This is a genomic window from Tomitella cavernea (assembly GCF_016599145.1).
In the GTDB taxonomy this organism is placed as follows: Bacteria; Actinomycetota; Actinomycetes; order Mycobacteriales; family Mycobacteriaceae; genus Tomitella; species Tomitella cavernae.
In genome coordinates, this window is sequence record NZ_JAENKO010000027.1 from 1 (window position 1) to 55,640 (window position 55,640).

General features: G+C 70.6%; 54 protein-coding genes and 4 pseudogenes (1 of these 58 running past the window's edge). 37 read left to right on the top strand and 21 right to left on the bottom strand.

Features of this window, described 5'->3' with window-relative positions:
- The 6 genes and pseudogenes from JJ683_RS19100 to JJ683_RS10710 all read left to right on the top strand — a co-directional run.
- Window positions 1-140: pseudogene (locus tag JJ683_RS19100) on the top strand (2,3-dihydroxybiphenyl 1,2-dioxygenase); the annotation flags it as partial.
- Complete coding sequence (locus JJ683_RS10690) at window positions 137-943, top strand: SDR family NAD(P)-dependent oxidoreductase (protein ID WP_307810852.1); 807 nt, start codon at window positions 137-139, stop codon at window positions 941-943. The pseudogene JJ683_RS19100 and the gene JJ683_RS10690, both read left to right, overlap by 4 nt.
- A gap of 246 nt (window positions 944-1,189) precedes the next feature.
- Window positions 1,190-1,984 carry an IclR family transcriptional regulator gene (locus JJ683_RS10695; RefSeq protein ID WP_200173950.1) on the top strand — a complete coding sequence of 265 codons (795 nt, stop codon included), beginning with the start codon at window positions 1,190-1,192 and terminating at the stop codon, window positions 1,982-1,984.
- A 222-nt stretch (window positions 1,985-2,206) separates the two neighbouring features.
- The gene (locus JJ683_RS10700; RefSeq protein ID WP_307810853.1) at window positions 2,207-3,478 is read left to right on the top strand and encodes an NADH:flavin oxidoreductase; all 1,272 of its coding nucleotides are present in this window, start codon (window positions 2,207-2,209) and stop codon (window positions 3,476-3,478) included.
- A gap of 64 nt (window positions 3,479-3,542) precedes the next feature.
- A complete protein-coding gene (locus JJ683_RS10705) occupies window positions 3,543-4,295 on the top strand; it encodes an SDR family NAD(P)-dependent oxidoreductase (RefSeq protein ID WP_200173952.1) in 753 nt (250 codons plus the stop codon).
- A gap of 85 nt (window positions 4,296-4,380) precedes the next feature.
- Window positions 4,381-5,988: an ABC transporter substrate-binding protein gene (locus tag JJ683_RS10710; RefSeq protein ID WP_200173954.1), complete on the top strand. Its 1,608-nt coding sequence runs from the start codon at window positions 4,381-4,383 to the stop codon at window positions 5,986-5,988.
- A gap of 25 nt (window positions 5,989-6,013) precedes the next feature.
- Here the strand turns inward: JJ683_RS10710 and JJ683_RS10715 are convergent, their stop codons facing one another.
- On the bottom strand, window positions 6,014-6,883 hold the full coding sequence (locus tag JJ683_RS10715) for an LLM class F420-dependent oxidoreductase (protein ID WP_200173956.1): 870 nt from the start codon (window positions 6,881-6,883) through the stop codon (window positions 6,014-6,016).
- Window positions 6,884-7,101: 218 nt separating this feature from the next.
- On the opposite strand from JJ683_RS10715, the gene JJ683_RS10720 reads away from it, so the two are divergent.
- The 4 genes from JJ683_RS10720 to JJ683_RS10735 all read left to right on the top strand — a co-directional run bounded on the left by JJ683_RS10720 (window position 7,102) and on the right by JJ683_RS10735 (window position 11,029).
- Entirely contained in the window at window positions 7,102-8,295 is a 1,194-nt protein-coding gene (locus tag JJ683_RS10720; protein WP_200173958.1) for a 3-ketosteroid-9-alpha-monooxygenase, oxygenase component, read from the top strand.
- 10 nt (window positions 8,296-8,305) lie between these two features.
- The gene (locus tag JJ683_RS10725; protein WP_200173960.1) at window positions 8,306-8,569 is read left to right on the top strand and encodes a hypothetical protein; all 264 of its coding nucleotides are present in this window, start codon (window positions 8,306-8,308) and stop codon (window positions 8,567-8,569) included.
- Window positions 8,566-9,081, top strand: coding sequence for a flavin reductase family protein (locus tag JJ683_RS10730; protein ID WP_200173962.1), 516 nt, complete (start codon window positions 8,566-8,568; stop codon window positions 9,079-9,081). The genes JJ683_RS10725 and JJ683_RS10730 overlap by 4 nt, the downstream gene beginning before the upstream one ends.
- A gap of 283 nt (window positions 9,082-9,364) precedes the next feature.
- Window positions 9,365-11,029 (top strand): acyl-CoA dehydrogenase family protein, encoded by a 1,665-nt coding sequence (locus JJ683_RS10735; protein WP_200173964.1) that lies wholly within the window; start codon window positions 9,365-9,367, stop codon window positions 11,027-11,029.
- A 26-nt stretch (window positions 11,030-11,055) separates the two neighbouring features.
- Here the strand turns inward: JJ683_RS10735 and JJ683_RS10740 are convergent, their stop codons facing one another.
- Both JJ683_RS10740 and JJ683_RS10745 read right to left on the bottom strand, forming a co-directional pair.
- Complete coding sequence (locus tag JJ683_RS10740) at window positions 11,056-11,562, bottom strand: nitroreductase family deazaflavin-dependent oxidoreductase (RefSeq protein ID WP_200173967.1); 507 nt, start codon at window positions 11,560-11,562, stop codon at window positions 11,056-11,058.
- A 62-nt stretch (window positions 11,563-11,624) separates the two neighbouring features.
- On the bottom strand, window positions 11,625-12,617 hold the full coding sequence (locus JJ683_RS10745; RefSeq protein WP_200173969.1) for an NAD-dependent epimerase/dehydratase family protein: 993 nt from the start codon (window positions 12,615-12,617) through the stop codon (window positions 11,625-11,627).
- A gap of 167 nt (window positions 12,618-12,784) precedes the next feature.
- Between JJ683_RS10745 and JJ683_RS10750 the strand changes: the two genes are divergently transcribed.
- Window positions 12,785-13,162: an RNA-binding S4 domain-containing protein gene (locus tag JJ683_RS10750; protein WP_200173971.1), complete on the top strand. Its 378-nt coding sequence runs from the start codon at window positions 12,785-12,787 to the stop codon at window positions 13,160-13,162.
- Window positions 13,163-13,244: 82 nt separating this feature from the next.
- Here the strand turns inward: JJ683_RS10750 and JJ683_RS10755 are convergent, their stop codons facing one another.
- Both JJ683_RS10755 and JJ683_RS10760 read right to left on the bottom strand, forming a co-directional pair.
- A complete protein-coding gene (locus tag JJ683_RS10755) occupies window positions 13,245-13,439 on the bottom strand; it encodes a hypothetical protein (protein WP_200173973.1) in 195 nt (64 codons plus the stop codon).
- A gap of 218 nt (window positions 13,440-13,657) precedes the next feature.
- Window positions 13,658-14,380, bottom strand: coding sequence for an alpha-isopropylmalate synthase regulatory domain-containing protein (locus JJ683_RS10760; protein WP_200173975.1), 723 nt, complete (start codon window positions 14,378-14,380; stop codon window positions 13,658-13,660).
- A gap of 292 nt (window positions 14,381-14,672) precedes the next feature.
- Between JJ683_RS10760 and JJ683_RS10765 the strand changes: the two genes are divergently transcribed.
- The 4 genes from JJ683_RS10765 (at window position 14,673) to JJ683_RS10780 (ending at window position 19,532) form a co-directional block, all read left to right on the top strand.
- Window positions 14,673-15,245: a hypothetical protein gene (locus JJ683_RS10765; RefSeq protein WP_200173977.1), complete on the top strand. Its 573-nt coding sequence runs from the start codon at window positions 14,673-14,675 to the stop codon at window positions 15,243-15,245.
- A gap of 89 nt (window positions 15,246-15,334) precedes the next feature.
- Window positions 15,335-16,522: an ATP-binding protein gene (locus JJ683_RS10770; protein WP_200173979.1), complete on the top strand. Its 1,188-nt coding sequence runs from the start codon at window positions 15,335-15,337 to the stop codon at window positions 16,520-16,522.
- 175 nt (window positions 16,523-16,697) lie between these two features.
- The gene (locus tag JJ683_RS10775; RefSeq protein WP_200173981.1) at window positions 16,698-17,858 is read left to right on the top strand and encodes a VIT1/CCC1 transporter family protein; all 1,161 of its coding nucleotides are present in this window, start codon (window positions 16,698-16,700) and stop codon (window positions 17,856-17,858) included.
- A 234-nt stretch (window positions 17,859-18,092) separates the two neighbouring features.
- A complete protein-coding gene (locus JJ683_RS10780) occupies window positions 18,093-19,532 on the top strand; it encodes a glucose-6-phosphate dehydrogenase (protein ID WP_200173983.1) in 1,440 nt (479 codons plus the stop codon).
- Here JJ683_RS10780 and JJ683_RS10785 read toward each other — a convergent pair.
- The gene (locus JJ683_RS10785; protein WP_200173985.1) at window positions 19,474-20,553 is read right to left on the bottom strand and encodes an Lrp/AsnC family transcriptional regulator; all 1,080 of its coding nucleotides are present in this window, start codon (window positions 20,551-20,553) and stop codon (window positions 19,474-19,476) included. The genes JJ683_RS10780 and JJ683_RS10785 overlap by 59 nt on opposite strands.
- 129 nt (window positions 20,554-20,682) lie before the next feature.
- Here JJ683_RS10785 and JJ683_RS10790 point away from each other — a divergent pair, with 129 nt between their 5' ends.
- Window positions 20,683-22,320 (top strand): MFS transporter, encoded by a 1,638-nt coding sequence (locus tag JJ683_RS10790; RefSeq protein ID WP_307810856.1) that lies wholly within the window; start codon window positions 20,683-20,685, stop codon window positions 22,318-22,320.
- 105 nt (window positions 22,321-22,425) lie between these two features.
- Here JJ683_RS10790 and JJ683_RS10795 read toward each other — a convergent pair whose 3' ends face one another.
- The gene (locus tag JJ683_RS10795; protein ID WP_200173989.1) at window positions 22,426-23,295 is read right to left on the bottom strand and encodes a DUF3159 domain-containing protein; all 870 of its coding nucleotides are present in this window, start codon (window positions 23,293-23,295) and stop codon (window positions 22,426-22,428) included.
- A gap of 155 nt (window positions 23,296-23,450) precedes the next feature.
- Entirely contained in the window at window positions 23,451-24,080 is a 630-nt protein-coding gene (locus JJ683_RS10800; RefSeq protein WP_200173991.1) for an LON peptidase substrate-binding domain-containing protein, read from the bottom strand.
- A 128-nt stretch (window positions 24,081-24,208) separates the two neighbouring features.
- Between JJ683_RS10800 and JJ683_RS10805 the strand changes: the two genes are divergently transcribed.
- Together JJ683_RS10805 and JJ683_RS10810 are read left to right on the top strand one after the other, a co-directional pair.
- Window positions 24,209-25,225: an aldo/keto reductase family protein gene (locus JJ683_RS10805; RefSeq protein ID WP_200173993.1), complete on the top strand. Its 1,017-nt coding sequence runs from the start codon at window positions 24,209-24,211 to the stop codon at window positions 25,223-25,225.
- Window positions 25,226-25,228: 3 nt separating this feature from the next.
- Entirely contained in the window at window positions 25,229-26,167 is a 939-nt protein-coding gene (locus JJ683_RS10810; protein WP_200173995.1) for an aldose 1-epimerase family protein, read from the top strand.
- 6 nt (window positions 26,168-26,173) lie between these two features.
- Here JJ683_RS10810 and JJ683_RS10815 read toward each other — a convergent pair whose 3' ends face one another.
- Window positions 26,174-26,875, bottom strand: coding sequence for a helix-turn-helix transcriptional regulator (locus JJ683_RS10815; protein ID WP_200173997.1), 702 nt, complete (start codon window positions 26,873-26,875; stop codon window positions 26,174-26,176).
- A gap of 97 nt (window positions 26,876-26,972) precedes the next feature.
- Between JJ683_RS10815 and fdxA the strand changes: the two genes are divergently transcribed.
- From fdxA to JJ683_RS10840, 5 genes are all read left to right on the top strand, one after another.
- Entirely contained in the window at window positions 26,973-27,320 is a 348-nt protein-coding gene (gene fdxA / locus JJ683_RS10820; protein WP_200173999.1) for a ferredoxin, read from the top strand.
- A 129-nt stretch (window positions 27,321-27,449) separates the two neighbouring features.
- Window positions 27,450-28,688, top strand: a complete 1,239-nt coding sequence (locus JJ683_RS10825; protein WP_200174061.1) for an acyl-CoA dehydrogenase family protein — start codon at window positions 27,450-27,452, stop codon at window positions 28,686-28,688.
- 141 nt (window positions 28,689-28,829) lie between these two features.
- On the top strand, window positions 28,830-29,486 hold the full coding sequence (locus JJ683_RS10830) for a TetR/AcrR family transcriptional regulator (RefSeq protein WP_200174001.1): 657 nt from the start codon (window positions 28,830-28,832) through the stop codon (window positions 29,484-29,486).
- A 144-nt stretch (window positions 29,487-29,630) separates the two neighbouring features.
- Window positions 29,631-30,716: an S-(hydroxymethyl)mycothiol dehydrogenase gene (locus tag JJ683_RS10835; RefSeq protein ID WP_200174003.1), complete on the top strand. Its 1,086-nt coding sequence runs from the start codon at window positions 29,631-29,633 to the stop codon at window positions 30,714-30,716.
- Entirely contained in the window at window positions 30,713-31,342 is a 630-nt protein-coding gene (locus JJ683_RS10840; protein ID WP_200174006.1) for an MBL fold metallo-hydrolase, read from the top strand. Before JJ683_RS10835 ends, JJ683_RS10840 begins: the two co-directional genes overlap by 4 nt.
- A gap of 146 nt (window positions 31,343-31,488) precedes the next feature.
- Here the strand turns inward: JJ683_RS10840 and JJ683_RS19815 are convergent.
- A pseudogene (locus JJ683_RS19815) lies at window positions 31,489-31,689 on the bottom strand (DUF7144 family membrane protein); the annotation flags it as partial.
- Between the two features lie 159 nt (window positions 31,690-31,848).
- Between JJ683_RS19815 and JJ683_RS10850 the strand changes: the two are divergent.
- From JJ683_RS10850 to JJ683_RS10860, 3 genes are all read left to right on the top strand, one after another.
- Entirely contained in the window at window positions 31,849-32,628 is a 780-nt protein-coding gene (locus JJ683_RS10850; protein ID WP_200174010.1) for an MOSC domain-containing protein, read from the top strand.
- Between the two features lie 107 nt (window positions 32,629-32,735).
- Complete coding sequence (locus JJ683_RS10855) at window positions 32,736-33,620, top strand: universal stress protein (RefSeq protein ID WP_200174012.1); 885 nt, start codon at window positions 32,736-32,738, stop codon at window positions 33,618-33,620.
- A 175-nt stretch (window positions 33,621-33,795) separates the two neighbouring features.
- The gene (locus JJ683_RS10860; protein WP_200174015.1) at window positions 33,796-34,803 is read left to right on the top strand and encodes a DUF4190 domain-containing protein; all 1,008 of its coding nucleotides are present in this window, start codon (window positions 33,796-33,798) and stop codon (window positions 34,801-34,803) included.
- 437 nt (window positions 34,804-35,240) lie between these two features.
- Here JJ683_RS10860 and JJ683_RS10865 read toward each other — a convergent pair whose 3' ends face one another.
- From JJ683_RS10865 to JJ683_RS10890, 5 genes are all read right to left on the bottom strand, one after another.
- Entirely contained in the window at window positions 35,241-35,684 is a 444-nt protein-coding gene (locus JJ683_RS10865) for a nucleotidyl cyclase domain-containing protein (protein WP_200174017.1), read from the bottom strand.
- Between the two features lie 110 nt (window positions 35,685-35,794).
- Window positions 35,795-36,958 carry an acyl-CoA dehydrogenase family protein gene (locus JJ683_RS10870; protein WP_200174019.1) on the bottom strand — a complete coding sequence of 388 codons (1,164 nt, stop codon included), beginning with the start codon at window positions 36,956-36,958 and terminating at the stop codon, window positions 35,795-35,797.
- A 32-nt stretch (window positions 36,959-36,990) separates the two neighbouring features.
- A complete protein-coding gene (locus JJ683_RS10875; protein WP_200174021.1) occupies window positions 36,991-37,518 on the bottom strand; it encodes a hypothetical protein in 528 nt (175 codons plus the stop codon).
- Complete coding sequence (locus JJ683_RS10880; protein ID WP_200174023.1) at window positions 37,506-37,808, bottom strand: hypothetical protein; 303 nt, start codon at window positions 37,806-37,808, stop codon at window positions 37,506-37,508. The genes JJ683_RS10875 and JJ683_RS10880 overlap by 13 nt, the downstream gene beginning before the upstream one ends.
- A gap of 390 nt (window positions 37,809-38,198) precedes the next feature.
- Window positions 38,199-39,173 (bottom strand): pseudouridine synthase, encoded by a 975-nt coding sequence (locus JJ683_RS10890; RefSeq protein WP_200174027.1) that lies wholly within the window; start codon window positions 39,171-39,173, stop codon window positions 38,199-38,201.
- Between the two features lie 164 nt (window positions 39,174-39,337).
- On the opposite strand from JJ683_RS10890, the gene JJ683_RS10895 reads away from it, so the two are divergent.
- From JJ683_RS10895 to JJ683_RS10915, 5 genes and pseudogenes are all read left to right on the top strand, one after another.
- The gene (locus tag JJ683_RS10895) at window positions 39,338-40,156 is read left to right on the top strand and encodes an enoyl-CoA hydratase/isomerase family protein (RefSeq protein ID WP_200174029.1); all 819 of its coding nucleotides are present in this window, start codon (window positions 39,338-39,340) and stop codon (window positions 40,154-40,156) included.
- Complete coding sequence (locus tag JJ683_RS10900) at window positions 40,156-40,914, top strand: SDR family NAD(P)-dependent oxidoreductase (RefSeq protein ID WP_200174031.1); 759 nt, start codon at window positions 40,156-40,158, stop codon at window positions 40,912-40,914. The genes JJ683_RS10895 and JJ683_RS10900 overlap by 1 nt, the downstream gene beginning before the upstream one ends.
- A gap of 15 nt (window positions 40,915-40,929) precedes the next feature.
- A pseudogene (locus JJ683_RS10905) lies at window positions 40,930-42,668 on the top strand (class I adenylate-forming enzyme family protein).
- The gene (locus JJ683_RS10910; RefSeq protein WP_242474614.1) at window positions 42,665-43,855 is read left to right on the top strand and encodes an acyl-CoA dehydrogenase family protein; all 1,191 of its coding nucleotides are present in this window, start codon (window positions 42,665-42,667) and stop codon (window positions 43,853-43,855) included. The pseudogene JJ683_RS10905 and the gene JJ683_RS10910 overlap by 4 nt, the downstream one beginning before the upstream one ends.
- 37 nt (window positions 43,856-43,892) lie before the next feature.
- On the top strand, window positions 43,893-44,570 hold the full coding sequence (locus tag JJ683_RS10915) for a TetR/AcrR family transcriptional regulator (protein ID WP_372435284.1): 678 nt from the start codon (window positions 43,893-43,895) through the stop codon (window positions 44,568-44,570).
- A 108-nt stretch (window positions 44,571-44,678) separates the two neighbouring features.
- Here the strand turns inward: JJ683_RS10915 and JJ683_RS10920 are convergent, their stop codons facing one another.
- Both JJ683_RS10920 and JJ683_RS10925 read right to left on the bottom strand, forming a co-directional pair.
- Window positions 44,679-45,320, bottom strand: coding sequence for an LGFP repeat-containing protein (locus tag JJ683_RS10920; protein WP_200174035.1), 642 nt, complete (start codon window positions 45,318-45,320; stop codon window positions 44,679-44,681).
- 189 nt (window positions 45,321-45,509) lie between these two features.
- Window positions 45,510-46,220, bottom strand: coding sequence for an exonuclease domain-containing protein (locus JJ683_RS10925; RefSeq protein WP_200174037.1), 711 nt, complete (start codon window positions 46,218-46,220; stop codon window positions 45,510-45,512).
- A gap of 180 nt (window positions 46,221-46,400) precedes the next feature.
- On the opposite strand from JJ683_RS10925, the gene JJ683_RS10930 reads away from it, so the two are divergent.
- A complete protein-coding gene (locus JJ683_RS10930) occupies window positions 46,401-46,721 on the top strand; it encodes a hypothetical protein (protein WP_200174039.1) in 321 nt (106 codons plus the stop codon).
- 161 nt (window positions 46,722-46,882) lie between these two features.
- Here the strand turns inward: JJ683_RS10930 and JJ683_RS10935 are convergent, their stop codons facing one another.
- A complete protein-coding gene (locus JJ683_RS10935; protein WP_200174041.1) occupies window positions 46,883-47,452 on the bottom strand; it encodes a gluconokinase in 570 nt (189 codons plus the stop codon).
- Between the two features lie 83 nt (window positions 47,453-47,535).
- On the opposite strand from JJ683_RS10935, the gene JJ683_RS10940 reads away from it, so the two are divergent.
- From JJ683_RS10940 to JJ683_RS10955, 4 genes and pseudogenes are all read left to right on the top strand, one after another.
- Window positions 47,536-48,945 carry an MFS transporter gene (locus JJ683_RS10940; protein WP_200174043.1) on the top strand — a complete coding sequence of 470 codons (1,410 nt, stop codon included), beginning with the start codon at window positions 47,536-47,538 and terminating at the stop codon, window positions 48,943-48,945.
- Between the two features lie 122 nt (window positions 48,946-49,067).
- On the top strand, window positions 49,068-49,895 hold the full coding sequence (locus JJ683_RS19105; protein WP_242474615.1) for an RDD family protein: 828 nt from the start codon (window positions 49,068-49,070) through the stop codon (window positions 49,893-49,895).
- 355 nt (window positions 49,896-50,250) lie between these two features.
- Window positions 50,251-50,772 (top strand): annotated as a pseudogene (locus tag JJ683_RS19110) (ribonuclease H family protein); the annotation flags it as partial.
- Window positions 50,773-51,043: 271 nt separating this feature from the next.
- A complete protein-coding gene (locus JJ683_RS10955) occupies window positions 51,044-51,736 on the top strand; it encodes a hypothetical protein (protein WP_200174046.1) in 693 nt (230 codons plus the stop codon).
- Window positions 51,737-51,772: 36 nt separating this feature from the next.
- On the opposite strand, the gene JJ683_RS10960 is transcribed toward JJ683_RS10955, so the two are convergent.
- On the bottom strand, window positions 51,773-52,234 hold the full coding sequence (locus JJ683_RS10960) for a hypothetical protein (protein WP_200174047.1): 462 nt from the start codon (window positions 52,232-52,234) through the stop codon (window positions 51,773-51,775).
- 42 nt (window positions 52,235-52,276) lie between these two features.
- A complete protein-coding gene (locus JJ683_RS10965) occupies window positions 52,277-53,641 on the bottom strand; it encodes an adenylate/guanylate cyclase domain-containing protein (RefSeq protein WP_307810857.1) in 1,365 nt (454 codons plus the stop codon).
- A gap of 313 nt (window positions 53,642-53,954) precedes the next feature.
- Here JJ683_RS10965 and JJ683_RS10970 point away from each other — a divergent pair, with 313 nt between their 5' ends.
- Window positions 53,955-54,710, top strand: a complete 756-nt coding sequence (locus JJ683_RS10970) for a hypothetical protein (protein ID WP_200174049.1) — start codon at window positions 53,955-53,957, stop codon at window positions 54,708-54,710.
- A gap of 102 nt (window positions 54,711-54,812) precedes the next feature.
- Here the strand turns inward: JJ683_RS10970 and ilvD are convergent, their stop codons facing one another.
- Window positions 54,813-55,640 carry the end of a dihydroxy-acid dehydratase gene (gene ilvD / locus JJ683_RS10975; protein WP_200174050.1) on the bottom strand. Its footprint extends 909 nt past the window's final position, so only the last 828 of its 1,737 coding nucleotides appear in the window; its start codon lies beyond the right edge, outside the window; it ends in the stop codon at window positions 54,813-54,815.

Below are 55,640 nucleotides of genomic sequence, written 5' to 3' on the forward strand. Positions count from 1 at the left end.
CGCCGGGCGGCTGGGACATCGAGTTCGGCTGCGAGGGGATGCTGGTCGACGAAACCTATTACACGGCCGAGGAGATCACGGCGGACAGCTACTGGGGCCACGACTGGTCCGGCTCCGAACCGCTGGCGGTGATCTCGTGAGCACACCGGAACTGAAATTCGACGTGCAGAAGTACGGCCCGTGGGCGGTCGTCGCCGGCGGCTCAGAGGCCGTGGGCGCCGAGTTCGCGCACCTGATCGCCAAGGCGGGCCTCAACCTGCTGCTTATCGCCCGCAGGGAGGGGCCGCTCGAGGAGACCGCGGAGGCCGTCCGTGCGCACGGCACCGAGGTCCGCACGCTCAGCGTGGACCTGGTGGGCCCGGGCGCCATCGAGGCGATCGCGGCGGCGACAGCGGACCTCGAGGTGGGGCTGCTCGTGGTCAACGCGGGCGCCAACACCTACGGTCACGAGTTCGTCACCGGCGACCTCGCCGCGTTCCGCAAGGTGCTGACGCTGAACATCGACCGCAAACTCGAGATCACCCACTTGTTCGGCGGGCCGATGCGCGAGCGCGGGCGTGGCGGGATCATCCTGCTCGGCTCGGTCACCGGGTTCGTCGGTTGCACCCACATGAGCGTGTACTCCGGGGCAAAGGCGTTCAGCCGGATCTTCACGGAGGGGCTGTGGCTGGAGATGCGGGAGCACGACGTGGACGTTCTGGCGCTGACGGCCGGTGTCACGCGCACGCCGGCCATGGAACGCGCGGGCCTGCAGTTCGACACTCCGGGCCTCAACGTCTCGGACCCGGCGGACGTGGCGCGCGAGGGCCTCGAGCACCTCGCCGACGGTCCGGTGTGGATCGTCGAGGGCCACTACGGCAAGGCCGTGGAGCGCGCGGGGTTTCCCCGTGATGAGCAGGTCCTCGCGGAGGCTGCCGAGGTCGCGCAGATGATGGGGCGCTGAGGCACGAAGTTGATGGGGCGCTGAGGCACGAAGTTGATGGGGCGCTGAGTATCCGATGGTGCAGGCGCACTTCGCGGCACGCCGGCCGCCGTTCCCGGAGCGTACAGCCCCGGCGACGGCGGCCGGCGTGCTGCGCAGTGGGACCGCGGGCCGACGGATCTGTGTGACCGCGTTAACGTCGGAGGGCGATGGTGGCGGTGATTACAGACGCGGTGACGTGCACTGCGGCGGGAGCGGAGGCCGGCGATGGGCTATCGGAAGGATGAGGCCGGAAGCCTGTCGATGCTCGACAGGCTGGACCTGATCCTCGACGTGGTCGAGGACGCCGGATTCCTCACCCTCTCCGGCGTGGTCGAGCGCACTGGGTTGGCCCGCTCCACGGCGCATCGGCTGCTGACGCACCTGGAACGCAAACGCTGGCTTTTCCGGGTGGGTTCCAACTACGAGCTGGGCCCGCGGCTGTTCGACCTGGGCACCAAGGGCGTGCGCAACCACTGGTTCTACCGGGGCGCATTGCCGGCGCTGCACCGCCTGCACGCGCAGACGGGCTTCGTGGTGCACATGGCCTATCTCGACGGGCCGGAAATCGTGTATTGGGAGAAGATAGGGCCCGGGCGGTTCGGCGCCGCAGTGCCGACGCGGATCGGCGGCCGCAACCCGGCGCACGCCACCGCGCTCGGCAAGGCATTGCTGGCCGCGCAGCCGCGGGGCATGGTCGACAGCCTTGCGCCGTTCGCGCCCGCCACCGAGCGCACCTTTTGCACCCCGGCCGCCCTGCATCAGGAGCTGGACGAGGTGCGTCGACGCGGATACGCCATGGACCGAAGTGAATCGCTGCGCGGCGTCGGATGCTACGCCACTGCGGTGCAGGCGGGCGCCGACGACTCGGTGAACGCCTACCGCATGACCGCCGCCATTTCGGTGTGCGTCCCTGTCGGCCGGCTGGATGTGCGGCTGGTGGCGCCGCTGCTCTCGGCGAAGAAGCAGATCATCGACGCGGCGCGCATCAACCCCATGACCGAGCCGGTGGACAAGGACTGACCGTGTCAGGTCGGTGCGGACCGGCCCGTTGCGCCTGCGCGGGACACGGGTTCGGCGCCGGCGCGACGAGCCGTCCCCCTAGGCGGGATTCTTCCGGCGCAGCCCACATCAGGTAGGCACTGTGAGTGGCATCACTTTACGAGAGAGGTGCCGCTGTTGTCTTCCACCCCGCAATCCCCGGACGCGCTTTCCCCGGAAACGGGCGTCCCGGGCGGGCGTCCCGTGCGCACGATTCCGATCGCCGCGTCGTCGTCGCCGAGCCCGTTCGACCCGGCGACGCTGGGCCCGGTCCGCGTGCCGAACCGGATCATCAAGGCGGCGACGTCGGAGGGGCGATCGCCGGAGGGCCTGGTCACGCAAGATCTGATCGACTTTCACTTGGACTTCGTCCGGGGCGGCGTGGGCATGACCACCATTGCCTACTGTTGCGTGAGCGCCGAGGGCAAGTCGGCCCCCGGCCAGATCGTGATGAGCCCGGAGGCCGTCCCGGGGTTGCGCCGGCTGGCCGATGCCGTGCACGCGGAGGGCGCCGCCGTGTCGGCGCAATTGGGGCACGCCGGCCCGGTGGGCTCCAAAAAGATCACGGGCGTCACGCCCACGGCCCCCAGCAAGTTCATCAACCCGACCTCGTTCGCGTACTGCCGCCCGATCACTCGCGCGGAGATCGGGCAGGTCACCGAGCAGTTCACCTCGGCCGCCCAGGTGGCGGTCGACGCGGGGCTCGACGCGGTGGAGCTGCACTTCGGCCACAACTACCTGCCGAGCGCGTTCCTGAGCCCCCTGCTCAACCGACGCAAAGACGAGTACGGCGGTGGCATCGACAATCGGTCGCGCCTGGTACGCGAGATCGCCCGGGCCGTGCGCGAGCGGGTGGGCGACGCGATCGCCGTGACCGCGAAGATCAGCATGATCGACGGGGTTCCGGGCGGGATCAAGCTGGCGGAGTCGCTGCGCACAGCGCAGCTGCTGGACGCCGACGCGAACCTGGACGCGCTCCTGCTCACCGAGGGGTCCTCGGTGGTGCGGCAGATGTACCTGTTCCGGGGGGAGGTGCCGGTGGAGGACTTCGCCGCGCTGATGAAGCAGCCGGTGAAGACCGGGGTGCGGCTGTTCGGCAAGAAGGTGCTGGGCGAGTTCCCCTATGAGGACCTCTACATGCTCGAGGCGGCACGCCAGTTCGTCCCGGTGGTGAAGAACAGCAAGCTGATCCTGCTCGGCGGCATCACCAACCGCGACCACATGGACGCGGGGATGCGCGAGGGGTTCGACTTCGTCGCCATGGGCCGGGCGCTGCTGCGTGAGCCCGGCCTCGTGAACGCGGTCCGCGAGGACCGCGACAAGCAGACGTTGTGCACGCACTGCAACCGGTGCATGTACACGGTCTACGGGCGGACGCACTGCGTGCTGGACCCGGAGTCCGCGTTCGGCCCCGTGGCAGATGCACCCGCCGCAGCGGCTCCTCCGCGCCCGACCGGCCTGGCCGCGCACGCCTGATCAAGCCGGACGTACGAACATTCGCGCCGCTGTATCGAGAGACTCAAGGGAAGGACCGGTGGACATGCCGATCAAGGACAAAGTCGCCCTGGTGACGGGTGCCGGCCAAGGCGTCGGGCAGGGTATCGCGTTCGCATTGGCCGAGCGTGGGGCGCGGCTGGCGCTGGCAGGCCGCACCTACGAGAAAGTCGAGCAGACCGCCAAGGAGATCCGTGAACGCGGGTGCGACGCGCAGGCGTTCACCTGCGACGTCACCGACGAGTACGAGGTGGCGACGCTGGCGGACAAGGTGGTGGACCAATTCGGTTCGCTGTCGATCCTGGTCAACAACGCCCAGACCGTGATCAACGGACGTCTGCTCGACATCACCGACGACGATTACGCCATGGTGATGGACTCCGGGCCGCTGGCCACGCTGCGGCTCATGCGCGCATGCCACCCGCACCTGTCGGGCGGCGGCGCGATCGTCAATCTGGGCTCCGCGGCGGGAGTCCGTTGGGACCCTTCGGGATACGGGGTCTATGCGGCGTCCAAGGAGGCGATCCGGGCGCTCACCCGCACCGCCGCGTGCGAGTGGGCCGACGACGGCATCCGTGTCAACGCGATCCTGCCGCTGTCGACTTCGCCAGGGCTCGCCACCTGGGCGGAAAAACGGCCCGAGGAGGCGGAGGCGTACCTGAGCACGGTGCCGCTGCACCGTTTCGGGGATCCGGAGCGCGACATCGGCGCGGCGGTGGCATTCCTGTGCGGCGACGAGGCCGGGTACATCACCGGCCATTCGCTGCCCGTGGACGGCGGTCAGGTGCTCATGCGCTGACCTGACGCCGAGGCGGCCTCGGGAACCATTCGGCTGGCATGGGGGCGATGACGCCTGCCCTCATGCGAAAACAGGGAGAGCTTTCATGATCAAACGGATCAGACGAGGAGCACAGGCTGCCGCGGTGTTCTGCGGCGCCGCGCTGGTGCTCTCGGGATGCGTGAGCACGGGGGCCGACGGCGGTGCCACCACGGCGATGTCGGACGGCGCGGTCACCGTCGGCATCATCGGAGACCAGCCGGACGGCGGCGACCCCGCGGACGGCGGGGTACTGCGCTTCGCGTCCTACGCCCCCGTGCGGAGCCTCGACCCGGTGAAGACGCAGGCGTCGGGCACCACCGGCGGTACAGAGCTGGCGGCGGTGTACGACGTACTGGTGCGGTACGACGCGGTGAAGGACGAATACGAGCCGCGCATCGCGGAATCGCTCGAGGAGAGCGACGACGGGTTGACCTGGACGTTGAAGCTGCGCGACGGGATCACCTTCAGCGACGGGACGCCGCTCGACGCCGCCGCCGTGGTGGCCAGCACCGAGCGGTACAACAGGCTCAACGGGCCGGACGCCCAGGTGTTCACCGACAGTGTCGCTTCCGTCGAGGCGGCGGATCCGTCGACGGTGGTTTACACGCTCAACCAGCCATGGCGCCAGTTCCCTGCGATGCTGTCGCTGGGTCACGGGATGATCGTTGCCCCCGGCGCCGGCGAGGGCGCGGACTTCACGCCGATCGGGGCGGGGCCTTTCACAGTCAAGTCGTTGGGCCAGACCACACTGGAGCTGACTGCGCGCGAGGACTACTGGGGCGGCGCGCCGCACCTGGACGGGCTGTCCTTCGTGTCCATCGCGGGTGAGAAGCCGAAGATCGACTCGCTGGCGAACGGCGATATCGAGATGGCCTACCTGCGCGATCCGAGCTACGTGGACCAGGCGACGCAGCAGTTCCCCGGATACCTGCACCGCTACAGCCTCACCGACCAGATCCAGCTCAACAGCCGGCCCGGTAGGCCAGGCGCGGACGAGCGCATCCGCCGGGCGGTGCAGTTTGCCCTGGACCCGGAAGCCGTTAACCAGCGCGTGGACGGCGGGGTCGGCGACCCGGGGACGACGATCTTCCCGGAGTGGTCCAAGTGGCACGACGCGGCGCAGATCGGTCCGGCATTCGACCCGGACAAGGCGCGTGCCCTGGTCGGCGAGGCCAAGGCGGACGGCGCGGCCACCCGGTTGACGTACGTCAGCGTCCAGGACGAGCGCTCCAAGAAGTATGCGCTGACGGCGGAGGCGATGCTCGAGAACGTCGGCTTGACCGTGGATATCGACTTCGTCCCCACGGTGACCGACATGGTGCGACGGCTGTACGTCGACCACGACTACGACATCGGCTACACGGCGCTGAGTCTGCCGGACGCGGCGCCGTACATCCGGCTGTACAGCGCGCTCAGCAGCACGTCCACCAACAACTCGTCCGGATATCGCACCGAGGAGATGGACGCGCTGCTGGCGAAGATCCAGCAGGCGCCCGACGAGGACGCCAAGCGTGCGGCGTTCGCCGAGCTGCAGCAGCAGTTCACCGAGCACGCGCCGATGGTCCCGATGGCCTCCGGCAGCAACTTCGTCGCCTGGTCGCCGAACGTCTACGGTGTGACGCCGACGATGGACAGCGTGATGCTGTTCGACAAGGCGTGGATCAAGAAGTAGCCGCGGGACGACGCGAGGTGGGTGCTCAGCCGAGCTGGGCGCCCACCTCGCGCGCGCGCTCCGCGAGGGCAGTGAGCTGCTCACGGTAGTGCCCGGCGCTGCGCGCGGCGATGTTGATCGTGGCGATCGTCGCGCCCGCGTCGCGGGTGGCCTCCAGCGCGGCGCGGCATCGGTCCGGATCGCCGACGGGGTCGACGGCGGACTCGGCGGACAGCACCACCTCGAATCCGTCCGGAAGTTCGCGGCCCGCCAACATCTGGGACAGGCGGCTGTGCGGCAGGCCGAACGGCACCCAGCCGTCGCCGAGCTCGACGGCACGGCGCAGCGACCGCGGTGTGCGCCCGCCCACCCACATCGGCACCCGCTCCTGCACTGCGGCGGGCGAGACGATCCAGTCGTCGTAGGAGAAGTGCGCACCCGAGTACGACGGCGCGGTGCGCCCCAGCGAAGCGCGCAGCGCGCGCATGGCGTCGTCAGCGACCGCGCCGCGGCCGTCGAATTGCGCGCCGATAAGCTCGAACTCCTCTTTGAGACTGCCCACCCCGACACCGAGGATCAGCCGGCCGCCGCTGACGGCGTCGAGCGTGCCGTAGCGTTTGGCGACGTCGAGCGGGTGGTGGTAGCCGAGCACCAGCACCTGGGTGGCGAACTTGATCCGCCGGGTGCGGGCGGCGAGGTAGCCGAAGGTGGCCAGCGGATCCCAGTAGGTGCCGCCGCGCTCCGCGGCGACGTCCGTGGGGATGGCCACGTGCTCGCTGCACGTCATGTGGTGGAAACCGAGTTCGTCGGCCTCGGTGGCGATGTCGGCGAGTTCGGCGATGCCGGCCTCGGCCTCCCACGCGCTGGCCGACGCCGGGTGGTGCACCACCACCGGCGAGAAGATGCCGATCTTCATACCTGTGCCTCCGTTTCGGCCGCACCATCCGTGGCGGGCCGGTGTTCCTGTGCCGTTGCAGCCGATCGATGCGGTACCAGTGTCCACCATCGGCCCACCGCAGCCTTCCAATCCGCGCGGCCCCGGCGGCCGTGCATCCCCCTGGGCGGGAATCTTGTGTGACCGCATCGCACGCAGGGCCACTGTGAGGGGCACCACGTTCGAGATCGGAGTGAACCATGACGGTAAGCGGAGATGTGAAGGGTTCGGCCGGGGCCGAGCGGCCCGTCGGCGACGAGGTGCGCGTGATCGAGTCGGGCGGCAACCCCGAGCGGTTCGCCCGCGGCTGGCACTGCCTGGGGCTGGCCAAGGACTTCCGCGACGGCGCACCGCATGCGGTGGAGGCGTTCGGCGGCAAGCTCGTCGTGTGGCAGGACACCCAGGGCGAGCTCAACGTGCTCGACTCGTACTGCCGGCACATGGGAGGCGACCTGTCCCAGGGCGCCGTCAAGGGCGACGAGATCGCGTGCCCGTTCCACGACTGGCGCTGGGGCGGCGACGGCAAGTGCAAGGACATCCCCTACGCCAAGCGCGTGCCCATGCGGGCCCGCACCCAGGCCTGGCCCACGCTCGAGCGCAACGGGCAGCTGTTCGTGTGGAACGACCCCGAGGGCGGCAAGCCCACCGAGGAGGAGACGATCCCCGAGATCGAGGGGTACGGCTCCGACAAGTGGACCGAGTGGAGCTGGAGCTCGGTGCTCATCGAGGGGACCAACTGCCGCGAGCTGGTCGACAACGTCGTCGACATGGCGCACTTCTTCTACGTGCACCTCAACCAGCCGCTGCACTTCCGCAACGTCTTCGAGGACCACATCGCCACCCAGGAGATGTCGTTCAAGCCGCGCGCGGACATGGCGGGCGAGGACTACGTGAACTTCGGCGAGGAGAGCGTCACGCAGTCCACCGCCTCCTACTTCGGCCCGTCCTACATGATCAACCGGCTGACGGCGCAGGACGGACTCGAGGTGATCCTCATCAACTGCCATGTGCCGGTGCGTCCCGACGCGTTCCGCCTGCAGTACGGCGTGATGATCTCGAAGCTGCCGGGCATGTCCGACGAGGAGGCCCAGGCGCTCGCCGAACAGTTCGGCAACGGCACCATGGAGACCTTCGAGCAGGACGTGCAGATCTGGGATACGAAGGCGCGCATCGACAATCCTCTGCTGTGCGAGGACGACGGCCCCGTCTACCAGCTGCGCCGCTGGTACGAGCAGTTCTACGTGGACCGCGAGGGCATCACCGAAGACATGGTGCGCCGCTTCGAGTTCGACGTGGACGTCACCAAGGCCAACGAGTACTGGGATCGCGAGGTGGCCGAGAACGTCGAGCGCAAGCGCGCCGAGAAGCTGCGGCTGGCCGCGGCCGGCTCGTAAGGAGGTCATCATGCAAGCGATCGACTGCTCGCAGTGCGGCACCACGGTGCTGGCCGAGAAGTACAGCGACGAGCACACGAGCATCCAGTGGCTCGGCGCCGCGCACGACGCCTGCCCGTTGATGCGGGCGGGCGAGGTGCGGCCCGCGGGGGCGGCGACGGGGGCGGCCGGGTCCGTGTGCCCGGCGCTGCACTCGACGATCGACCAGGCCGCGCGCGACGGGCTCATCGGATACTCGATGCGCAGCGAACCGGTGCCGGGGGTGCTCCGATGACCCCCGTGGCGGTGGCGCGGCAGGCCGCCGATGCACCGGTGGACCCGCGGACGCTGCGCACGGTGCTGGGCAACTTCTGCACCGGCGTCACCGTCATCACCGCGCACGACGGCGACCGTCCGCTGGGGTTCGCCTGCCAGTCGGTGACGTCGCTGTCGCTCGACCCGCCGTACGTCTCGTTCTGCCCGGCGAAGACGTCCGCCAGCTGGCCGGCCATGCGCGCCGCGCAGACGGTGTGCATCAACGTGCTGGCCGCCGATCAGAAGGACGTGTGCGGGCGGTTCGCGGTGAGCGGCGGCGACAAGTTCGAGGGCCTGCACTGGTTCCACGGGGGCAACGGCGCCCCCGTCGTGAGCGGGGCGCTGGCGCGCATCGAGGCGGAGCTGGCGTTCGAGCACGAGGCCGGCGACCACACCATCGCGATCTGCCGGGTGACCGCACTGGAGGCGGGGCGCGACGTGGGCCCGCTGCTGTTCTTCCGCGGCGGCTTCGGGAGCTTCGCCGACGTGTGAGCCCGGGCGCACGCCCTCGCAGGCCGACGGCCCCGCCCGAACAGGCGGGGCCGTCGGCCTGTCCGGGCTGCTGCGGGGGCAGTCCGGTCCCGCTGTGGCGCCGCGCGCCCGCTGTCACACCGCGCGCCGATTGCCGCGACACGCCGGGATAACGCGCGCGTGACGCTCATCGACGCGCGGCGAGGCAGGGCCCGCGCCCCTGCGCGGCCCGCGCGTCGGTGTCGGCAATCGGTGAATGCTGGTTCAATGATGGTATGAGGCGTCGAACAGCAGGAGCGAGGTCATGACCGCAACCGACGCCGGGGAGCGGACCGGCACGGCCCGCCGCGGCCACCCCACCCACGAGGTGTTCAATCAGGCCCCGCCGCGCACGGACATCAACGAGTACACGTCCAACGCGGCACTCACCGAAGCCGTGCAGCGCTACGGCGGCGGCTGGGCGACGCCGCACCTGACCGAGGTGGGCGCGCTCGTGGGCGGCGCGCAGTTCCAGGACGACGCGGAACTGGTCCAGCGCTTCCCCCCGGAGCTGCGCACCCACGACCGCTACGGCAACCGCGTCGACGAGGTCGACTTCCACCCGTCGTACCACCGGATCATGGGCGCGGCGGTGGCACACGGCGCGCACACCGGCGCCTGGGCGGACCCGCGGCCGGGGGCCAACGTGGCACGCGCCGGTGTGTTCATGCAGTTCTCGCAGGTGGAGCCGGGACACGCCTGCCCGATCTCGATGACTCACGCGGCCGTGCCGTCGCTGCGGTTCAGCCCGCAGATCGCGGAGTTCTGGGTGCCGCGCACCTTCTCCCGCGACTACGACCCGCGCCTGACCCTCGACAAGCCGGGAGCGATCTTCGGCATGGCGATGACGGAGAAGCAGGGCGGATCGGACGTGCGGGCCAATACCACCCGCGCGGAGGAGCTCGCCGACGGCACCTGGGCGCTCACCGGACACAAGTGGTTCTGCTCGGCGCCGCAATCGGACGCGTTCCTGGTGCTGGCGCAGGCGAACGCGGGCTTGACCTGCTTCCTGGTGCCGCGGGTGCTGCCCGACGGCACGCGCAACGTCTTCCGCATCCAGCGGCTCAAGGACAAGATGGGCAACAAGTCCAACGCGTCCTCCGAGATCGAGCTGGACGGCACCGTCGGGTGGCTCGTCGGCGAGGTCGGCCGCGGCGTGCGCACCATCATCGAGATGGTGGGACGCACGCGCCTCGACTGCGTCTACGGCTCGGCGGCCGGCATGCGCCAGGCGGTGGCCGAGGCCGCCTGGCATGCGCGGCACCGGCAGGCCTTCGGTACAACGCTGATCGACCAGCCCGCGATGACGAGCGTGATCGCCGACCTGCAGTTGGAGGCCGAGGCGGCCACGTGGACGGCGATGCGCCTGGCCGCGGCCTACGACGACCAGACCGGTGAGCAGGGACCGCTGCGCCGGCTGGCCACCGCAGTGTCGAAGTACTGGGTGTGCAAGCGCGGCCCGCACCACGCCTACGAGGCGCTCGAGTGCCTGGGCGGCAACGGTTTCATCGAGAACTTCCCGCTGGCCCGCCGCTACCGGGAACAGCCGGTGATGGCGGTGTGGGAGGGGTCCGGCAACGTCATCGCGCTCGACGTGCTGCGGGCGATGGCGCGCGAACCGGAGACGGTGGAGGCGTTCGACGCCGAGGTGGCGCTGGCGGCCGGCTCGTCGCCCGCGTTCGACGCCCACCTGGCGACGATGCGCAGGATGATCGCGGCGACGGCCGCCGACCCGGGGCGCGCGGAATCGCGGGCGCGGCGCCTGGTGGAGTCGATGGCGCTGGCGTTCCAGGCGTCGGTGATGCTGCGCGAGGCGCCGACGGCGGTGGCCGACGGATTCGTCGCGGGAAGGCTGGGCGGCGACGGCGGGTTCGAGTACGGGACGCTGCCGGACGGGGTGGACGCCGCCGCGATCGCGTCCCGCGCCTGACGGGGCGGTGCACAGGTGGTCCGCCGCTAGCGCGCGCGGAGCACCACGACCGGGATCGTGCGGTCCGTCCACGACTGGTAGGCGTCGAAATCCGCGTATTGCTCCACCAGTGCGGGCCAGAGGCGCGTGCGCTCGTCGGCCCCCGTCACGTGCGCGCGCACGGCGCGGCGGGCGCCGCCGATCTGCACCGCGGCGTCCGGGTCCGCCACCAGGTTCCGGTACCACTGCGGATTCGCCGGCAGCCCGCCCTGGGACGCGACCACGACCAGATCGTCGGTGAGCGGGTCGCCCGTGCCGGGACCGTCGGCGCCGAGCACCAGGTACAGAAGCGGCACGGTGTGGGTCTTGCCGGACTTGCGCCCCCGGTGCTCGAGCAGCAGGGTGGGCACGGGCTTGCGAAATCCGGCCCCCACCCGCCACTTGCCGCCGATGCGCCCGCCGGTCGTCTTGTACAACCAGGTCTGGGCACGCGACATCGCCTTGATGACGGTCGGGACCACCGGCGAGTCGAGGCGGGGAGGCCGCTTGTCCATGGTTTCAGGCTCCTACTGCGGTCTTCAGGCTCCTACTGCGGTCTTCGGGCTCCTGCCGACGGTCAGTCGCCGAGCTGCTTGGTGTCGATGAGGAACGTCACCAGGTCGCGCACCGTCTGTGCGGCCGGGCGGGGGGCGTAGCCGAGCTCGGACACCGCCTTCGCGCCGTCGACCTGCGGCTGCGCGATGAGCGCGCCCATCGCGGCCTTCGAGACGACGTCGGAGCCGAACTTGGCGGCCAGCGGCTCGGCCACGGGCAGGATCTTTTCGATGATCGACAGCGGGAATGCGAACAGCGGGCCGCGTCGGCCGGTCACGCGCGCGGCCAGCCGAAACATCGAGAGCATGTCCTGGTCGTGCCCGGTGAGCAGGTAGTTCTCGCCGGTGGCGCCCTTCTCCGCGGCCAGCGTGAGTCCCTGGGCCACGTCGCGGACGTCGACGAAGTCGAAGCCGCCGGTGACCACCGCGGGCACGCGGCCGCGGGCGGAATCGCGCAGCATGTCGTTGATGCGGGAGAGCTTCGCGCCCTGGCTGCCGAAGTCCTTCGGCCCGAAGACGCCGGTGGGGTTGCAGATCACCGCGTCGAGGCCCTGCGCGATGACCTTCTGCAGCTCCTGCTCGCCGGCCCACTTGGAGCGGTCGTACACAGGGATGTCGTCGGTCTCTGAGCGCTTCGACTGCTCGTTGAGGTAGCCGCCGCAGTCGTACTGGTCGAACGAGTGGACCGAACTGCAGTGCACCATCCGGCGCACGCCCTTCTTCAGTGCCGCCTCTGCGACCGTGCGCACGCCTTCGGTGTTGAGGCGCCAGGCGATCTTGTCCGACTGTTTGAGCGTGATCATCGCCACCAGGTGGTACACGACCTCGACGCCGGTGAGTGCGGATTCCATCGAGGCCGGATCGAGGACGTCGCCCTGCACCCAGGTCACCCCGGTCTCCGGCCAGTGGGCGGATTCCATGCGATCGATGGCGACCACCTGGTTGCCCTGCTGCACGAGCAGCTCAACCAGGTTCGTGCCGATGAATCCGGCGGCGCCGGTCACTGCGACCTTCATACGAAACTTCCCTTACTGTCGGGAGACCATCCCCTGAAGTAGAACACGTTCCAGTGGGTGCTGTCTATAGCAAGCACCCGAGTACCCGGCATCGGCTTCGGGGCCGCGCCGGCGGGCGTCGGGGACAATGGTGGTCAGCGGAAGCTGGAGAAGTGAGGAGAGTGCACATGGCCGACGGCACCTGCCGGGTGGACAGCTGGCTCTGGTCGGCGCGGCTGTTCAAGACCCGCGCGGCCGCGTCCACCGCGTGCAAGGGAGGGCACGTTCGGGTCAACGGCACCGTCGTCAAACCGGCGCGGCTGCTGTCCGTGGGCGACGAGATCCATGTGCGAGTCGCAGACCGTGAGCGCATCGTCGAGGTCGCCCGGCTCATCACCAAGAGGGTAGGGGCGCCGGTGGCGGCCGAGTGCATGATCGATCGCAGTCCGCCGCCGCCCCCGAAGGAGCTCCGTGCGGCAGTGCCGGTGCGCGATCGCGGGGCCGGCCGGCCGACCAAGCGCGACCGTCGCGAGATGGAACGGCTGCGCGGGCGGCGGGGAGGATAGCAGGCGGCCGGTGGGGGCGGGGCCGGAAACACCTCGGCCGACCGCCTGTGCAGGCGGCCGGCCGAGAGGCGCGTATACGTGGCTACTCGTTGTGCCCGCTGTGCGCGTGGGTGGTCTTGACGTCGGCCTTGCCGGACTCGCCGGGGGTTTTCCAATTGTTCATGAAGTCCGGCTTGATCGACACGACGAGCAGCAGCAGCGACGTGAGCGCGGCGATTACGACGGACGCGATGATGATGATCGTGCCCAGGCCCGACATGAATTCAGTTGCGTCCACAGGTCATCCTCCACGGCCGATAAACATGGCGCCGACGGTGCGCGCGCCGAGTAGCGGGTAGTACCGCAGCCGGGCGGTGGGCACCGGCGTGCCGTACATTCGCCGCTCAGCCTACGCGGTGCGTCGTAGATCCCCTAACGCGATCCCCCGGAAACCCCGAAGGGCCTCACCCCGGCCGCGACGGCTCGGGTGCACGCCCAGGTCAGGCGCGGCGCGCCCTACTCGACCTCGCTGACCCGGTTGGCGGCGGAGATGCACGCGTCGACGATGGACTCGGCGGTGGTCTCTCCGATGCCCATCGCCCACCGGCGCTGGTAGCCGCGCGAGCATTCGACGAACGTGGCGATCTTGGTGCCGGCCCGCTGCTGGTGGAACGCGTTGATCTCCAGCGGGTAGCCGGCCTCGTAGACGATCGCCGTCATCGCGGAGACGGTCCCGACGCCGGTGGCCTCCACCGTGTGGGTTTCGCCGCCGATGCGCACCCGCGCGGTGATGGTCCTGCGCGCGGAGCCGGTGCGTCGCGCGATGAAGTCGACCAGCTCGAGCGGTCCGTCCGCGGGGCGGAACGCGGCGAGGAACTCGTCCCAGCTCATGTGCGCCGCCGCGTCGCGCATCCCCTTGGGCAGGGGGCGGCCGAAGCGGGCGCAGAACGGGTCGGCCGGGCAGGTGTCGACGGTGCCGGCGTCGCGGCACTCCGTGCACGGCTGCGCCGCGGACCGGTCACGCAGGCCCGACGTGCGGCAGCCGCAGCGGGAGCGCACGCGGCCCACCCCGGCGCGGGGAGTGGCCGGGTGCGGAAGGCTCCGCTTCTGTGTGAAGGCCCGGAACTCGCCCAGCGGACGCGAACTGCGGCCGGGGTCGCCGTCGGTGTGGGCCTGCCCGTACGCAGAAGAGCAGGCATCGAAGGCGGAAAGGACTTCGGTGACGTGTTGAGCGTTCATGATGCGGTCTTCCTTGAAGAGAAAAGGTGACCGACGGTATAGCTCAACGACCCGCAGCGAGGGGTCGGTCGAATCACACCCCGCTACGGCGGTGAACTACGAGAAGTCGCTTCATGTCTCAACCGTACCGCCGCGAGGTGCGGCAGGGCAATGGGTGCGGGCGCCTTTCCGGCTCACGGGTCCGGCTCACGGGTCGGGCTCACGGGTCCGGCGGACGGGTCCGGCGGACGGGGCGGCCGGGCGGTGTCCGCCATCACGGCGCGCGCCCGGCGCCGGACCTAGAATCATGGCCGTGACTGCAGGTACGCGGGATGACGGGGCTGTGGATCGCGACGTGCGGCAGCCGGCTGGAGCGACGGGTGCAGCGGACGGCGTGGGTGCAGCGGACGGCCGGGAGACTGTGACGCTGCGGTTCCCCCGCTGGTCGCTGGCGTTCGTCGCGGCCGGCGTCGCGGCGACGATGGGGGCGGGCATCCTGGCGGCGGCCACCGCGTCGCGCCCGAGCGAGTTCACCGTGTGGGCGACCGCCTACCTGGTGCTCGTTCTCGGGGTCGTCCAGGCGGCGCTGGGGCTGGCCGCCGGCGTGCTGGCCGCGCGCCCCGTCCGCGCGGCGGTCGTAGCGTCGGCCTTCGTCCTGTTCAACGCGGGCAGCGCGCTGGTGATCACGGGGACCGGGCTCGACGGCGTGGTGGGCTGGAACGTCGCGCTGGTCGACGTGGGCGGCGTGGCGCTGATCCCGGCGATGGGGCTGTTCCTGTACCTGGTGCGCGGCGCTCGCAGCGGCGTCTGGCTGCATCTCTACCGCGTGGTGGTGGCCGTGATCCTCATCAGTATGCCCATCGGGTTGATCCTGGCGCGGGTTTGAGTGGTTTCTGCAATCCTCCTTTCTAAAATCTTCTAGGACACGCGCAAGAGGGGCCCATAATCGCGTAGCGCCGTTGTTACCGTCTGCTCATGGACCCGGTACGCAACCCCTACGCGCCCGGAGCGGGCCAGCGGCCGCCCGAGCTGGCGGGGCGTGAGAAGCAGATCGACGCGTTCGACGTGGTGCTCGAGCGCATCTCCCGCGGTCGCCCCGAACGCAGCGTGATGCTCACCGGGCTGCGCGGCGTGGGCAAGACGGTGCTGCTCAATAAACTGCGGTCGGCGGCGATCGCGCGCAAGTGGGGCACGGGCAAGATCGAGGCGCGCCCCGGCCAGGAGCTGCGCCGGCCGTTGTCGTCGGCCCTGCACATGGCCGTGCGCGAGGTGGCGCCGGCGCACCGCGATCCGGAGCAGGTGGAGAGGTTCCTGGGCGTGCTGAAGTCCTTCGCGCTGCGCGCCACGGCGGACAAGGGCATGCGCGAGCGCTGGCAGCCCGGCATCGACGTCCCCGCGGTGAAGGGACGCGCCGACTCGGGCGATATCGAGATCGACCTGGTCGAGCTGCTGCTCGACGCCGCGGAACTGGCGCGGGACGTGGGCGTGGGCATCGCGGTGTTCATCGACGAGATGCAGGACCTGGCGACGGACGACGTCTCCGCCATCTGCGGCGCATGCCACGAGCTCAGCCAGGACGGCGCCCCGCTCATCGTCGTCGGCGCCGGGCTGCCGCACCTGCCCGCAGTGCTGTCGGCGTCGCGCAGCTACTCGGAGCGGCTGTTCGCCTACCACCGCATCGACCGGCTGGACCGCGAATCGGCCGACCGCGCGCTCACCGTGCCCGCGGAGTGGGAGGACGTGGAGTTCGAACAGGACGCGCTCGACGCCCTCTACTCCGCGGCGGACGGCTACCCGTACTTCGTGCAGGCCTACGGGAAGGTCGTATGGGACCAGGCGGCGACCAGTCCCATCACCACGGGCGACGTGCGGGTCGCGTCGCCGTTGGCGGAGGACGAGCTGGCGGTGGGGTTCTTCGGCTCGCGCTACGAGCGCGCCACCCCCGCCGAGCGCGAATACATGCGGGCGATGGCCGACGTGGCCGGAGACGACGGGCAGGTGGCCACGGCGCTGATCGCCAAGGAACTCGACCGCAAGCCCGCGTCGCTGTCCCCCGCGCGCGACGGCCTGATCAAGAAGGGGCTCATCTACTCGGCCGAGCGCGGTGCCATCGGGTTCACCGTGCCGCACTTCGGACGGTATCTGCGAGCCCAGGCCGATTGAAGCGGGGCGCCCCGTGTTTCGGCTCCCCGAACTCGCCGGCACGCACGGCCGCACGCATCGGCGCCGGTCAACGGGCGTCCTGCGGCGGTACACGAACGGTAGCGTCGTCGATCATGAACGATCCGGTGAGGAGGCCGAGCACCCGGCGCCCCGGCGGGGCAGGAGTTGATGCGTGGTGACGGGACAGCAGCTCAGCGCCTCGCCGGCCCAGATCAAGCGCCGGCGCAAACGGCTGGCCGACGAGCGGGCGGAGGCCCGCCTCTACCGCAAGCTGGCACAGCGGCGCGAGGGTAACGACCGCGAGATCCTCAACGCGCTTGCCGAGGCGGAAGAACGGCACATCGCGCACTGGGAGCAGCTGCTGGGCGACGAGGCCGGACCCGTGGCACGCGGGGGCATGCGGCTGCGCGTGCTGGGATGGCTGGCCCAATGGTTCGGGTCGGTGTTCATCCTGGCGCTGGCGCAGCGGGCCGAGAACCGTTCGCCCTACGACGTGGACCCCGACGCCACGCCGGCGATGGCCGCTGACGAGCGCGTGCACGAGGAGGTGCTGCGCGGGCTCGCGGCACGCGGCCGGGCGCAGGTGTCCGGCACCTTCCGGGCCCTGGTGTTCGGCGCCAACGACGGCCTGGTGAGCAACCTGGCACTGATCCTGGGCGTGAGCGCGGGCGGGGTGGCGGCGGGGACCGTGCTGCTCACCGGCATCGCCGGGCTGCTGTCCGGCGCGCTGTCGATGGCTGCCGGAGAGTTCCTGTCCATCCGGTCGCAGCGCGAGCTGATCGAGGCGTCGCAGCCCAACTACGACACCGTCGAAGTGCTCGAGCACCTCGACGTGGACGCCAACGAACTGCCACTGGTGTACCGGGCGCGGGGCATGGATCCGGACGAGGCGCAGGCCCACGCGGACGACGTCCTCGCGCGGCTTCATCGCGCCGGCCGCAAGCGTGCCGGCGGCAAGCGGGCCGGCCAGATCAGCAGGTCGACGGCGCTGCGACTGCTGCGCGGGGGCAGGCCCGGAGATGCGGTCGCACAGGACAGTGACGATGAGCCGGATGTGGTGGGGTCGGCAGGCGGGGCGGCGCTGTCGAGTTTCTGCGCCTTCGGTTTCGGCGCCCTCGTCCCCGTGGTGCCCTACCTGTTCGGATTGGCCGGCTGGACCGCGATCGCCGTCGGAGTGGTGCTGGCCTCGCTGGCGCTGATGTTGACGGGCGCCATCGGCGGGATGCTCTCCGGCGGACCGCCGCTGCGCCGGGGCATGCGGCAGCTGGCGATCGGGCTCGCGGCGGCGCTGGTCACCTACGGCCTGGGGCTGGCGATCGGCGGCGTCGTCGGGTAAGAGGCCGGCGGTCGGGTGAGAAGCCGGCGGTCGGGTTGGAAGGCCTGGTGTGCCGTGCCGCGCGCCCATCGTCCTCTTGCGCGCGCATTGTCCCGGCGTGTCGGCACAACCGGCGCGCGGCGCGGGGGCGTTCGGCGCGGGGTGTTCGGCGAGGGGGGAACCGGCGTGAGCGCCTGCGCGGATCCGGCCCGCTGATTACTGTGGGCGGCAGTCGAGCTGCATGCGGAGGTCAGCGTGTCGGAGCCAGCGGATCCAGTCGAGGGGCGACGTGACCGGGCGGGGGTGTTCGTCATCTTCGGCATCACCGGAGACCTGGCGAAGAAGATGACCTTCCGTTCGCTGTACCGGCTCGAACGCCGTGGGCTGCTGGACTATCCGCTCATCGGTGTGGCGTCAGAGGAGCTGACGGCGGACGGGCTGATGGAGCGCGCCCGCACGGCCATCGTCGACACCGGCGAGCAGCTCGACGAGGACGTCTTCGCCCGCTTCGCCGCCCGCTGGAGTTACCTGGCCGGCGACGTGACCGATCCCGACGTCTACGGGCGCCTCGGCGAACAGATGGCGCGCGTGCGGGAGCGGTCCCGGTCCGGCGCGCTGTTCTACCTGGAGATGCCGCCGAGCCTGTTCGGCACCATCGTCGAGCACCTGGGGCAGGCCGGGCTCACCGAGGGTGCGTCGATCGCGGTGGAAAAGCCCTTCGGCCACGACCTGGCTTCGGCGCGCGCGCTGAACGAGCGCCTGCACAGGGTGGTCGACGAGGGGCAGCTGCTGCGCGTCGACCACTTTCTGGGCAAGGAGCCGGTGATCGAGCTCGAGTTCATGCGTTTCGCCAATCTGGCGCTGTCGCGGTTGTGGGACCGCGATTCGGTCACCTGCATCCAGATCACGCTGGGCGAGACGTTCGGCGTGGAGGACCGCGGGCACTTCTACGACCCCGTGGGCGCGCTGCGCGACGTGGTGCAGAACCACCTGATGCAGGTGCTGGCCCTGGTGACGATGGATCCGCCGTCCGGTCCGTCCGCCGACGACCTGCGCGACAAGAAGAGCGAGGTGTTCCGCGCGATCCCCGCGGTCGAGGCGTCGAAGGCGGTGCGCGGACAGTACGCGGGCTACCGCGGGATCGACGGCGTGGCGGACGGCTCGACGACCGAGACGTTCGTGGCGCTGGAACTGGCGATCGACAACTGGCGCTGGGAGGGGGTGCCGGTGTTCATCCGAGCGGGCAAACGGCTGGCTGCCACCGCCACCGAGGTGCGCCTGTTCCTGCGCAACACCCCGCGCCTGCCGTTCATGCCGGGGCTCGACGCGGCGGCCGACAACCAGGTGGTGCTGCGCATCGACCCGGACGCGGCGATGCGCATCGAGCTGGTGGCCTATGACGACGACACCTGGAAGAAGGTGCCGCTGGAGACGGCGTTCGTGCGGGAGCTGGGCGAGCCGCTGGAACCCTACGAGCGGCTGCTGCACGCGGCGCTGACCGGCGACCACCGGCTGTTCGCCCGCCAGGACTCGGTGGAGGAGACGTGGCGGGTGCTCGAGCCGCTGATCGACTCCCCGCCGCCGGTCATCGAGTACGCCCCCGGCAGCTGGGGACCCGCAGAGGCGGACGGGCTGGTCAGCGGGTACCCCTCCTGGCAGGAGCCGTGGCTGGGCGAACCGGGGCGGCCGGACTGACCGACAGCCGCCCGTCCACCAGGTAGGTGCCGGCGTGCTTGACCCGGCGGAGGATCGGCGTCACCTCGAAGCCTGTGACGCCGTCGAGCGGGCCCAGCGCATCGGTGATGAACCGGTAGGCGTCGTCCAGCGTGGCGGTGGTGACCGAGGCCATGATGTTCGCGGGCCCCGTGAGGGCCGCGGCGAACGGCACCGTGGGGTGGGCTGCGACGGCGTGGCCCACCGCGTCGAGCCGTCCGGGCGCCACGGTCAGCCACAGCACCACAGGGGCGGTGTTGCCGGTGGCGGCCGGTGCGATGTCCACGTCCAGGTAGATCACGCCGGCAGCCAGCAGTGCGTCGACGCGCCGGCGCACTCTGCCCAGCGTGGTCCCCGCGGCGCGGGCGAGCGCCGAGTACTCCGTGCGGCCGTCGAGCACCAGCGCGTCGAGTATCGCCTGGTCACCGTCGCGCGGTGACCAGACCGCGCGCGTCGGCGCGGGCGGTCGCGCGGCCGTCGGCGGAGTCCGGATGCGGTGCGTCTGGTCCGCGTCGAGCACATCGCGCCACCCCTGCCAGTCCGCGGGATCCGCGCCGGCGAACGAGTGCAGGACGGCGGCGGCGGACACGTCGATGACGGTGGTGGCCTTCGGCAGCAGGCGCACCAGCAGCTCCTCGGCGTCGCGTTCGCTGTGCGCGCTGAGGTTGAATGTCACTTCCCAGCCGCCGGACATGATCGTCACCCAGGAGACGTCGTCGCGTCGCGCCAGCGCATCGGCCACGGCGGGCGCGCCCTCCGGGCGGCAGCGGACGCGCACGATCCATGAGGTGAACCCGAACGCGCGCGCATGGAAGCCGGCGGTCACGCGCACCAGGCCGTCGCGCTGCAATCGGCGGAACCGGCGCGCCACAGTCTGCTCGGAAAGGCCCAGCACGCTGCCGACCAAGCTGAACGGCGCACGAGGACGGAGCTGCAGTGCACGCACGATCTGTTTGTCCACCGTGTCCAGGTGCGGGGAAAACTGCGTCCGAGCGCTCGTCATGGAGGAAATCTTCGCATGACGCGGGCCGATGCGGCCGGGACGGTGGGCGCGGCGGACACTGGAAGGCCGGAACGCGCGGCGTGCGGCCGTGCGCGGACGGCAGTGGAGCAGTGGAGGAGGAGCCGGCAGGTGGACAATACGAAGGCGGACGAGACGACGCGCGGGCCCGGCGATGCGGTGGCGGACGGCCCCGAGGCTGCGGAGGGTTCTGCGGCTGCGGAGGGTCCTGCGGATGCAGCGGGCGTCTCGGCTGCGGCCGGGAGCGCAGGCTCGATCGGGCGGCACAACATCTGGACCCTGCTCGTCGTCTGCGCTGCCACGTTCATGCTGCTGCTGGACGTGACCATCGTGACGGTGGCGTTGCCGGACATCCAGCACGAACTCTCCGCGAGCTTCACCGCTGTGCAGTGGGTGATCGACGCGTACGCGCTCACTCTCGCGGCGTTGCTGCTGGTGTCCGGGTCGCTCGCCGACCGCTTCGGGCTGCGGCTGGTGTTCACCGTCGGCCTGGTCGTGTTCACGGCGGGCTCGGCCCTGTGCGCGGGGGCGCAGGACGCGACGATGCTCGTGCTCTCGCGGGCAGTGCAGGGCATCGGCGGCGCGATCCTGTTCGCCACGTCGCTGGCGCTGCTGGCGGTGAACTTCCACGGCAAGGCCCGCGGCATGGCGTTCGGCGTGTGGGGTGCGGTCACCGGGGTGGCCACCTCGCTGGGCCCCATCCTGGGCGGGGCGCTCACCACGGGGGTCAGCTGGCGGGCGATCTTCTGGATCAACATCCCCATCGGCATCATCGCCGTCGTGGCGACGCTGCGCTACGTGACCGAATCGAAGAGCCCGCACGCCACGCGCCCCGACTGGGCGGGCGCCACCACCTTCACCGCGGGCCTCGTGGTGCTGGTGTACGGGCTCATCCGGGCCGGGCAGGAAGGCTGGACCGACGGGGCGGTGCTCGGCTGCTTCGCGGCGGCCGTGGTGTTGCTGGCGGCGTTCGTCGTCGTGGAACGGCGCGTCGATCATCCGATGTTCGACCTGTCGTTGCTGCGCATCCCCACCTTCCTCGGCGGCTCCATCGCAGCGTTCGCGATGAACGGGTCGTTGTTCGCGATGTTCCTCTACGTCGTCATCTACCTGCAGAACGGTCTCGGGTACTCCGCGCTGGAGACGGGGGTGCGCATGCTCCTGGTCTCGGGCATGACGCTGGTGGCGGCCACCGTTGCGGGACGGGCGTCGGCGCACGTGTCGACCAAGTGGCTCATCGGCCCCGGCCTGGCCCTGGTGGCGGTGGGCCTGTTCCTGATGATGGGGCTGGACGCGGGCAGCGACTGGACCCACTTCATCGCCGGCTTCCTGGTGGCGGGCCTGGGCGCGGGGCTGGTCAACCCGCCGCTGGCGTCCACGGCGATCGGGGTCGTCGCCCCGCAGCGCTCGGGTATGGCCTCTGGCATCAACAACACGTGCCGGCAGGTCGGCATCGCGGTGGGCACCGCGGTGTACGGCACGATCTTCGCCACTTCCATGCGGGGCGCGCTCGAGGGCGCCGGCGCGACGGGGCAGGGGGCGCAGCTGGCGGACGCGGTGCAGCACGGCAGCGTCGCCTCGATCGTAGGATCCGTGCCCCCGGAGCAGCAGGCGTCGCTGGCGAACGAGCTGCTCGCCGGGTTCGCCGGCTCGATGGACCATCTGCTGCTCACCGGCGGGATCGTGGCGCTGGTGGGGGCCGTGCTCGCGATCGTCCTCATCCGCTCGCGCGATTTCGTGCAGGCGTAAGAGCGCGGGGCGGGTGCCGGATTCCGCCGACCAAGTGGAAAGTGCACGATCCCGCCGCCGGGGGTGCAGAAACCGCTTGGTCGGCGGGAGCGGCGGCCAGGACCGTCAGCGGCCGTCACCGGCCGGTGCGTGCTCCTTCTCGACGTCGCGGCGCAGCACACGAAAGAGCACCACTCCGACGGCGATGAACACGATGCCGAGCCACATCGGTGCGGCGTCGGCGGCGAGGCTGACGATGCCGATCGGCACGAACCATACGGTGAGCGGCGCGACCAGTTCGCTCACCGGGGGTGCCGGCTCGTCGGGTGTGCCGCCGGCGCGTGCCACCGCGTGGGCGCTCGCGTAGTCGGGGTACCAGGCGGTGAATTCGACGGCCACCAGTATGGCGCCGGTTTGGATGATCCAGCCGGTCCAGAGGTTGTTGTTGTCGCCCAGCACGTAGTCGCCGTAGAACCCGGCTGCGGACGAGACGAGGAACGCCAGCGCCCACGCGCCGGAGATCACGTAGTTGATGCGCAGGAAGACCGGGCTGTCCCAAAGTTCACGGGGCGCCTGCTCGCGTGCGTACTGCAGCGTGAACGGCAGGCGGATCGCCATCGAGCCCAGGACGATGACGGTGAGCGAGATGTTGGAGATCTCGCCCAGCCAGATCTCTAGCCAGTCCACGGCCGCGTCGCTGACGGTGAACACGACGATCAGCAGGATCAGGAAGTACAGGGCACTGACCGCGTTGAGCAGCTTGAGCGATCGCCCCTGGACCCGGTCGAGTGCGAGGAATCCGATGGCGAACAGCAGGCCGACGAGCACCGCCCACTGGGTGCGGCCGGGGCCCTCGAAGATGCCGAGGATGATCCACGGCACCATCCCGACGAAGGGGCCGGACAGGGCCCGGTCCAGCCGGCTGCGGAGTGTGTGCTCGGCGTGGCCGGACGCATCACCGGCTGCAGGTCCGGCGACCTCGGGTTCGGAACTCATCGGATCCCCGTTTGTCGGTCGGAGTGTGGGCGGTTGACTGCTGACTGGTCGCCTGAATGCTGTCTCGATTGAATTATGGCGCACCCGGGCCGTCGAGGGAAGGGCTTGCGCTGATCGGCGGGAGAAAACCGGCCGTCCGCGAGGGTTTGCGCCTGTCAGGCCAGCTGGAAGTCGATGATGGACTGCACGCTGGCGATGGCTTCGCGCAGCGCGTCGCGGCGCTCCAAGATGCCGGGGGCGGCGAGCACCGACTGCCGGTCCGACTGCCCCATCGGCACCTGCGCGGCCAGGGCGTAGAGGCGATCGCCCGGGTCCATCGGCAGCTCGTCGAACCGGGGCGGCGGGGGCGACTCGGCTTCCTGCTTCTCGGCGAGCCGGTCGATGGCGCTGTAGAGGTCTGCGATGTCGGAGACGACGGCGCTCATGTCCACGTCGGGCGGGCCGGGCTCGTCGGGCCAGTCCCGCACCTCCGCGCGCGGATACGGGGCGTCGTCGAGCCAGCGGACGACGGTGATGCGCGATTCGGCGATGCACTCGACCAGGTGCCGCCCGGGTGCGATGCCGCGATGCCCGGTGATCCGCATCCGCGAACCCACGGCGGTGCGCGCGTCGCCACCGCCCACCTCGGAGCCGCGTTCGATCAGCACGCTGCCGAACAGCGGGCCGTCCGGGGCGGTGAGGCAGTCTTCGAGCAGCTGCCGGTAGCGCGGCTCGAAGATGTGCAGCGGCAGGCGTTCACCGGGGAGCGCCACGCCGCCGAGCGGGAACATCGGCAAAGTCTGCATGGCGTCCAGCATGCCCCAGTGGCGCGGGACGGCGCGTCACGGTTCGCCGACCGACGGCCGTGACCATGGTTACTGTGGTCGGGGGAGGGTATCCGGGCAGGGGCGCAGCGGATCACAGAGAGGGAGCGATGGGTTACCGGTTCTTGGGCGACAGCGGTCTGAAGGTCTCGGAGATCGTGTACGGCAACTGGCTCACGCACGGCTCCCAGGTGGAGAATGACGTGGCCACCGAGTGCGTGCATGCAGCGCTCGACGCGGGCATCACGACCTTCGACACCGCCGACGTCTACGCCGGCGGAAGCGCGGAGGGGGTCCTCGGCGCGGCGCTGGCGGGGCAGCGTCGCGAGTCGCTCGAGGTGTTCACCAAGGTCTACTTCCCGGTGGGTGGGCACGGGCCGAACGAAACGGGCCTGTCGCGCAAGCACATCCTCGAGGGCATCGACGGCTCGCTGCGCCGGCTGGGCATGGACTATGTGGACCTCTATCAGGCGCACCGCTACGACTACGAGACGCCGCTCGAAGAGACCATTGAGGCGTTCGCACAGGTCGTCCGCTCTGGGAAGGCCCTCTACATAGGGGTGTCGGAATGGACGGCCGAGCAGCTCAGCGCAGGCCAGGAGTTGGCGCGGCAGGCGGGCTTCCGCATCGTGTCCAACCAGCCGCAGTACTCGATGCTCTGGCGGGTGATCGAAGAGCGTGTCGTGCCCGTCTCGCGCGCGCTCGGGATCTCGCAGGTGGTGTGGTCCCCGATGGCGCAGGGCGTGCTCACCGGCAAGTACCGGCCGGACGCGGCGCCGCCGGCCGGCTCGCGCGCCACCGACGACAAGGGGGGCCGCGACATGATCGCCCGCTTCATGGAGCCGCATGTGCTCAGCGCGGTGCAGCGCCTGCGGCCCGTCGCCGACGATCTGGGCGTGACGATGTCGCAGTTGGCGGTGGCGTGGGTGCTGGCCAACGACAATGTGGCGTCGGCGCTCGTCGGTGCGTCGCGGCCGGGGCAGATCGCCGAGAACGTCAAGGCCGCCGAGTTGACGCTGTCCGGCGAGGTCCTCGCGGCCGTCGACCGGGCGCTGGAGCTCGATGGCACGCAGGTGATCGAGCGTGACCCGGCGAAGACGCAGAGCCCGTCGCACAGGTTGGCGTGAACGATGTCCGATGACGTCGGGGCGCTGCCGCGGTTCGTGCCGTCCGGCCGGCAGTGGGAGATCCGTCACGGCGCGCTGCGCGCGGTGATCGTGGAGGTCGGCGGCGGCATCCGCACCTTCACCTGCGGCGAGCGCGAGGTGCTCGAGAGCTATCCGGTGGGCGCGATGTGCGACGGGGCGCACGGGGCGCCGCTGATCCCGTGGCCCAACAGGCTGGACGGCGGGCGCTACACCTTCGACGGCGCGGAGCACCGGACGGCGCTCACCGAGCCGGCCCGCGGCAACGCGATCCACGGGCTGCTGCGCTGGCGGCCGTACGCGCTGCGCCGTGCGGCCGCGGACGCGGTGACGGTGGGCGCGGTCGTCCACCCCTCGCCCGGATACCCCTTCGCGCTCGACGTGGAGATCGAGTACCGGCTGGACGACGACGGCCTGACGGCGGCGACCACCGCCCGCAACGTGGGCGCGGACGCGTTGCCCTATGCACACGGCCAGCACCCCTACCTGTCCGCGGGCGCCGGCACTCTGGACCGGTGCGTGCTCGAGTTCGACGCAGGCACGCGCATCCTCGTCGACGGGGAGCGGGCGTTGCCGTCCGGGACCGTGCCCACAGAATGCACGGACTACGACTTCCGCGGGGGCCGGATCGTCGGTGCGCTGCGGCTGGACGACCCGTTCACCGACCTGCGGCGCGACGGGCGCGGCGTGTCGTGGGTGCGGCTGACCGGGGGCGACGGCCGCACCGTCGAGCAGTGGGCGGACCGGAGCTTCGGCTACCGGCAGCTCTTCAGCGGTGACACGCTCGCGCCCGCGCGGCGGCGCACCGGCCTGGCCGCCGAGCCGATGACCGCGCCGCCGAACGCCTTCGCCAGCGGCGAGGCGCTGGTGCGGTTGGAACCGGGCGAGGAGTTCACGAGCGTGTGGGGAGCGCGGCTGGTGTGATGCGGCCTATGCGGGGGCGGTGCGGCCGTCACGGATGACGGCGCGGCACGTGGTGGGGGTGACCCACGGTTCGATCTCCTCGGTGTGGCCGTCGACCCCGAGGTGGTCGAGCGCGCCGCGCAGCAGCCCCATGTGGATGCGGCAGACGATGCCGGGGTTCTCCCGGGCCACTGCGCCGAATGGGCAGTCGTTCAGCGTGATCTCGGCCGTGCTTTCGTCGTCGCCGGTCGTGTAGTCGGCTTCGAATCCCAGCTCGGTGAACAGCGCGTTGATCTTGCCGGCCGCGGTGGGCAGGTCTGCTCGGGCGCCGTCGGGCCCGCTGCCGTTGAGGCTCTGCTCGGCCCATCGGTACCCGGCGAACTCGGCCCGCTCCGTGGCGGTGAAGCCGTCCTCCGCGTCGAGCGCGATGAGCAGTAGCCGCGACAACTCGATGTACGGGTCTTCGTCCTCGGGCCGCGCCTGCGCCACCGGCGAGTAGATGAGCCGCGGCCGCCCACGGCCGTTGCTCGGTGCGGGGCGCGAGGTGATGAGCCCGGCGCCGATGAGTGCGTCGAGGTGAAACCGCACGGTTGTGACGTGCAGATCGCATTCTTCGGCGAGACGGTGCGCATCGAGTGGCTCGTCGGCGCCGCGGATGTGATCGAGCAGCGTTACGCGGCTGGGCGATGCGAGCGCCGAGTGAGTCCTGGCGCGTGATGAAGCAGCCATGTGTATATTCTGCACCATAACTATTAAAGATGGTTCGTATCCCGTAAAATATGCGGCGGGTCGGCTGTCCGGTTCGGCCCGGAAGGAGTGACGTCCCATGGCATACGTCATCGCCGAGCCGTGCATCGATGTGATGGACCGCGCCTGTGTCGAAGAGTGCCCCGTCGACTGCATCTACGAGGGGGGTCGATCGCTCTACATCCACCCGGACGAGTGCGTCGATTGCGGTGCGTGCGAGCCGGTGTGCCCGGTCGAGGCCATCTTCTACGAGGATGACGTGCCCGACGAGTGGAGTGGCTACGTTTCGGACAACGGCAGCTTCTTCGAGGAGGCGCTCCCCGGACGCGAAGCCCCATTGGGTTCGCCCGGCGGCGCCGCCAAGACGGGCCCGACGGGCGTCGACACCCCCCTCGTTGCGGGCTTCCCGGCGCGCGACGAGCAGTGAGCGGGCCCGCCGGGGCCCCGGCGTCGCCCGGCAGGGTGCGCGCACAGGGGTGAACATGTTCTAATCCGGAGTGACGGTGTTCACGCCGGGCGCTGTGCGCCCGGCCCTCGGCGAGCGGAGCGGATGCAGATGTACGAGTGGTCCGAGACCGATCTGATGGTGCGAGATGCGGTGCGCGGCTTCATCGACAAGGAGATCAAGCCGATCTCCGACCAGCTCGAGAGCGGCGAGCTGCCGCCCTTCGACGTGCTCCGCAAGCTCTACTCCACGTTCGGCATGGCGGACATGGCGCGCGAATCGCTCGAGCGCGCCCTGGCCAAGGAGGCCGGCGAGGCGCTGCCCGAGTCGGACGGCGACGACAAGTCCTCCGGGTACGGCGGCGCGAGCAGCATGTCGATGATCCTCAACAGCGAGCTGGCCAAGGTGAGTCTGGGGTTGGTGGCGTCGATGGGCGTGTCGGTGGGGCTGACGGTGGGCACCATCCGCAGTCGCGGCACCCTGGCGCAGAAGAAGCGCTGGCTGCCGGAGCTCGTCACCTTCGAGAAGGTGGGCGCATGGGCGATCACCGAGCCCGACTCCGGCTCCGACGCCTTCGGCGGCATGAAGTCGACAGTGCGCCGCGACGGCGACGACTACATCCTGCGCGGTCAGAAGACGTTCATCACCAACGGTCCGTACGCCGACACGATGGTCGTGTTCGCCAAGCTCGTGGAAGACGCAGAGGAGGACGTCGACCCGCGCGACCGCAAGGTGCTCACGTTCGTGCTCGACGCGGGCATGGAGGGGCTGACGCAGTCCAAGCCGATGAAGAAGATGGGCATGAACTCCTCGCCCACCGGCGAACTGTTCTTCGACAATGTGCGCCTGACCCCCGACCGCTTGCTGGGCGAGAGCGAGGAGACCGCCAAAAAGTCGGGCAAGGAATCGGCGAAGGACAGCTTCGTCGCCGAGCGGGTGGGCATCGCGTCGCTGGGCCTCGGCATCATCGAGGAGTGCCACGCGCTGTGTGTCGACTACGCCAAGAATCGGACGCTGTGGGGCAACCCCATCGGCAGCTTCCAGCTCATCCAGCTCAAGCTGGCGGAAATGGAGATCGCCCGCATCAACGTGCAGAACATGGTGTTCAGCGCGATCGAGCGGATCAACGACGGCCACAAGATCACGCTTGCCGAGGCATCGGCGATGAAGCTGTACTCCTCGCGCGCCGCCACCGAGGTGGCCATGGAGGCCGTGCAGCTCTTCGGCGGCAACGGCTACATGAGCGAGTACAAGGTGGAGCAGCTCGCGCGCGACGCCAAGTCGCTGATGATCTACGCGGGCAGCAACGAGATCCAGGTGACGCACATCGCCAAGGGCCTGCTCGCGTAGGTACTCCTGGCGCGGCGTCCCGGGCGGGAACCGACACTCTCCGTCCGCCCGGGGCGTTGCGGACGGAGCCGCGCCGTATTGGGTTGGACGTCCGTCTCTTTAAGTGCTGACTTTGTCCGCTTTGTACCGTAACCTGGTGGCATGACCGAGCGTCTTTCCGAGCGTCGATATCGTGGGCTCCCGCCTGAGGTGCGTCAGGCGGACCGACGACGACGCTTTCGGGAGGCGGGGCTCGACGTCTTCTCCGACGTCGGCTACATGAGCTCGTCGGTGCCGGAGATCTGCCGCGTCGCAGGGCTTTCCACCCGTCAGTTCTACGAGGAATTCACCTCGCGGGAAGGCCTGCTGCTGGATCTGTACCAGCGCATCAACGAGGAGGCCCGCAGCCTGGTCTCGCAGGCGATGCGCCAGGTGGACGGCGGGGGTGTACGGGCGCACGTGGTCGCGGGCGTCACCGCCTACATCCGGGCGCTGGGGGATGACCCGCGCCGCGCCCGCCTGGCCCTCACCGAGGCCGTGGGGGTCAACCGCAATGTGGACCACGAGCGCGGGCGTCAGCGCGCAGAGTGGACGGTGCTGATCGAGACGGTCGGCCGGGAGCTCCTCCCGGAGGGGAGCACGCCGCTGGGCGGCTATCACACGGCCATGGTCGCCTATGCCGGCGCGGTCAACGCGGTGGTCGCCGATTGGGCCAAGGGGGAGCCGCGGGCGCCGATCGGCGAGGTGACGGACGTCCTGGTGCCGCTGTTGATCGCCGTGCTCAGCCTCGGCGACAAGCAGGACGAGGGTGCCGCCTGAGCAGTTCCGGCCGCGGGACTGTAGCCCGCACCGTGGGGTGTGGCAAGGCCGTGGCGCGGGCCCTACGGTGATGAGACGATGACGATCAGCGGCCCGGGCACCCCCGTGGCCGGCCCCGTCCGCCCGTCTTGGAGGTCCACGCCAGTGTCGCAACAGGTTCAGGGAGTCATCGCGCGCGCCAAGGATGCGCCCGTCGAGCTCGTTCCGATCACGATCCCCGACCCGGGGCCGCATGACGTGGTGGTGCGCGTCCAGGCGTGCGGCGTCTGCCACACGGACGTGACCTACCGCGACGGCGGCATCAACGACGAGTTCCCGTTCCTGCTGGGGCACGAGGCCGCCGGGATCGTGGAGACGGTCGGTTCCGCCGTGGGGCACGTGGCCGTCGGTGATTTCGTCGTGCTGAACTGGCGCGCGGTGTGCGGCGAGTGCCGGGCATGCAAGCGCGGACGCCCCTGGTACTGCTTCGACACCTTCAACGCCTCGAAGCCCATGACCCTCGAGGACGGCACCGCGCTCGCCCCGGCGCTGGGCATCGGGGCCTTCGCGGACAAGACACTGGTGCACGAGGGCCAGTGCACCAAGGTGGACCCGCAGGCCGACCCGGCCGTGGCGGGCCTGCTGGGCTGCGGTGTGATGGCCGGGCTGGGCGCCGCGATCAACACCGGCGGGGTCTCGCTGGGCGACACGGTGGCCGTCATCGGCTGCGGCGGCGTCGGCGACGCTGCGGTGATGGGGGCGCGGCTGGCGGGCGCGTCGACGATCATCGCCGTCGACCGTGACGCGAAGAAGCTCCAGTGGGCGAAGGACCTCGGCGCCACGCACACCATCGACGCCTCGTCGGCCGACGTGGTGCGGGGCGTGCAGGATCTCACCGGCGGGTTCGGGGCGGACGTCGTCGTCGAGGCGGTCGGCCGGCCGGAGACCTACGAGCAGGCCTTCTACGCACGCGACCTGGCCGGCACCGTGGTGCTGGTGGGTGTGCCCACCCCGGAGATGCGGCTGGACATGCCGCTGGTGGACTTCTTCTCCCGCGGCGGCGCGCTCAAATCCGCCTGGTACGGCGACTGCCTGCCGGAGCGGGACTTTCCCCGGTATGTGGACCTGCACCTGCAGGGGCGGTTGCCGCTGGAGAAGTTCGTCACCGAGCGCATCGGGCTCGGCGACGTGGAGGAGGCCTTCGCTGCGGTGCACGAGGGCAAGGTTCTGCGATCGGTGGTGGTCCTGTGAGCACGCTGCGCATCGACCGTGTGGTCACGTCCGGGCAGTTCTGCCTGGACGGCGGCTGCTGGGACGTCGACAACAACATCTGGCTGGTGGGCGACGGCGCCGAGGTGCTCATCATCGACGCCGCGCACGACGCGGCCCCCATCGCTTCGGCCGTCGGCAACCGCAAGGTGGTGGGGGTGCTGTGCACGCACGCGCACAACGACCACGTCACCGTGGCCCCCGAGCTGGCCCGCCGCTTCGGCGCCCCGGTTCTGCTGCACCCCGATGACGACGTGCTGTGGCGCAAGACCCACCCGGGCGTGGAGTACAAGCCGCTGCACGACGGCCAGCGGATCCCCGTGGCCGGCACGTCGCTGGAGGTCATGCACACCCCGGGCCACTCGCCCGGATCGGTGTGCCTGTACCAGCCGGCGAAGGCCGCGCTGTTCAGCGGCGACACGCTGTTCCAGGGCGGCCCCGGGGCGACGGGGCGGTCCTACTCGGACTTCCCCACGATCATCCAGTCGATCAGCGAGCGGCTGCTCACACTCCCCGGCGAGGTGCAGGTGTACACCGGGCACGGTGAGGGCACATCGATCGGCGCCGAGGCCCCGCACCTGCAGGAATGGATCGACCGGGGGCACTGACGGGCGTCCCGGGGCCGCGCTGCGGCCCCGGGACGATGCCGCGCTGCCTGCGACGCTATTCCGCGCGCGGCGTCCAATTGGCCACCGCCCCAGATCACGTAAAGGTACAGCGCGATGAGGATCAGCGACCACCACGGGTAGTAGGGCAGCCACAGGAAGTTGGCGATGATCGCGATCGTCGCCAGGACCACCGCGACGACCCGCGCCCACGTGGTGCCCGTCATCAGGGTGAAGCCGGCGATGATGACCAGCGCGCCGATGACGACGTGCACCCATCCCCACCCGGTGGCGTTCCACTGGTAGGTGTACTGCTGGCCGACGACGATCAGGTCGTCCGCGGCGATCACGCCGAATGCGGTGTGTGCCGACCGGCCGGGCCGGTCGGGTCCGGCGATACACTGCGTGACGTGGTGATAAGGCGACCGGCCACGTGCACAGCACCGCCGTGATCGGTTCCGGAACGGGGAGGCCGATATGTGCGTGCGGGCCGACAAGAGTGGGCTGACGTGAGCGGGGCAGGCGCGGATGTGGTGGCGCGGGTGCTTCAGGTACGCACCGGCGCCGTCGGCGTGCTCGACCGGGCCACCGTGGGGCGCAGCGGCACCGTGGACTCGGCGCTGGGCAAGCGCCCGCGTGACGGCGCCGTGCCGCTGTGGGAGCTCGGCTTCGACGGCGACGCCCAGGCCGACCGCGAGAACCACGGCGGCACAGAGAAGGCGGTGCTGGTGTATCCGGCCGAGCACTACCCGGAGTGGGAGCGCGAGCTGGGCAGGGACATCAGCGGCCGGGGGCTGGGTGAGAACTTGCGCGTCACCGGCACCGGCGACGCTGCGTGGGACGAGCGGTCGGTGCGGCCCGGCGACGTATACCGTGTCGGCACCGCGCTGGTGCGGGTGACCGCGCCGCGGCGCCCCTGCTACAAGCTGGGCCTGGCGCACGGGTACACACAGATGCCGGTGCGGGTGCAGGCGTCGGGGCGCACCGGGTTCTACCTGGCGGTGCTGGAATCGGGCGAGGTGCGCGCCGGAGACGCGGTGCGGCTGGTGGAGCGGGCACGGCACGGGGTGACGGCGTTCGAGGTGAACCGCGTGATGAATGTGGACAAGCGTGATTCCGCGGGGATCGAGCACGTGTTGGCGGCGGCGGCCGTACTGCCGGCGCGGTGGGTGGCGAAACTCGAAAAGCGGCTCGCGGCGTGCGTGCACGACGGCGGAGGCGACGCCGGGGCCCCGGCGCACGATGCCGACGCCCTGGCGCACGAGGACGACGCGCGGGTCTACGGGTAGCACCTGGCACGGCAGTGCGCAAAGGCCAGTGGGGAGCGTGCAAGGGCTTTAGGGTCGAAGCAGTGGAGCACGAACGCTGCACACCGCGCGCGTGAAAGGGGCAGTCGATGAGGACCTCCGGGCCCGTGATCGTCGGGACGGACGGTTCGGATCATGCCGAAAGCGCGGTGCGGTGGGCCGCGGATTTCGCGCGGCTGCATGGGGTTCCGTTGCAGATCGTGGTCGTCATCCCCACCCCGCTGGGAGTGGGGTTCACCGGGCGCCTGCTGAGCAGGGTCGTCGATTCGCTCGACCGGCCAGCGCAGGAGGTCGCCGACTCCGCCGTCGCACAGGCTCGCGAGGCGGCACCCGGCCTCGAGGTGGGAGCCGAAGTGACCTCCGGTCCGGTGGGGAAGACCATGCTGGAGTATGCGCTCGGCGCGGGAACCATCGTGGTCGGGGAGAGCGGCCGGGGCGGCGTCGCGCGCGGTCTGCTGGGCTCCCTGAGTTCGCTGCTGGTGCGGTTGGCGGCCTGCCAGGTCGTTGTGGTGCGCGCCATGGACGGCGACCTGTACCGGGATGCGCGGGCAGTGGTCGTGGGTGTGGACGGATCCGAGAACGGTGCCACCGCGGTGGAGGCCGCGTTCATCGAGGCGTCGCTGCGGCGGGTGCCGCTGGTGGCGGTGCACTCCTGGAGCGACGTCCCGCTGTCGGTGTTCTCCGCCGCCGACGTGACCAGCTGGTACGACGAGACATCCATCGCCCAGGCCGTTCTGGGCGAGAGGCTGGCCGGATTCGGCGCCGACTATCCGGACGTCGAAGTGCAGCGGGTGGTGGTGCAGGACAGCCCGCAGGAGGTGCTCATCCAGTGGGGCGAGATAGCACAGTTGCTGGTGTTGGGGGCGCGCGGGCGCGGCGGGGTGCCGGGACTTCAATTGGGGGCCACGGCGGCCCGGGTGCTGCGCAACGCCGCATGCCCGGTGTTGATCGGGCGGCGAGGCGACGGGGTGTGACAGAGGCGCGTTCCGTCGGGTGCCGACGCCGGTGCACCTGTGAAAGGCCGGGCGGCCGTAACGATTCGGTAACTGCGGTTGCAAATGACGGCGGGCCCTTGATCCTTGGGGGGGATGGGGTCGGCGCGCCGGAAGGGGCGTCGGCCGTCCGTGACGTGGGAGGGAAGGGCCGGCGATGAGTGACAAGCAGGATCCGCAGGAAGGGCAATCCGGGCCACCGCAGGGCGGCCAACCCGGGCCACCGCAGCGCGGCCAACCCGGGCAACCGCAGGGCGGCCAACCCGGGCAACCGCAGGGCGGGGACCAGCCGGAGGATGCACAGGGGCGCGGCGGCCCGGTGGGCGGCGGCGCCGGATACCCACCGCCGGGAAGCGCCGGCTATCCGCCCTCGGGCGGCGGATTTCCGCCGCACTCCGGTCAGCAGGGGTACCCGCCACCGGCGGGGCAGGGGTACGGGTACCCGCCACCCGTTGGCCCCGCGCACGCGGGACAGGGGCGGCAGTCGTATCCGCAGCAGGGCGGGCAGGGCTATCCGCCGCCGGGGCAGCCAGGGTATCCGCCGCCGCCCGCACCGCCGGGCTACGGGCAGTACGGGTACCCCGGCGGGCCTCAGGCGGCCCCGCCGCGCAACGGATTCGGTATCGCCGCGCTCATCGTCGGCATCGTCGCGCTGATCTTCGGGATCATCCCGTTCATCGGTCCGGGCGGGATCGTGCTCGGCATCATCGGCCTCGTCCTGGGCATCGTCGCACTGTCCAAGGTGCGCAGCGGCATCGCGGACAACCGCGGCGTCTCGATCGCGGGCATCGTGCTGTCCGCGCTGGCCATCGTCGCCGGCATCATCACCTCTCTATTGCTCTTCCTCGTGATCAACGCGGCCGTGAACAACGCGACCGGCACGACGCCTGTCACCTACGAGGCCGAATCGACCGGCGGCCAGGCGACCGTCAGTTACAACATCGGCTCCAGCGGAGGAACATCGCTGAGCAACGACGTGCAGACGCCGTGGAAGAAGGGCGCGAATGCGTCGAACCTCTTCGGCGCGTTCCTGTCCGTGATGGCGGGCCCCGACGGCGGGGGCGTCACCTGCCGGATCCTCAGCGACGGCGGGGACGTGCTCGCCGAGAACACCGCGCAGGGCGTCTTCGCCGTCGCCACCTGCAACGCGGACGTGGGGGAGTGAGGGGGCCAGGGCGGCTGGCGCAATCGCGGCGGTCCTGAGGGGAGAACCTGAATGCACGGGATTCGCGGGTTATTGCGGTGCCGTTATCCGAGGTTCTGCGCGGGATGAATCCCGCAATTGCGGGGAGCACGTAGTCACCGAGTTCTCCGTGGTTACCGCGCCGGATCGTATGGGGGAGCGATGCGCGTCTCCTAGTTGGACAACTCCGGGTGCGCGTGCAGGTGATCGCGCCAGTCGATGACCTTGCGCTCGACGTCGGCGGCGAGCCAGTCGATGCGTTTGCGCAACGTTTCCAGGTCTGACGAGGCCATGGTCACCACCTATCGGATGGCGGGTTCGGCACGATTCAGTCGAGCACCATGCCCGGCCGGGCCGCAGGCGAACGAAGGTGAGGGACCGGCGAGCATTCCGCCCCAGCGTTGACGGGCCGCGGCCGGCTACCGTGCCACGGGGATGGGCGCGGTGGACGGCCCCGCGTCGTCCTCCGGCGGGGTGGCCGCCCGGGCGCGGGCGATGAGCAGCCGTGCCGGTTCGTATCCGCCGGTGGAGATGGCGACGTCGACGGTGGCCGTCACTCCCGGACGGCCCTGCAGTGCGGAGGCCAGCTCGGCCGCGCGTGCGATGATCGTGGCCGGCCGCGCGACGGTGAGCACCGCGTATTCGCGTTCGCCGAGCCGCCCGAGCACGTCACCGTCCCTCATGTGCCGGGCGATGACGGCCGCCTCGAGCGGCTGCAGCGCGGCGGGGCCGGCGTCGCGGTTGGCGTCGGTCCAAGCGACATGGATGATGCCCACCCTGTCGAGCGCGCGGGCGGGCGGCTCGAGTGCCGTCTCGACGCATTCGAGGAACCGGCGGGCGGAGACGGGGTGCTGTGCACTCATCGGGCCACCTCCCAAGGGTGCCCCGCTGCAAGGGGGCGTCACCTGCGATTATAGTCGCGCGCAACCGGGGCGTCGGGCTCGTCGGCGGCGCGGTGACACCGCTACCCCCCCTACAGCTCCCCGCGCGCCACCAGCTGCGCGGTGATGACGTTGCGTTGGATCTCATTGGTGCCCTCGCCGACGATCATCAGCGGCGCGTCGCGGAAGTAGCGTTCCACGTCGTACTCGGTGGAGTACCCGTAGCCGCCGTGGACGCGGACGGCGGACAGCGCGATCTCCATGGCCGACTCCGACGCGAACAGCTTGGCCATGCCCGCCTCCATGTCGCAGCGCTCCCCGGCATCGTATTTCTCCGCGGCGAAGCGCGTGAGCTGGCGCGCGGCGGTGAGCTTGGTGGCCATATCGGCCAGGAGGTTCCCCACCGCCTGGTGCTTGTAGATGGGCACACCGAAGCTCTCGCGCTGCTGCGCGTAGGCCAGGGCGTCCTCGAGCGCGGCGGACGCCACCCCGAGTGCCCGCGCCGCCACCTGCAGGCGCCCGGTCTCGAGGCCCTTCATCATCTGCCCGAACCCGCGGCCGGGCTCGCCGCCCAGCACGGACGAGGCGGGCGTGCAGTACCCGTCGAACGTCAACTCGCACGTCTCGACGCCTTTGTAGCCCAGCTTCGGCAGCTCCCGCGAGACGGTGAGGCCCGGCCCGTGCTCGACGAGCAGCACCGAGATGCCGGTGTGCCGCGGCACCGCCTCCGGGTCGGTCTTGCACAACAGCGCGATGAGCCCGGAGCGTCGGGCATTGGAGATCCACGTCTTGGCGCCGGAGATCACCAGATCGTCACCCTCGGCGCGGGCGACCGTGGTCATGGCCTGCAGGTCGGATCCGCCGCCCGGCTCGGTGAGCGCCATCGTCGCGCGCAGCTCGCCCGTGGCCATGCGCGGGAGGTAGCGGCGGCGCTGCTCCTCGGTGCCGAAGAGGCCGAGGAGCTTCGCCACCACGGTGTGCCCGCCCATCGCCCCGGCCAGGCTCATCCACCCGCGGGCGAGCTCCTCGGTGACCCGCACGTAGCACGGCATGGAGACGGGGATGCCGCCGTACTCCTCGGGCACCGCGAGCCCGTAGACACCCAGCGCCTTCATCTGGTCGATCCAGTGCTCGGGGTACTCGTCGGCGTGCTCCACCGCGCGCACGGAGGGCTTGACGTCGCGGTCGATGAACCGGCGCACGGTGTCGACCAGCAACCGCTCGTCGTCGTCGAGGTCTGCCAGATACTCGGACATGCTGTGCTCCTCCTGCGGCCTCGGGGTGCGGCTCAGGCTCGGGCCTCCGCGCGCGCCGCCTTCACCAGCGCGGTCTTGCGGTCCTGGTAGGTGGCGCTGAAGGCCTCCGCGTCGGACACCCCGTCCATGGCGCTGTAGGTGACGTGGGTGAAGACGGATTCGGCCGCTGCGAGCACGTCCTCGGGGGCCCGCACGCGCAGCTCGTTGTGGATGCCCGCGAGCGTCATGATCGACTCGGCCAGCCGCCGCATGGCCGGCTGCCCGGATTGCAGAGCGTCCTCGAGTTCGGTGTCCGCCAGCTCCTTCTGGTCCACGGCGAGCAGGGTGTTGTGCGCGGTGTCGGCCGCGTCGATGAACCGGACCGTCGCCCCCGTGATGTCGACACCCGGGTTCGCATCGCCCGGCTTGGCATGGCCCGCCGAGCCCCGGGCGGTGCGGCGCCGGCGTCCGCCGAGCACGAGCCCCAGCAGGATGCCCACGAGCAGTCCGACGACGATGCCGATCAGCCCTGCCGCCCACAGCGTCGTGGAGGTCTGCAGCAGATCGGTCAGGGCGTCCATGGCCGCATGGTAACAACATGCGCGTGACCAGTGCGAATAGTGAGATCACTGAGGCGCATTTGGATGACCGCCTTGCTGTTCTGTGCCACAATAAAAGGATGGACCGGCAGATCCGGTGGTACCGCTCCGCTCGACGCCACCGAATCGGGAAGGCCCATGCGATGCACGTGATCGACTCGGTTGAGGCCGAGCAGGTTGATGCCACTGAATCTTCGGACGCGCGACTGGTATGGATTGGCAAGGACGACAGAGGTGTCGAACTCGAGATCGTGGCACTGGACCTCGATCACGCTGTTGTAGTGATTCGCGTCATGCCTACTGAACTGCGGAGGCGATGAAATGGATGCGCACTCGAGGTATCGAATCGGACCGGACATGCCGGATGAGGAGGAACTGCGCGACAGTCGAGGCCGTGTGGTCGATGACGCATATGTCGACTCGGCGGTTGAAGATGCCCTGGAGAAGGTCGTCGGCCGGGGGAGACCGTCGCTCTCGGATGCGGGGGAATCGCCGCTGCTGCGAGTCCGGCTGCCCCGCGACCTCGATGAGGCTGTAAAGGACGCCGCTCGGCGGGCAGGGGCGACGCGTTCAGAATGGGTGCGACGTGTTCTCGACGAGGCGGTCCACCGTGTGAGCTGAGTTGGCTCGCTCCTTTGCAGGCGGAACTGCGGGAACCGGTGCTACCACAGCTCCAGCGCGCGTTCGCTGACGAACCGCCGCCGGGCCCCGGTGAACGGGTCGGTGAACTCCAGCGACCGCGCCAGCAGCTGCAGCGGACATGAAAAGTCCTGTGGCACGGCGTCACCGTCGGCCGCCGTGCCCGGATTCGGGTCCGCGCCGTACAGCGGGTCCCACATGACCGGGGCACCGATGGATGCCAGGTGCACCCGGATCTGGTGCGTCTTGCCCGTAGCCGGGCGCACCCGCACGCGGAACCGCTCCCCGCCGGGTACGCGCTCCACAGCGGTCTCGGCGTTCGGCGCGCCCGGCATCTCGTAGGCGCGGTGCACGCCGCGCTCCTTGACGATGCGGCTGCGCAGCACCGTCGGCAAGGCGACGGACGGCGGCGCCGAGCACACCGCCTCGTAGGTTTTGCGCACCGCCCCGGCGGCGAAGAGTTCCTGGTAGGCGCGCCGCGCGTCGGGGTCCACGGTGAAGACGAGCACCCCGGCGGTGAGTCGGTCCAGTCGGTGCGCCGGGGCCAGGGCGTCGATCCCGGTGCTGCGCCGCAGCCGCACCAGCGCCGTCTCCGCGATGTGTCGCCCGCGCGGCATCGACGCCAGGAAGTGCGGCTTGTCCGCCACCAGCAGCCGCGCGTCCCGGTGCAGGACCTGCAGCGCGAACGGCACCGGTTCCTCGCGTGGCGGGTCGCGGTAGTAGAAGACCTCCGCGCCCGGGGTGCACGGCGTCCCCGCGGTGATCGGCGCGCCGTCGGCGTCGACCACCTCGCCGGCGGCGATCTTCTCCGCGATCCGCTGCGCGTCGGCGGGGAAGCGGGCCGTCAGGTACGCGGCGACGGTGGGGTGTGCGGTGGCCCCGGAGCCGTCGCGTGCGCCCTCGCTGATTCCGCGCGGGATCCGCACCCGGCTGGGGCCCACCCCGTCGCGCACGGGCAGGGGTGCTCGGCGGCGCTGCGAACGGGGACGGCGGGACACCCGGCCAGCGTAGGGGCCGGGAGCCCGCGACCCCTTGACGGATCAGGTGTGACGGGGTTCACTGAAGGGCAGTGAACGGGCATTCAGTTCAAATGAGTAGTGATTCACGCATGCCGCTCCGGCCGCGTAACGGGTCGGGGACCAGCGCACCAGGAAGGGACACCATGGACTACTCCGACTACCAGCAGCTCACGTTCGAGCGACGGGACAACGGCGTCCTGCTCATCACTCTCAACAGGCCGGAGAAGTACAACGCCACCGACGAGGAGATGCACGGCGAGCTGGCGCGCGTGTGGCGCGACGTTGCGAAAGACCCGAAGACGCGCGCCGTCGTGGTCACGGGCGCGGGCAAGGCGTTCTCCGCGGGCGGCGACCTGGCGATGGTCGAGCGCATGGCCGGCGACCACGACGCCGTCGCGCACATGCTCGACGAGATGAGCGAGATGGTCTACGGCATCGTCAACTGCGACAAGCCGGTGGTCTCCGCGATCAACGGCGTCGCCGTGGGCGCCGGCACCGTGGTGGGCCTGCTGGCGGACATCTCCATCGTCGCCGAGGACGCGAAGATCGGCGACGGCCACGTCAAGCTCGGCGTCGCGGCCGGCGACCACGCCGCCATCGTCTGGCCGCTGCTGACGAGCCTGGCCAAGGCCAAGTACTACCTGCTCACCGGCGAGATGGTCACCGGCGCGGAGGCCGAGCGGATCGGGCTCGTCTCCCAGGCGCTGCCGCGCGACCAGGTGCTGGGCGAGGCGCTTCGGGTGGCGGACGCGCTCGGCAGCGGCTCGCAGAAGGCCATCCGGTGGACCAAGCGCGCGCTGAACAGCTGGGTGCGTGACGCCGGACCCATCTTCGACCAGTCCGCCGCCTACGAGATGCTCAGCTTCATGGCACCCGACGTCGTCGAGGGCTATACCGCGCTGCGGGAGAAGCGTGCGCCGCAGTTCCCCTCGGCCGCAGCGGATGCGGAGGTGACGAAGTGATGAGCGAGAGCAATGGCACCGCGGGCAACAGCACCGACATCGCCGTCGTCACCGGCGCCGGCTCCGGCATCGGCCGCGCCATCGCGCTGCGGCTCGCGGCCGGCGGCACCCGCGTGGTGGCCGCGGACCTGGACGAAGCCGGGGCCGCCGCGACGGCCGAACACCATCCCCGCCTCATCACCGTGATGGGCGTGGACATCGCCGACCGCGCCCGGGTCGACGACCTGCGGGACAGGGTGCTCGCCGAGGTGGGCGTGCCCACGATCCTCATCAATGCCGCAGGCTGGGACCGCATCGCGCCGTTCCTGGAGGCGGACGCGGAGTTCGCGCAGAAGGTCACGGCCATCAACTACCTGGGCCCGGTCAACATGTGCAGTGCGTTCCTGCCCGCCATGGCCGAGGCCGGCCGCGGCCGCATCGTCAACCTGGCCAGCGACGCCGGACGTGTGGGCAGCGCAGGGGAGACCATCTATGCGGGTGCCAAGGGCGGGGTCATCGCACTCACCAAATCGCTTGCCCGCGAGATGGCGCGGTCCGGCATCACCGTCAACTGCGTGTGCCCCGGGCCCACCGACACCCCGCTGTTCGGGTCGCTGCCGGAGAAGCTGCAGGGCGCGCTGGTCAAGGCGATCCCGTTCCGCAGGCTCGCGCAGCCGGAGGAGGTCGCGGCCGCGGCGACGTTCTTCGTCTCGTCCGAGACCTCCTACATCACAGGCCAGACGCTGAGCGTCAGCGGCGGCCTCACCATGGCCGGGTAGAAAGAGGCGAGCACGATGGCACCTCAGCGACAGCAACAGCAACAGCAACAGCCGCAGGCGGCGGGGGACGGGGCATACGACGCCCTGGCCTACCGCACCTATTTCGAGAACGCCTTCACCTACATCAACGGGTTCCGGCGCAACGTCCGGCGGTTCGCGGACCGGTCCGCCATCGACGATCTCGCGTCGGGCCGCACGTGGACTTACCGGGAGCTGGGCGGGGCGGTCGACGCGCTGGCGGCGGGCCTGGCCGAGCTGGGCGTCGGCCGCGGCGACGTCGTCGCCTACCAGCTGTTCAACGGGGCCGAATTCGCGCAGCTCTACCTGGCCACCCAGGTGGCCGGCGCCGTCGGCTCGCCGCTGAACTTCCGCCTGGCCTCCGGCGAGACCTCCTACATCCTCACCCGCAACCGTCCGCGCGTGTTCTTCTACGACACCGAGAACGCCGCGATGACGGTCGACGCGCTGCGGCGCAGCGGCCACGTCCCGGAGACCATCGTGGCGGTGGGGCCCGGCGAACCGATCACGCTCGACGGTGCCCGCGTGCTGCGCTTCGACGACGTCGCCGCGTCGATGGGCACAGTGCCGCAGGTGGATCGGACGATCTGGGAGGAGACGACGCGGCTGTACACCTCCGGCACCACAGGCATGCCCAAGGGGGTGCCGATGAACAGCGCCATCGAGATCTTCAGCGCGCACGACGTGATCATGCAGTTCCCGCTGGCACCGGAGGACAAGACGCTGAACATGTCGCCGTGGTTCCACCGGGGCGGGCTGTACTTGCGGGCCCCAACCCGTCGTTCTACGTGGGCAGCTCCGTGGTGCCGTTGCGCGCCTTCGACGCCGACGCAGTATTGGACCTCGTCGAATCACGGGGGCTCACGTTCCTCATCGGCGCGCCCACCAACCTGGCGATGCTCTCGGATGCGCAGGAGGCGAGGGTGCGCGACCTGTCGACGCTGCGCGGGGTCGTGACGATGGGTTCCCCGCTGGACCGCGAGGCGGCCCTGCGGTACCAGCGGGTGCTGCATCCGCGGATCTTCAACGGCTATGGCAGCACCGAGGGCTTCTGGAACACCTTCCTGCGCCCGGTGGACCTGCCCGAGATGGCGGGCACGGCGGGCAGGGCGTGCATCGACGACGACGTGGCGGTGGTCAAGCTGTTCGACGACCGCCCTGCGATGCCGCACGAGACGGTGGCGCGCGACGGGCAGGAGGTGGGCGAGGTGATCGTCCGCTCGCCCAAGAACGCCGGCCAGTACTCGGCCAACCCCGAGCAGGACGCCGCCAAGTTCCACGACGGCTGGCTGCACATCGGCGACCTGGCCACCTGGGATGCCGGCGAGTACGTGACGATCGTCGGCCGCCGCGACGACATGCTGCTCTCCGGCGGCGAGAACGTGCACCCGGTGGGCGTCGAGGCCGCGCTGTGCGAGCATCCGGACGTGGCCGACGCTCTGGTGGTGGGCGTGCCCGACGACACGTGGGGCCAGCTGGTGGTGGCCTACATCGTCCCGCGCTCCGGCGCGGAGGGCCTGGCCGGCCGGCGCGCGGCAGCCGACGCGCTGGACGCGCACTGCCGCACGCACCCGATGCTCTCGCGGTTCAAGCGGCCACGGGCGTACCGCGTGGTGGATTCGCTTCCGGTCTCTGCCACCGGGAAGAAACTGCACTACAAGGCGACTGCCACGGCTCGCGAGGAGATGGCGCAGGGGCTGTTCTCCCGGCCCGGCGGCGGAGACGGCGGCGCATGATGGGCCCGATCATCGATCCGACTGCGGCGCAGTCGATTCCACCGACACGGCTGAGCGAGGCGGACGAGCACCGCGACTTCCGGGCCGCCGTCCGCGGATACGTGCGCGACGCGGTGGCCGGCCGCCAGGACGAATGGGAGGATGCCGGGACGCTGCCGCGGGAGTTCTTCACCGGGGCAGGCGGACAGGGCATGCTCGGACTCTCCGTGCCCGAGGCGTACGGCGGCCCGGGCGTGCGCGACTACCGCTACAACGCCATCGTCATCGACGAGGTGGCCCGGGTGGGCGCGGCCGCCTGCGCCATCGGGCTGTCCCTGCAGAACGACGTGGTGCTGCCGTACCTGACCGACCAGGCCGACGACGCGCAGCAGCCCCGCTGGCTGCCGGGCGTCGTCACCGGCGAGACCATCCTGGGCATCGCGATGACCGAACCCGGCGCCGGCAGCGACCTGGCCGGCATCCGGACCAGCGCGGTGCGCGACGGCGACGAGTACGTGGTGGACGGAGCCAAGACGTTCATCTCCAACGGGCAGAACGGCGACCTGTTCGTCGTCGCGGTGCGCACCGGCGAAGACCGCCACGGCGGGCTCACCCTGCTCGTCGTCGACGGCGACACGCCAGGCCTGGTGCGGGGCCGCAACCTGGCGAAGATCGGGCTGCACGCGCAGGACACCAGCGAGCTGACGTTCGAGAACATGCGGGTGCCGGTGGCGAACCGGCTGGGCGACGAGGGCGACGGCTTCGGGATGCTCCTGCACAACCTGCCGCAGGAGCGGCTGTCGCTGTCCGTCGGGGCCGTGGCCGCGGCGGAGGGAGTGCTGCAGCAGACCCTCGACTACGTGCAGCAGCGCACCGCCTTCGGCTCGCCGGTCGCGCGATTCCAGAACACGCGGTTCGTGCTGGCCGAGCTGGCCACCGGGCTGGACCTGGCGCGCACCTACCTCGACGACTGCATCGCCGCCCACGTGCGCGGCGAGCTCACCGCAGGGCGGGCGGCGCGGCTCAAATGGTGGACCACCGAGCTGCAGGTGCGCGTGGCGGACCGCTGCCTCCAACTGCACGGCGGATACGGATACATGCGCGAGCACCCGGTGTCCAGGGCGTTCGTCGATGCCCGCATCCAGACCATCTACGGTGGCACCACCGAGATCATGAAGACGATCGTCGCCAAGGACCTGGGTATGTAAGGGGATCCGGGCGACGCGGTGAGCGGCGGAAGGAGGCATGGAGGCGATGGCACGCACGACGGAGACCGGCCCGGCGGCCGTCGATGAGGCAGTGCGCGCCGTCCGGGTGAGCTCGCGGCGCCGGCAGATCCTCGACGCCGCGGTACGGGTGATGCAACGCACCGGGTTCCACCAGATGTCCATGCAGGCGCTCGCCGACGAAGCGCAGGTCAGCGTGGGGCTGATCTACAAGTACTTCGGCGGCAAGGAAGACGTGCTGCTGGGCACGATCGTCGGCATCCTCGACGCGTTCCAGGACATGCTCGAGCCCGCCATGGCCGGCGCCGGCGACGACCCGGTGGAACGGTTCGCCGCCGGGTTCCGCCGGTACGTGGAGATCGTCGACGAGAACCTGGACGCCGTGGTGCTCACGTACCGGGAGAGCCGCACGCTCACCCCGGCGGGGCGCGCCCGCATCAAGGAGCTCGAGATCTCCACGGCCGCGCCGCTGCGGGATGCGCTGGCCGGCGCGATCCGGGCCGGCGCCGTCGGCGAGGTCGACGTGGACCTGGTGACCTTCGACGCGATGATGCTCGCGCACGCCTGGGCGCTCAAGCGCTGGCACTTCTCGCCCCGCTGGTCGCTGGGCGACTACTGCGCCGCCCAGCTCCGCCTGTTGCTGGGCGGGCTGATCGTGCCCGAGCACGCGCCGCGGTACGCACACCTGCTGGGGTAGCGACGCGGTCCAGCGCAGGGCTGGGACGGCGGGCGCCGGGGACACGGCGGGCGGTTCCGCGGAGCAGTCTGCGCCGGTGCCCCGGCGGAACCGCCCGCCGCCATCTGATCAGTCCTCCGTGATCACTTCGGTCTGATCATCGATGAACGTGATGCGGGCATCTTCGAACTCGCTCTGCAACCCGCCTTCGATCGGGTGCTCGTCGCTCGTCGGGTAGCCGAGAGCCTCGACCCCGCCGTCGGCGAGCCAGGCCTCCTTGATCCGGCCCTGCACGAAGTGCGCGTCCGTCTCCGGGCTCCAGTAGATCGACGCGCCCTCGAAGTCGACGAAGTAACCACCGTCGGGGCCCTGCTGCTGCTCGCCCTCCGGGCTGCCGAGGTGGCCCTGCACCCCGCCGACCTGCTGGTACTTGTCCGCAATGGGCTGCACCACAGTGATCTCGCCCTGCGGGCCCTGGATCTGTGTCTCGGCCATATCGCCGGCGGCCACGTCGTCGTCGGCGCCGTCCTGGCCGTCGGCGCCCATGGCCTTGTCTGCGGCGTCCTTGGCCTTATCCCCCGCGGCGCCGGCGGCGTCCTTGGCGGAACCGGCCGCGTCGCCGGCCGCGTCGCTCGCCGCACCGGCGGCGTCCTTCGCCGAGTCGACGGTGTCGCTGCTGCAGCCGGCGAAGAGCGCGCCCGCTGCCGCGAGGGACGTGACGGTCAGAGTGGTCTTGCGGAGAAGATTCGAGTTGCGGTGTGTGAAGTGCATTCGCTTTCCTTTCCGTGTCGATGTCATCGGCTTCGGTCACCGGCGCACGTCCGCGGCCTATGGCCGAACCCGTCGTCCGCGGGTCAGTGTAAAAGCGAAACGGAAATAGTTCAGTACGAGCGGGATTCCGGCCGGTCGTCGCTGCGCGGACGCGATGCTGCACGGCACTGCCGGCCGCCGGCGGTGCCGTCAGGCGGCGCGGCGGATCGGCCACTCGCCGTTGACGTCGGCGGCGTCGCGGCCATTGCGCACCAGGTACTCGGCGAAGCTCCGCTGACGTTCGGCGTGCCAGCGGGTCTGCTCGGCGACGATATCGAGGGTGCGCAGGTCGGGGTACCTGCCCACCAGCGCGGCCAGCAGATGCGCGGCGGCGACGGCGTCCGCCTGGGCCTCGTGCGAACTATCCAGCCGCACACCGTAATGCCGGCACACGTCACCGAGGGTCCGCTTGCCACGCCGGTACCGGTCCATCTCGCGGTCGATCACGTACGGATCCGCGACCAGGGCGGGCGCGAGCGGCGGGAATCCCTGGCGGCGGCCCTCGGCATCCATCAGCGTGAGGTCGAAGCTGGCGTTGAACGCCACCACCACCGCGCCCGCCTCCCAAGCCTGCTGCAGCACATCGCGGATCTCGGTGTACCCGGAACGGTATTCCGCCCCGCCGGCACGAGCGGCCTCGGTGCTGATCCCGTGGACGGCGGTGGCGCCCGCCGGGATCGGGATGCCCGGGTCGACCAGCCACGTCCGGACCGGATCCGGGGACGGGGCCGGGGCGGACCCGGAGCGGGGCGCGGGCGAGAGCATGGCGACACAGGCCGTCACGATCCGCGCCGACAGGGGATCGGGGCCCGTGGTCTCCAGATCGAACGCGCAGACGGGCTGGTCGGACCAGGTGTTCATGGGGCCTCTTCCGTGAGCCGTGGGGCATCGCCCGGCGCCGTGACCGGCACCGGGCGAGCCGTCCTCGATGCGAACATCAGTTTGCCCCACCCTGCGCCCCGCCACCGACAACTCCTGACAACGCCCAGGTAGACGGTGCAATCCGCGACGGCGGCGGATGCCCGCGGATAGTGTGGTCCCGTGGATGATCCGGACGGCTACGCGCACAGTGAGCTCGCCCGGCGTCGACGGCACGAGAAGGCCGTGGCGCTGGCGCGGTACGCGTGGGATCGGCGCATCGCTGCCGAAGAACTGGCCGCGCTGGACGAGGCGACGCTGCGCCGCTTCGCGCGGGCCGCCGGAGTGCACCCGCCGAGCTCGCGCGCCACGTGGGACGCGACGGTGGAGCTGCTGGAACGCAAGCAGGAATGGGCGGAGCGCAATCCGCGGCGCGATGAAGCGGCGCGAACCCACCCCGAAGAACGGATCATGTGGGTCAAACCTCCGGTGCCCGGGTGGTGAGCGGCACTCCCGGAGCCTGCGTGGGCAAGTCTGCACCGCGCATGCAGGTCTGCACCGCGCGTGGAGATTCACCTGTGCTTTGCCGAGGGCCGGCTCGCGGGAGGTGGACCGGCTCGCAGGTGGGCCGATGACCGGCTCGCGGAGGGACTCTGCCCGCGCCGTCACTGCGCGTGGAGCCGCCGGAGTATCCCGTCGACGATATGCCCGGGGCCGCCGGTGGCGTCGACGGTGATCGCGGGCTCGTCCGCGGACGGCGGTTCGAGCGTGGCGAGCTGCGAGTCGAGCATCGGGGCCTTCATGTAGTGGCCCTCGCGCGCCTCGAGCCGCCTGTGCAGCTCCGCACGGCCGACGTGCAGGTGGACGAAGAGCACAGGAGCCTCCCCCGGCTCGGTGTCGCCGTGCGCCCCGCACAACAGGTCCCGATAGGACCGTCGCAGCGCCGAGCACGCCACCACGCCGGGCGCGCCGTCGGCGCCGGACGCGAGGATCCACGCACGGATCCGTCGCAACCACGGCCACCGGTCGGCGTCGGTGAGCGCGTGACCCGAACCCATCTTCGTCACCGCCTCGTCCGAATGCAGGTCGTCGCCCTCGAGCATCGGCCGGCCCAGGCGCTCCGCCAGCAACCTGGCCACGGTCGTCTTCCCCGAACCCGACACGCCCATGACGATCAGCGTGCGGGACGCCGGCCATCGTGGGGCGGGGTCGCTGCTGCCGGAGCCGTGGGTCATAGTGGAGATCGTGGCACGCGCGGGGCGGAACGCGCACGCCGCGGAGCGTCGGCCCTGCGCAGCATCGGTGCCCTGGGAGGGTGATGAAGCGGATCGATTCGCGCGCCACCGCAACGCCGAAACGCACGCGGGTGCCCTTGCCCCTGTCGATGGGGCTCGGCACCGGTTCGATGTTGCAGCCGCTCAACTCGTCGATGATCGCGGTCGCCGTCATCGCCATCGCCCACGACTTCGGCACGTTCGAGGGCACCGCCTGGGTGATCTCCGGGATGTACATCGCCACCGCGGTGGTCTCGCCGGCGGCGGGCAGGCTGGGCGGGCTGTTCGGCCCGCGGAGGATGTATCTGGCAGGGCTGGCGATCATCGCCGCGTCGTCGGTGTTCGGCGCGCTGGCCCCCTCGCTGACCTGGCTGATCGTGGCCCGGGCGCTGCTCGGTGTCGGCACCGCCACGCAGTACCCCACCGCCATGATGATCGTGCGGCGGGTGGCGGCGGAGAAGAGTGCGGAGACACGGACGGCGCTCGCTGTGCTCACCGTGTGCTCGCAGTCGATGGTGGCGCTGGGCCCCACGCTGGGCGGGCTGCTCACGACCGTCTTCGGCTGGCAGGCGATCATGTGGGTCAACCTGCCGATGGCCGCCCTGACCGGCCTGTGGGTGCTGCGCGTCGCCCCGGCGGACGCACCGCGCGAGCACACCGGGACGCGCGTCGTACTGCGCCGCATGGACCTGCCCGGCACGGCACTGTTCCTCATCTGCATCACCACGACGATGGTGTTCCTGCTGTCGCTGGCGGAGCGGCCCCAGTGGGCGTTCCTGCCGGTGGCGCTGGTGTCGGGAGTGCTGCTGGTGTGGCGGGAGCTGCGGGCGCCCGAGCCGTTCATCGACGTGCGCGCGTTGCTCCGCAACCGTCCGCTGGCGATGACGCTCGGCCGCACCACCGTCACCTACACCGCCTTTTACCTGGTGTACTTCGGGCTGCCGCAGTGGCTGCAGGGCGGGAGAGGCATGGACGCGGGCCACGCGGGACTGATCATGCTGCCACTGGCGCTCGTGAGCATCGCCTCCACCGTGACGGCCACCCGCGTGTACTCGAATCACGGACCGCGGCCTGCGCTGTTGATCGGCACCGTGGGCCTCGTCGTCGGCGGTGCGCTGCTGGCGACGGTGGCGGATTCGACGGTCACCATCGTCGCCATCGTCGGCATCGCCATGATCCTCGGCGTACCGAACTCGTTCAACAACATCGGCAACCAGAACATCGTCAACGCCGTCACCACCACGGAGGAGGTGGGGGTGGCGCTCGGGATGTACCGGACGCTGCAGTACATCGCGGCCAACATCGCGGCCGTCATCATCGAGATCTGCATGGGCGGCGCCATCGACGACGCCGGGTTCCACCGTGTCGGCATGGTGATGACCGGGCTCGGGGCGGCGCTGCTGCTGGGCGTCGTCTGCTCGCGGACGTTACGGGAGTCGCCGCCGCGCGGGTGAGAAGCGCCAGCGTCAGTGCCAGTGGCGGCGAGGCGTGTCTTCCGTGGCATCGTCCCCGCGCTGCCGGTAGTGTCCTCAACAACTCCCTGTGCTGAGGGACACATTGCGGAAGGATGCTGCCGATGACGACAGGACCCGGCGACCAGCGGTCTGACGGCGACGAGGAGACGCGCGACCCGGGCGGTGCGGGCGGCGGCCAGTACGGCGGCGGCCAGTACGGTGCCGCGCCATACGGCTCTCCGGAGTACGGCGCCCCGGGGCAAGGCGCCCCGGACTACGGCGCCCCCGGCTACGGCTCGTCGGACTACGGATCCCAGCCCTACGGTTCCCCTGACTACGGGGCGCCGTCCGGCTACGGCAACGCGTATCCGCCGCCCCCGCCGGCCGGCGGCTATCAGGGTTATCCCACGGGCGCCAACCAGATGAGCGGCGGCGGTGCACCGGGCGGCCTGGCGCCGCGGTTCGGGGCTCGCATCATCGACAGCCTGATCATCGGCATCCCGATGCTCATCGTCCAGATGATCGTCGGTGCCGCATTCGGCGTGGGACAGGCGTTGCTCGACAACACTTCCCCGGGCATCGGCTACTGGGTGGTCTCCTCTATCATCGCGATCGTCTTCGCCTTCGCGTGGACGGCCTACTTCGTGTGGTTCGAGACGACGAAGGGCCAGACCCTGGGCAAGCAGCTCCTGCACCTGAGGGTGGTGGGGGCGTCCGGCGGAAATCCGACCACGCAGGAGTCGCTGCGCCGCAATGGCTATGTGGTGCTCGGGTCGATCGGGATGATCATCGGCATCATCCCCTTCGTCGGCGCGATCATCAGTTGGATCATCGACATCGCCATGCTCGTCATCGTCATCGTCATCGCGGTGACGATCAACGGCAGCCCCACCAAACAGGGAAAGCACGACGAGATGGCCGGCGGCACGCGGGTGGTCACCACGCAGTAGCCGGCACTCAGCTCAGCGTGTCGAGGCGCGGTCCGGGTTTTCCGGGCCGCGCCTCGGCCGTGTTCGGGGGCGGCACCTCTGCGTCGCGTTCGAAGTTCGGGCGTCACCTCGTCGTCGCGCTCGAAGTTCGAAGGCCACATCGCGTCGCGCCCGCAATTGCCGGGTCCAGTTCGTAGTTACGGACCGAATGGCGCAACGTCGGGCGCGAACAGGGTTTGCGTTCGAAGTTCGGGCGCGGCACCCGGTGGCACCGCCCCTCGAACCGAAACGCGCGTGCCTCGCTGTGATGCATGTCGCGGAGGGGCGCGGCGTGGAGGGGTGGCCACACGCCGGATGCGAACGTATGGTCTGGTGCGTGATCATGGTCAGCACGGATGGGTCCTGCCTGAAGAACCCTGGAGGCGCCATCGGCTGGGCATGGGTGGACCACCGCGGCGGTGCGCATTCCGGCGGGGCCGCCGAGGGCACCAATCAGATCGCCGAGTTGCGCGCGGTCCTCGAGGCGATCAGCGCGCACCCCGGTGATGAGCCGCTGATGATCGAGTCGGACTCGCAATACGCCATCAAGTGCTCCACTGAGTGGCTGCCCGGGTGGAAGCGCCGCGGGTGGAAGACCGCCGGCGGAACCCGGGTGAAGAACGTCGAACTGGTGCGGGCCATCGACGCCGCCATCGGGGAACGCCCGGGCCCGGTACGGTTCCGCTGGGTGCGCGGCCACGTGGGCAACGAGTTCAACGAGATGGCGGATTCGCTGGCAGGCAAGGCGGCCCGGGCTGCACGCGACGGCAAGATCGTCGCGACTCCCGCCCCCGGGGCGGACCGATTCGGCGGTGCTGCGGCCGCGTCCGCGTCCGAGCCTGCTGAGGCAGTGGCGTCCGCGTCCACGGAGTCACCGACGGGCCCTGCGCCGGCGGATCAGGCACACGTGGACTTGGCACCTGCGGCCACGGCGCGCAGCGAGCCGCCCGCCCAGTCCGCAATCCAAGACCAGCCCGCAGACCCCGACCAGCCCGATCAGCCGTCGTTGTTCGCCGCCGCCGAAAGCGAAGAGCTCACCCTGTTCTAGCCTGGATGCCCGAGCCCGGGCGGTCGGTGCGGCCTGCCCGCAGCGCATCGACGATGGGCGCAGCCCCGCAGGAAGGATCGCAGTGAAACGGAGTGTCGCCGCAGTAGGCGGTGTCCTGGCCGCAGCGGTGCTGGCGGGCTGCGGGTCCGGCGGGGACGCGCCCGCTCCGGACGGGGAGTACCGGCCCCTCGGCTTCGGCACCGACAAGCGGATCGAGATGTTCGTACCGCAGGGCTGGAGCATGATCAACCAGAACGACTTCCTGCCGTCGGACCCCGCCGAGGCCACCGGTCAGAGCGGCGTCACCTACGCCCTGCTGGACCGCTCGCGAATCCCTGAGGAGCTGGGCGGCAAGGTCGTCGGCGACGATGCGGCACGGTCGGCATTCGCCGCCCAGGCGCAGGCCGGCGCGGCCATCACCGCCCAGTTCACCGAGATCACCCCGTGCGACAAGGTGGAGTCGATGCTCAAAGCGCAGCGCGACCCCATCGACTTCGACTCCATCGAGGACCCCGACAGCGGCCTGGGCGACCACCGCAAACTGGGCGAGTCCACGCGCGAGGTCGACGGCGCCGAGTACCGGTACGTCCAGTACTACTCGAGCATCCAGCTCAGCTCCACGCACTGCGTCGGTATGCTGCTGCAGTCCACCCTCAAGGCGCCCGACGACGCGACCGTCGACGAGGCCCGCCGGGTGATCACCGAGGTCGCCGACAACTCCAGGATCGACCAGCCCATCCAGGAGAAGCAGGACGACGACTCCGGCGGGAACTGACGCCGGCCACGGCGGGAACCGGCGCGTTCCGCGTGCTCAGGCCCAGCCCGCGACGAACCCCGCGACCAGCACTGCGGTGCCACCGACCTCGCCGACGATGAGCGCCAGCATGAACGCGTGCGTGCCGCGGACGGGGTGGGAGAACTGGTTGTCGGTGTCGCGCAGGACGCCGTGGGCCACATAGCTGCCGATGGCGGCCGCGAAGAAGGCGATGACGACGAGCGCGGCGACGAGGTTCACCGCGGTGGGCCAGGCGCTGAGCTCGGCGAACACCGCCAGCAGAAGAGTCGCGAACGAATACATCAGCGCCGCACGGTGGGCGATGTCGACGTAGGGATGTGCGAGGTGGGTGGGGGATACGGCCATCTGCCGGTACTTCCACACCCCGAGGGCCAGCGCCCACAGGAAGATCAGCCCTGCGCACAGCAGAGTGACCTTGGCGTCGAGCCCCAGCGACCACTCGGAGCTCCCGGAAGCCACTGCAACAGGTTCGGTCATGCGCTGAGACTATCCGGCGGCTGTGCCGCGACTTTCCGGTGCCTATTCGGCGCTCTCGTCGTCGGATCGGCCGCCGCGCGCGGGTCGCTCGCCGTCGGAGCGCACCCACCGGGTCTTCTTGCGCAGCTGCCGCGCGCGCAGCCGCGAGTACCCGTGCACCTTCACCGGACGGATCATGCGAGTGGACAGGCCGTTCGGCGGAGTGAGCTGCTGCGCCAGCGACTCGTCGACCAGCACGGTGCCCGGCCGCGCCGCGCCGGTGAGGCGGGCGGCGATGTTCACCACGGCGCCGTACGCGTCTCCATAGCGCACCAGCACGTCGCCGTATGCCATGCCCACCCGGATCTTCGGCAGCGTCTCGGCCTCGCCGATGGCGTCCTGGAGTGCGATGCCGATGAGCGCGGCAGTGTCGGCGTCGTCGGCGGTGAACATGACCTCGTCGCCGACGTTTTTGATGATGCGGCCGTGGTGCTCGGCGATGACCCGCGCGCAGATCGACTCGAACTCGTCGAGCAGTGTGGCCAGATCGGTGATGTCGATCCGCCGGGTCAGGTGCGTGTAGCCGACCATGTCGGCGAAGCCGACGGCGAACGGACGGCTGTCGTCGCCCTCGCGGGTGCGCAGCAGGATGCGCTCGGAGGTGGCGGCCAGATGCCGCCGCCACACGTGGTTCTGCAGGTCGCGGATCATCGGCAGGAGCGCATCGGCCGTCTGCACCACGATCGAAGTGACGGTCTCCTCGTCGAACGGCTCGTCACCGGCGTCCGTTCCCGGCGTATGTGCGGCATCGGACGCGGAACCACCCGGCCACTTGCCGGGGTATCGGCGGTTATCCATCAGCGCGTGGAGCACGAAGTCGGTCACCAGCGATACCTGCCACTCGGCGAGGCGCGACATGGCCTGACCGGTGGCGCGCGAGATCGGCGCGATCACGTCGGGCCTGAGCACGCCGGAGTCGGTGAGCCGTTTGAGCACGCGCAGCGCGGCGACGTCGGAGTCGGTGTAGTTCGCGGCATCAGGGTCGGATGGGATCGCGAACCCCATGGCTGTCCACAACTCCGTGCAGCGCTCCACCGGCACGTCGGCCAGCTCGGCGATCTCGTAGCGGTCGTACTTGCGTTCGCCGCCCAGCAGCGAGACCTCGATGGCCTTGCGCGTCGCGTCGACGACGCTGGGCGGCGCCAGAGATTCCGCGGCGCGGGCGCGGGCGCGATCGGCCTCACGCGTCCGGGTGCGGGCCCTGTCGGACCCGGCCGATGCGGTGTAGGCCGGCACGGCGGGCGCAGCGTCCACGGGGGCCGGTGCGTCATCGGGATCGGGGGCGGCGCCGGGGCGCGGGGTGCCGCCGGTGGGCCCGGGCGGGCCTGATGCTTCGCCGGACCGCGAGGGGCCTCGTTGACGTGCCACTGCGTTCCCTTCCGCGCTGTCGATCCGTTCGGTTCCCGGCTGTCCGATCCTATCGCCGAGGCCGCGTCGATATCGGCCGACCGCCGTCGGCGACCGCCAGGGGCGGACGACGGTGTCGCCGCGGGTGCCTATCATGACTCACGAGTCCGGCCCTCGGATGCGATTGGTGGGTGCTGTCGGCGCCGGCCGGAGACCGGAAGCCGCGCCGCGCCCGGAACGGACCCGTGGCGGCCCTGGCCGGCTGCACCAGGGAGACGGTCGCCACGTATCGCGAGCACCGGCACTGACCCCGGCTTCGGAAGGAACAGGCACAATGGCAACGCGCTCGGCCGCCAGCACGGCGGCCTCGCTCACCGACGGCGACCTCGACGCGCTTCGTGCAGCACTGGCGGACGGCAGGACGCCGACGGTGTATCTGCGGGATCCCGTTCCCAGCCTCGACGTGCCGGCCGGCGCCTCGGCCAAGGTGCAATCGATCGACGGCAAGACCGTGACCGTCAAGCCGCGCCGGATCGACGACGAGCTGCCGTACGAGGCCGACGAGCTTCGCATGACGCGCAAGGCGCCCGCAGTCCCTGCGAAGAAGGCCCCTGCGAAGAAGGCCCCTGCGAAGAAGGCCCCTGCTGAAACCGTCGCCCCTGCTGGAACCGCCGCGCCGTCGAAAGCCGCGGTGCCGGAGCGGGTTCCGTCTGCGGGAATTGCATCCGGATCTGAGGATGCCCGCGCTGCGGCGGCGCGGTCCGCGGCCGCCCGGGGCGCGGCGGAACCCCGCCGCAGGCCGCGTGGTCGCGGCCCCGCATCTGTGACCGTCACCATCGAGGGCGCCGCTTCGGGCGCGCCGCACGAATGGGCGGTCACCGTGGTCGGCGGCGGTGCCCGGTCCGGCAAGCCGGTCCCGGTGCACGCCGAATCCGTGGTGCAGGCGGTCGATGCGCTGGGGGTTCCGGCGGCGTCGAAGGCGGTGGATGCCGTGCTGGTTTCGGCTCGGGCACAGGCGGAACGGCGGGTCGAGGAGCTCGCGCGCGAGCTGGCCGAGGCCAAGAAGACGCTGCGCTCCCTGGGCACGTAGCTGCCGCGGCCGGGTGTGTGCGCCGAGCGCCGATCATCCTCCCGCGCGCGTGTCGTCCCGGCGTGTCGCCGCAACCGGCGCGCGGCGCGACGCCGCCTCCCTCTAACCGCAGACAGCGCCCACGGACGCCGACTGCACGAGTTTCGCGTACTTGGCCAGCACCCCCCGCGTGTAGCGGGCGGGGAGAGGCTGCCAGCCTTCGCGTCGGCGGGTCATCTCGGCATCGTCGACCTCCAGGTCGAGGGTACCGCCGGAGACGTCGAGCGTGATCCGGTCGCCGTCGCGGATGAAGGCGATCGGCCCGGCGTCGACGGCCTCGGGCGCCACGTGGCCGACGCACAGGCCGGTGGTGCCGCCGGAGAAACGGCCGTCGGTGAGGAGCAGCACGTCCTTGCCCAGCCCGGCACCCTTGATGGCCGCGGTGATCGCGAGCATCTCCCGCATGCCGGGCCCGCCCTTGGGGCCCTCGTAGCGGATCACCACCGCGTCGCCCGCCCGGATTGTGCCGTCCTCGAGGGCGTCCAGGGCGGCCCGCTCGCGGTCGAACACGCGCGCAGTCCCGCGGATCACCGAGTCGTCGAAACCCGCCGACTTCACCACGGCCCCGCCCGGCGCCAGGGAGCCCTTGAGGATGGTCAGGCCGCCGGACGGGTGGATGGGGTCGTCGAGGGCGCGCAGCACCTGGCCGTCGGGGTCGGGCGGGTTGATGTCCGCGAGGTTCTCGGCAACGGTCCTGCCGGTGACGGTGAGGCAGTCGCCGTGCAGCAGGCCCGCGTCGAGCAGGGCCTTCATCAGCACGGGGACGCCGCCCTCGCGGTCGACGTCGAGCATGACGTGTTTGCCGAAGGGCTTGACGTCGGCGAGATGCGGCACCCGCGCCCCCACCCGCACGAAGTCGTCGAGCGTCAGCTCCACCTCGGCCTCGTTCGC

What these genes read in the sequence shown, in the direction of transcription:
- JJ683_RS10695 (WP_200173950.1), top strand. Translation starts at nt 1,190, where the DNA reads ATGGGCTATCGGAAGGATGAGGCCGGAAGCCTGTCGATGCTCGACAGG.
- JJ683_RS10705 (WP_200173952.1), top strand. Translation starts at nt 3,543, where the DNA reads ATGCCGATCAAGGACAAAGTCGCCCTGGTGACGGGTGCCGGCCAAGGC.
- JJ683_RS10710 (WP_200173954.1), top strand. Translation starts at nt 4,381, where the DNA reads ATGATCAAACGGATCAGACGAGGAGCACAGGCTGCCGCGGTGTTCTGC.
- JJ683_RS10715 (WP_200173956.1), bottom strand. Translation starts at nt 6,883, where the DNA reads ATGAAGATCGGCATCTTCTCGCCGGTGGTGGTGCACCACCCGGCGTCG.
- JJ683_RS10720 (WP_200173958.1), top strand. Translation starts at nt 7,102, where the DNA reads ATGACGGTAAGCGGAGATGTGAAGGGTTCGGCCGGGGCCGAGCGGCCC.
- JJ683_RS10725 (WP_200173960.1), top strand. Translation starts at nt 8,306, where the DNA reads ATGCAAGCGATCGACTGCTCGCAGTGCGGCACCACGGTGCTGGCCGAG.
- JJ683_RS10730 (WP_200173962.1), top strand. Translation starts at nt 8,566, where the DNA reads ATGACCCCCGTGGCGGTGGCGCGGCAGGCCGCCGATGCACCGGTGGAC.
- JJ683_RS10735 (WP_200173964.1), top strand. Translation starts at nt 9,365, where the DNA reads ATGACCGCAACCGACGCCGGGGAGCGGACCGGCACGGCCCGCCGCGGC.
- JJ683_RS10740 (WP_200173967.1), bottom strand. Translation starts at nt 11,562, where the DNA reads ATGGACAAGCGGCCTCCCCGCCTCGACTCGCCGGTGGTCCCGACCGTC.
- JJ683_RS10745 (WP_200173969.1), bottom strand. Translation starts at nt 12,617, where the DNA reads ATGAAGGTCGCAGTGACCGGCGCCGCCGGATTCATCGGCACGAACCTG.
- JJ683_RS10750 (WP_200173971.1), top strand. Translation starts at nt 12,785, where the DNA reads ATGGCCGACGGCACCTGCCGGGTGGACAGCTGGCTCTGGTCGGCGCGG.
- JJ683_RS10760 (WP_200173975.1), bottom strand. Translation starts at nt 14,380, where the DNA reads ATGAACGCTCAACACGTCACCGAAGTCCTTTCCGCCTTCGATGCCTGC.
- JJ683_RS10770 (WP_200173979.1), top strand. Translation starts at nt 15,335, where the DNA reads ATGGACCCGGTACGCAACCCCTACGCGCCCGGAGCGGGCCAGCGGCCG.
- JJ683_RS10785 (WP_200173985.1), bottom strand. Translation starts at nt 20,553, where the DNA reads ATGACGAGCGCTCGGACGCAGTTTTCCCCGCACCTGGACACGGTGGAC.
- JJ683_RS10795 (WP_200173989.1), bottom strand. Translation starts at nt 23,295, where the DNA reads ATGAGTTCCGAACCCGAGGTCGCCGGACCTGCAGCCGGTGATGCGTCC.
- JJ683_RS10800 (WP_200173991.1), bottom strand. Translation starts at nt 24,080, where the DNA reads ATGCAGACTTTGCCGATGTTCCCGCTCGGCGGCGTGGCGCTCCCCGGT.
- JJ683_RS10805 (WP_200173993.1), top strand. Translation starts at nt 24,209, where the DNA reads ATGGGTTACCGGTTCTTGGGCGACAGCGGTCTGAAGGTCTCGGAGATC.
- JJ683_RS10810 (WP_200173995.1), top strand. Translation starts at nt 25,229, where the DNA reads ATGTCCGATGACGTCGGGGCGCTGCCGCGGTTCGTGCCGTCCGGCCGG.
- JJ683_RS10815 (WP_200173997.1), bottom strand. Translation starts at nt 26,875, where the DNA reads ATGGCTGCTTCATCACGCGCCAGGACTCACTCGGCGCTCGCATCGCCC.
- fdxA (WP_200173999.1), top strand. Translation starts at nt 26,973, where the DNA reads ATGGCATACGTCATCGCCGAGCCGTGCATCGATGTGATGGACCGCGCC.
- JJ683_RS10825 (WP_200174061.1), top strand. Translation starts at nt 27,450, where the DNA reads ATGTACGAGTGGTCCGAGACCGATCTGATGGTGCGAGATGCGGTGCGC.
- JJ683_RS10830 (WP_200174001.1), top strand. Translation starts at nt 28,830, where the DNA reads ATGACCGAGCGTCTTTCCGAGCGTCGATATCGTGGGCTCCCGCCTGAG.
- JJ683_RS10855 (WP_200174012.1), top strand. Translation starts at nt 32,736, where the DNA reads ATGAGGACCTCCGGGCCCGTGATCGTCGGGACGGACGGTTCGGATCAT.
- JJ683_RS10860 (WP_200174015.1), top strand. Translation starts at nt 33,796, where the DNA reads ATGAGTGACAAGCAGGATCCGCAGGAAGGGCAATCCGGGCCACCGCAG.
- JJ683_RS10865 (WP_200174017.1), bottom strand. Translation starts at nt 35,684, where the DNA reads ATGAGTGCACAGCACCCCGTCTCCGCCCGCCGGTTCCTCGAATGCGTC.
- JJ683_RS10870 (WP_200174019.1), bottom strand. Translation starts at nt 36,958, where the DNA reads ATGTCCGAGTATCTGGCAGACCTCGACGACGACGAGCGGTTGCTGGTC.
- JJ683_RS10875 (WP_200174021.1), bottom strand. Translation starts at nt 37,518, where the DNA reads ATGGACGCCCTGACCGATCTGCTGCAGACCTCCACGACGCTGTGGGCG.
- JJ683_RS10895 (WP_200174029.1), top strand. Translation starts at nt 39,338, where the DNA reads ATGGACTACTCCGACTACCAGCAGCTCACGTTCGAGCGACGGGACAAC.
- JJ683_RS10900 (WP_200174031.1), top strand. Translation starts at nt 40,156, where the DNA reads ATGAGCGAGAGCAATGGCACCGCGGGCAACAGCACCGACATCGCCGTC.
- JJ683_RS10910 (WP_242474614.1), top strand. Translation starts at nt 42,665, where the DNA reads ATGATGGGCCCGATCATCGATCCGACTGCGGCGCAGTCGATTCCACCG.
- JJ683_RS10915 (WP_372435284.1), top strand. Translation starts at nt 43,893, where the DNA reads ATGGAGGCGATGGCACGCACGACGGAGACCGGCCCGGCGGCCGTCGAT.
- JJ683_RS10920 (WP_200174035.1), bottom strand. Translation starts at nt 45,320, where the DNA reads ATGCACTTCACACACCGCAACTCGAATCTTCTCCGCAAGACCACTCTG.
- JJ683_RS10925 (WP_200174037.1), bottom strand. Translation starts at nt 46,220, where the DNA reads ATGAACACCTGGTCCGACCAGCCCGTCTGCGCGTTCGATCTGGAGACC.
- JJ683_RS10935 (WP_200174041.1), bottom strand. Translation starts at nt 47,452, where the DNA reads ATGACCCACGGCTCCGGCAGCAGCGACCCCGCCCCACGATGGCCGGCG.
- JJ683_RS10940 (WP_200174043.1), top strand. Translation starts at nt 47,536, where the DNA reads ATGAAGCGGATCGATTCGCGCGCCACCGCAACGCCGAAACGCACGCGG.
- JJ683_RS19105 (WP_242474615.1), top strand. Translation starts at nt 49,068, where the DNA reads ATGACGACAGGACCCGGCGACCAGCGGTCTGACGGCGACGAGGAGACG.
- JJ683_RS10960 (WP_200174047.1), bottom strand. Translation starts at nt 52,234, where the DNA reads ATGACCGAACCTGTTGCAGTGGCTTCCGGGAGCTCCGAGTGGTCGCTG.
- JJ683_RS10970 (WP_200174049.1), top strand. Translation starts at nt 53,955, where the DNA reads ATGGCAACGCGCTCGGCCGCCAGCACGGCGGCCTCGCTCACCGACGGC.